The 57671-nt window shown below is 70.7% G+C and carries 48 protein-coding genes, 1 tRNA gene and 1 pseudogene (2 of these 50 cut by a window edge); 29 read left to right on the forward strand and 21 right to left on the reverse strand.

What is annotated here, in order from left to right; genetic code table 11:
- On the reverse strand, window positions 1-516 hold the 5' portion of the coding sequence (locus DVK44_RS15110) for a GNAT family N-acetyltransferase (protein ID WP_331461601.1). The gene continues 27 nt to the left of window position 1, outside the view; only the first 516 of its 543 coding nucleotides appear in the window; it begins with the start codon at window positions 514-516; its stop codon lies beyond the left edge, outside the window.
- Between the two features lie 105 nt (window positions 517-621).
- Window positions 622-708: transfer RNA gene (locus DVK44_RS15115), tRNA-Ser, on the reverse strand.
- A gap of 188 nt (window positions 709-896) precedes the next feature.
- Between DVK44_RS15115 and DVK44_RS15120 the strand changes: the two genes are divergently transcribed.
- Window positions 897-1694, forward strand: coding sequence for a hypothetical protein (locus tag DVK44_RS15120; RefSeq protein ID WP_114660150.1), 798 nt, complete (start codon window positions 897-899; stop codon window positions 1692-1694).
- 40 nt (window positions 1695-1734) lie between these two features.
- On the opposite strand, the gene DVK44_RS15125 is transcribed toward DVK44_RS15120, so the two are convergent.
- On the reverse strand, window positions 1735-3252 hold the full coding sequence (locus tag DVK44_RS15125) for a S1C family serine protease (RefSeq protein WP_114660151.1): 1518 nt from the start codon (window positions 3250-3252) through the stop codon (window positions 1735-1737).
- Window positions 3253-3478: 226 nt separating this feature from the next.
- Here DVK44_RS15125 and DVK44_RS15130 point away from each other — a divergent pair, with 226 nt between their 5' ends.
- The 3 genes from DVK44_RS15130 to DVK44_RS15140 all read left to right on the forward strand — a co-directional run bounded on the left by DVK44_RS15130 (window position 3479) and on the right by DVK44_RS15140 (window position 6388).
- Window positions 3479-4315 carry a glycerophosphodiester phosphodiesterase gene (locus tag DVK44_RS15130; protein WP_114660152.1) on the forward strand — a complete coding sequence of 279 codons (837 nt, stop codon included), beginning with the start codon at window positions 3479-3481 and terminating at the stop codon, window positions 4313-4315.
- A 306-nt stretch (window positions 4316-4621) separates the two neighbouring features.
- Complete coding sequence (locus DVK44_RS15135; protein WP_231717286.1) at window positions 4622-5251, forward strand: ATP-binding protein; 630 nt, start codon at window positions 4622-4624, stop codon at window positions 5249-5251.
- Between the two features lie 171 nt (window positions 5252-5422).
- On the forward strand, window positions 5423-6388 hold the full coding sequence (locus tag DVK44_RS15140; protein ID WP_114660153.1) for a DUF5926 family protein: 966 nt from the start codon (window positions 5423-5425) through the stop codon (window positions 6386-6388).
- 424 nt (window positions 6389-6812) lie between these two features.
- On the opposite strand, the gene DVK44_RS15145 is transcribed toward DVK44_RS15140, so the two are convergent.
- Window positions 6813-7499, reverse strand: coding sequence for a bifunctional DNA primase/polymerase (locus DVK44_RS15145; RefSeq protein WP_114660154.1), 687 nt, complete (start codon window positions 7497-7499; stop codon window positions 6813-6815).
- A gap of 699 nt (window positions 7500-8198) precedes the next feature.
- On the opposite strand from DVK44_RS15145, the gene DVK44_RS15150 reads away from it, so the two are divergent.
- From DVK44_RS15150 to DVK44_RS15170, 4 genes are all read left to right on the forward strand, one after another.
- Window positions 8199-9977 carry a PP2C family protein-serine/threonine phosphatase gene (locus tag DVK44_RS15150; RefSeq protein WP_181957463.1) on the forward strand — a complete coding sequence of 593 codons (1779 nt, stop codon included), beginning with the start codon at window positions 8199-8201 and terminating at the stop codon, window positions 9975-9977.
- Between the two features lie 101 nt (window positions 9978-10078).
- Window positions 10079-11554, forward strand: a complete 1476-nt coding sequence (locus tag DVK44_RS15160) for an aminopeptidase P family protein (RefSeq protein ID WP_114660156.1) — start codon at window positions 10079-10081, stop codon at window positions 11552-11554.
- 167 nt (window positions 11555-11721) lie between these two features.
- Window positions 11722-12063, forward strand: coding sequence for a PadR family transcriptional regulator (locus DVK44_RS15165; RefSeq protein WP_114660157.1), 342 nt, complete (start codon window positions 11722-11724; stop codon window positions 12061-12063).
- On the forward strand, window positions 12060-12830 hold the full coding sequence (locus DVK44_RS15170) for a Bax inhibitor 1 family protein (protein ID WP_228447159.1): 771 nt from the start codon (window positions 12060-12062) through the stop codon (window positions 12828-12830). Before DVK44_RS15165 ends, DVK44_RS15170 begins: the two co-directional genes overlap by 4 nt.
- Here DVK44_RS15170 and DVK44_RS15175 read toward each other — a convergent pair.
- Window positions 12793-13338: an ATP-binding protein gene (locus tag DVK44_RS15175; protein WP_114660158.1), complete on the reverse strand. Its 546-nt coding sequence runs from the start codon at window positions 13336-13338 to the stop codon at window positions 12793-12795. The genes DVK44_RS15170 and DVK44_RS15175 overlap by 38 nt on opposite strands.
- 272 nt (window positions 13339-13610) lie before the next feature.
- Here DVK44_RS15175 and DVK44_RS15180 point away from each other — a divergent pair, with 272 nt between their 5' ends.
- The 9 genes from DVK44_RS15180 (at window position 13611) to DVK44_RS15220 (ending at window position 24143) form a co-directional block, all read left to right on the forward strand.
- Window positions 13611-14447 carry a hypothetical protein gene (locus tag DVK44_RS15180; protein WP_114660159.1) on the forward strand — a complete coding sequence of 279 codons (837 nt, stop codon included), beginning with the start codon at window positions 13611-13613 and terminating at the stop codon, window positions 14445-14447.
- 234 nt (window positions 14448-14681) lie between these two features.
- Window positions 14682-15419 (forward strand): YcnI family copper-binding membrane protein, encoded by a 738-nt coding sequence (locus tag DVK44_RS15185; protein ID WP_228447622.1) that lies wholly within the window; start codon window positions 14682-14684, stop codon window positions 15417-15419.
- Window positions 15420-15540: 121 nt separating this feature from the next.
- Complete coding sequence (locus tag DVK44_RS15190) at window positions 15541-16197, forward strand: SCO family protein (protein WP_114660161.1); 657 nt, start codon at window positions 15541-15543, stop codon at window positions 16195-16197.
- A complete protein-coding gene (locus DVK44_RS15195) occupies window positions 16194-16673 on the forward strand; it encodes a copper chaperone PCu(A)C (RefSeq protein ID WP_408055320.1) in 480 nt (159 codons plus the stop codon). Before DVK44_RS15190 ends, DVK44_RS15195 begins: the two co-directional genes overlap by 4 nt.
- Before the next feature lie 20 nt (window positions 16674-16693).
- Window positions 16694-18841 carry a copper resistance CopC/CopD family protein gene (locus tag DVK44_RS15200; protein ID WP_114660162.1) on the forward strand — a complete coding sequence of 716 codons (2148 nt, stop codon included), beginning with the start codon at window positions 16694-16696 and terminating at the stop codon, window positions 18839-18841.
- Window positions 18842-19021: 180 nt separating this feature from the next.
- Window positions 19022-20266: an iron uptake transporter deferrochelatase/peroxidase subunit gene (efeB, locus tag DVK44_RS15205; RefSeq protein WP_114665148.1), complete on the forward strand. Its 1245-nt coding sequence runs from the start codon at window positions 19022-19024 to the stop codon at window positions 20264-20266.
- Window positions 20267-20425: 159 nt separating this feature from the next.
- Entirely contained in the window at window positions 20426-21361 is a 936-nt protein-coding gene (gene pheA / locus DVK44_RS15210) for a prephenate dehydratase (protein WP_114660163.1), read from the forward strand.
- A 626-nt stretch (window positions 21362-21987) separates the two neighbouring features.
- Window positions 21988-23265, forward strand: a complete 1278-nt coding sequence (serS, locus tag DVK44_RS15215) for a serine--tRNA ligase (RefSeq protein WP_114660164.1) — start codon at window positions 21988-21990, stop codon at window positions 23263-23265.
- A 65-nt stretch (window positions 23266-23330) separates the two neighbouring features.
- On the forward strand, window positions 23331-24143 hold the full coding sequence (locus tag DVK44_RS15220) for an HAD family hydrolase (RefSeq protein ID WP_114665149.1): 813 nt from the start codon (window positions 23331-23333) through the stop codon (window positions 24141-24143).
- Between the two features lie 326 nt (window positions 24144-24469).
- Here the strand turns inward: DVK44_RS15220 and DVK44_RS15225 are convergent, their stop codons facing one another.
- The 5 genes from DVK44_RS15225 to DVK44_RS15245 all read right to left on the reverse strand — a co-directional run bounded on the left by DVK44_RS15225 (window position 24470) and on the right by DVK44_RS15245 (window position 29026).
- Complete coding sequence (locus tag DVK44_RS15225) at window positions 24470-25165, reverse strand: hypothetical protein (RefSeq protein WP_114660165.1); 696 nt, start codon at window positions 25163-25165, stop codon at window positions 24470-24472.
- Window positions 25166-25440: 275 nt separating this feature from the next.
- Window positions 25441-26160 (reverse strand): ABC transporter permease, encoded by a 720-nt coding sequence (locus DVK44_RS15230; protein WP_114660166.1) that lies wholly within the window; start codon window positions 26158-26160, stop codon window positions 25441-25443.
- 25 nt (window positions 26161-26185) lie between these two features.
- On the reverse strand, window positions 26186-27097 hold the full coding sequence (locus DVK44_RS15235; RefSeq protein WP_114660167.1) for an ABC transporter ATP-binding protein: 912 nt from the start codon (window positions 27095-27097) through the stop codon (window positions 26186-26188).
- Window positions 27094-28029, reverse strand: a complete 936-nt coding sequence (locus DVK44_RS15240) for an ABC transporter permease (RefSeq protein WP_228447160.1) — start codon at window positions 28027-28029, stop codon at window positions 27094-27096. The genes DVK44_RS15235 and DVK44_RS15240 overlap by 4 nt, the downstream gene beginning before the upstream one ends.
- Window positions 28019-29026, reverse strand: a complete 1008-nt coding sequence (locus tag DVK44_RS15245) for an ABC transporter ATP-binding protein (protein WP_114660168.1) — start codon at window positions 29024-29026, stop codon at window positions 28019-28021. Before DVK44_RS15245 ends, DVK44_RS15240 begins: the two co-directional genes overlap by 11 nt.
- A 369-nt stretch (window positions 29027-29395) precedes the next feature.
- On the opposite strand from DVK44_RS15245, the gene DVK44_RS15250 reads away from it, so the two are divergent.
- The 4 genes from DVK44_RS15250 (at window position 29396) to DVK44_RS15265 (ending at window position 33042) form a co-directional block, all read left to right on the forward strand.
- The gene (locus DVK44_RS15250) at window positions 29396-29950 is read left to right on the forward strand and encodes an RNA 2'-phosphotransferase (RefSeq protein ID WP_114660169.1); all 555 of its coding nucleotides are present in this window, start codon (window positions 29396-29398) and stop codon (window positions 29948-29950) included.
- A 113-nt stretch (window positions 29951-30063) separates the two neighbouring features.
- Window positions 30064-30966 carry an LLM class flavin-dependent oxidoreductase gene (locus tag DVK44_RS15255; RefSeq protein ID WP_114660170.1) on the forward strand — a complete coding sequence of 301 codons (903 nt, stop codon included), beginning with the start codon at window positions 30064-30066 and terminating at the stop codon, window positions 30964-30966.
- Between the two features lie 191 nt (window positions 30967-31157).
- Complete coding sequence (locus DVK44_RS15260) at window positions 31158-31952, forward strand: VOC family protein (RefSeq protein ID WP_114660171.1); 795 nt, start codon at window positions 31158-31160, stop codon at window positions 31950-31952.
- Between the two features lie 190 nt (window positions 31953-32142).
- Entirely contained in the window at window positions 32143-33042 is a 900-nt protein-coding gene (locus DVK44_RS15265) for a Cof-type HAD-IIB family hydrolase (protein WP_228447161.1), read from the forward strand.
- Window positions 33043-33075: 33 nt separating this feature from the next.
- Here DVK44_RS15265 and DVK44_RS15270 read toward each other — a convergent pair whose 3' ends face one another.
- The 5 genes from DVK44_RS15270 to hisC all read right to left on the reverse strand — a co-directional run bounded on the left by DVK44_RS15270 (window position 33076) and on the right by hisC (window position 42381).
- On the reverse strand, window positions 33076-34851 hold the full coding sequence (locus tag DVK44_RS15270; protein ID WP_114660173.1) for a sensor histidine kinase: 1776 nt from the start codon (window positions 34849-34851) through the stop codon (window positions 33076-33078).
- A 20-nt stretch (window positions 34852-34871) separates the two neighbouring features.
- Window positions 34872-38483, reverse strand: a complete 3612-nt coding sequence (cydD, locus tag DVK44_RS15275; protein WP_114660174.1) for a thiol reductant ABC exporter subunit CydD — start codon at window positions 38481-38483, stop codon at window positions 34872-34874.
- Window positions 38484-38501: 18 nt separating this feature from the next.
- A complete protein-coding gene (gene cydB / locus DVK44_RS15280; RefSeq protein ID WP_114660175.1) occupies window positions 38502-39506 on the reverse strand; it encodes a cytochrome d ubiquinol oxidase subunit II in 1005 nt (334 codons plus the stop codon).
- A 14-nt stretch (window positions 39507-39520) separates the two neighbouring features.
- Window positions 39521-41029 carry a cytochrome ubiquinol oxidase subunit I gene (locus tag DVK44_RS15285; RefSeq protein WP_114660176.1) on the reverse strand — a complete coding sequence of 503 codons (1509 nt, stop codon included), beginning with the start codon at window positions 41027-41029 and terminating at the stop codon, window positions 39521-39523.
- A 272-nt stretch (window positions 41030-41301) separates the two neighbouring features.
- On the reverse strand, window positions 41302-42381 hold the full coding sequence (gene hisC, locus DVK44_RS15290; RefSeq protein WP_114660177.1) for a histidinol-phosphate transaminase: 1080 nt from the start codon (window positions 42379-42381) through the stop codon (window positions 41302-41304).
- 431 nt (window positions 42382-42812) lie between these two features.
- Between hisC and DVK44_RS15295 the strand changes: the two genes are divergently transcribed.
- The 3 genes and pseudogenes from DVK44_RS15295 to DVK44_RS15305 form a co-directional block, all read left to right on the forward strand.
- A complete protein-coding gene (locus DVK44_RS15295; protein WP_114660178.1) occupies window positions 42813-43925 on the forward strand; it encodes a LacI family DNA-binding transcriptional regulator in 1113 nt (370 codons plus the stop codon).
- Window positions 43926-44192: 267 nt separating this feature from the next.
- The gene (locus tag DVK44_RS15300; RefSeq protein ID WP_408055398.1) at window positions 44193-45398 is read left to right on the forward strand and encodes a metallophosphoesterase; all 1206 of its coding nucleotides are present in this window, start codon (window positions 44193-44195) and stop codon (window positions 45396-45398) included.
- A gap of 179 nt (window positions 45399-45577) precedes the next feature.
- Window positions 45578-46399: pseudogene (locus tag DVK44_RS15305) on the forward strand (hypothetical protein); the annotation flags it as partial.
- A gap of 418 nt (window positions 46400-46817) precedes the next feature.
- Here the strand turns inward: DVK44_RS15305 and thiC are convergent.
- A complete protein-coding gene (gene thiC, locus DVK44_RS15310; protein ID WP_114660179.1) occupies window positions 46818-48662 on the reverse strand; it encodes a phosphomethylpyrimidine synthase ThiC in 1845 nt (614 codons plus the stop codon).
- Between the two features lie 208 nt (window positions 48663-48870).
- Here thiC and DVK44_RS15315 point away from each other — a divergent pair, with 208 nt between their 5' ends.
- A complete protein-coding gene (locus DVK44_RS15315; RefSeq protein ID WP_114660180.1) occupies window positions 48871-50391 on the forward strand; it encodes a YibE/F family protein in 1521 nt (506 codons plus the stop codon).
- Between the two features lie 51 nt (window positions 50392-50442).
- Here DVK44_RS15315 and DVK44_RS15320 read toward each other — a convergent pair whose 3' ends face one another.
- From DVK44_RS15320 to DVK44_RS15335, 4 genes are all read right to left on the reverse strand, one after another.
- A complete protein-coding gene (locus DVK44_RS15320; protein WP_114660181.1) occupies window positions 50443-50877 on the reverse strand; it encodes an SsgA family sporulation/cell division regulator in 435 nt (144 codons plus the stop codon).
- A 103-nt stretch (window positions 50878-50980) separates the two neighbouring features.
- Window positions 50981-51763, reverse strand: a complete 783-nt coding sequence (locus DVK44_RS15325) for an IclR family transcriptional regulator (protein ID WP_114660182.1) — start codon at window positions 51761-51763, stop codon at window positions 50981-50983.
- Between the two features lie 301 nt (window positions 51764-52064).
- The gene (locus tag DVK44_RS15330; RefSeq protein WP_114660183.1) at window positions 52065-52286 is read right to left on the reverse strand and encodes a DUF5326 family protein; all 222 of its coding nucleotides are present in this window, start codon (window positions 52284-52286) and stop codon (window positions 52065-52067) included.
- A 167-nt stretch (window positions 52287-52453) separates the two neighbouring features.
- On the reverse strand, window positions 52454-52771 hold the full coding sequence (locus DVK44_RS15335; protein WP_114660184.1) for a cupin domain-containing protein: 318 nt from the start codon (window positions 52769-52771) through the stop codon (window positions 52454-52456).
- A 15-nt stretch (window positions 52772-52786) separates the two neighbouring features.
- On the opposite strand from DVK44_RS15335, the gene DVK44_RS15340 reads away from it, so the two are divergent.
- The 4 genes from DVK44_RS15340 to DVK44_RS15355 all read left to right on the forward strand — a co-directional run bounded on the left by DVK44_RS15340 (window position 52787) and on the right by DVK44_RS15355 (window position 55924).
- Window positions 52787-53164 carry a phage holin family protein gene (locus DVK44_RS15340; protein ID WP_114660185.1) on the forward strand — a complete coding sequence of 126 codons (378 nt, stop codon included), beginning with the start codon at window positions 52787-52789 and terminating at the stop codon, window positions 53162-53164.
- Complete coding sequence (locus DVK44_RS15345) at window positions 53157-54293, forward strand: cystathionine gamma-lyase (RefSeq protein ID WP_114660186.1); 1137 nt, start codon at window positions 53157-53159, stop codon at window positions 54291-54293. The genes DVK44_RS15340 and DVK44_RS15345 overlap by 8 nt, the downstream gene beginning before the upstream one ends.
- A gap of 205 nt (window positions 54294-54498) precedes the next feature.
- Window positions 54499-55392 carry a LysR family transcriptional regulator gene (locus DVK44_RS15350; protein WP_114660187.1) on the forward strand — a complete coding sequence of 298 codons (894 nt, stop codon included), beginning with the start codon at window positions 54499-54501 and terminating at the stop codon, window positions 55390-55392.
- A 52-nt stretch (window positions 55393-55444) separates the two neighbouring features.
- Window positions 55445-55924, forward strand: coding sequence for an NUDIX domain-containing protein (locus tag DVK44_RS15355; RefSeq protein ID WP_114660188.1), 480 nt, complete (start codon window positions 55445-55447; stop codon window positions 55922-55924).
- 27 nt (window positions 55925-55951) lie between these two features.
- Here DVK44_RS15355 and DVK44_RS15360 read toward each other — a convergent pair whose 3' ends face one another.
- Window positions 55952-57671, reverse strand: partial view of a globin domain-containing protein gene (locus tag DVK44_RS15360; RefSeq protein WP_114665152.1) — the 3' portion only. It continues 164 nt past the right edge of the window; only the last 1720 of its 1884 coding nucleotides appear in the window; the start codon falls outside the window, past its right edge; it ends in the stop codon at window positions 55952-55954.

Consider the following 57671-nt stretch of genomic DNA (forward strand, 5'->3'; position numbering starts at 1 on the left):
CCATTCCTGATCAAGGATGCTGAAGACATCGGAGTCACGCCAGCCGTCCCGGATCAACACGGTATGCCGGTGCCGCCCCTCGAAAACCATCCCGAGCTTGCCCAGTACCCGGGCCGAGGCAACGTTGCGAGGATCGCAGGTCGCAAAGATCCGATGCAGCCCCAACGTCCCAAATCCCCTGCTCAGAAGCTCCCTACCGATGGCCGTACCCACACCCCGCCCCCACACCCGAGGATCCACGAGGTAGGAGATCTCCCCCTGCCGATGCGCCAGGCTACGAACCTTCAGCTCACCGATACCAACGACTTCACCGCCAACACAGGCCGCATAAACAAATCTCACCCGCGGCAACCGCAACCCACTATCCACCGCACCCCGAACAAACTCCCGCGTCTGCTCCTCAGTATTCGGCCCCCACCCCTGATACCGACAAGCCTCCGCCACCCCCGCAAAAACATGCACAGCCCGCCAGTCCCCCACAACAACCTCACGCAAAGCCACCGCCCCATAAGTCACAAGCCGATCCTCACATGCCGGGAATCAGTAAGACAGCCCCAGCAAAGAAGGGGCACCCCTCACCGAGGGACACCCCTTCTGACCTGCACCTACGTTGACCTGCTGCGGTGGGTGTGGGATTTGAACCCACGGTGACATCGCTGCCACGACGGTTTTCAAGACCGTTCCCTTAGGCCGCTCGGGCAACCCACCAACACCCCGCCCACCTGCTACGGAGCGGCTACAGCCTACCGGGCTCGGGTCGGCTCGGGGGCCGTTGGTCCGTCTCTGGGGTGCAGGATGCGGAAAGGGCAGGCGCTGAGGGGGCTTTGTTGGTGGGGGTGGGGCGCCGGCTTCGGTGGTGGCCCTTGTTGTCAGACCTGGGTGTGAGACTGCGGGGTATGTCTCTCGCTGATCTCAGTCTCGGCCAGTGGCGGCTCTTCGAGTTGTCCGCGGCACGTCGTGTTGCGCAGGAAGCGGCTGCCCGGGTGGATGGCCGTGTGACCGTTGTCGAGACCGTTGAGCATCTCGGCGCTCCGCTGCACCGTGTGCGGATCGAGCGGAACGGGCAGGAGTTCGCCCTGATACCCGGCGGGGCGGTGACGCTCGGGTTCGATCTCGATGCCTGGCGTCCGACGGCAGAGCAGAGTGCTGACTACGCGGAGAGCCTGGAGCAGGGCTTCGGTTATGGGGCTGATCTGCGGGCACACCTCGCTGAGATACTCAGCCCGCGCCGCAGTGCCGTCCTCGACACGGTGCTCATGGCCGTGGAGGACGAGAATCTGACCGAAGCGCCCGCCGACATGCCGGCCGTCCTCGCCGCGCGTGGCCTCCGGATGGCGAGCGCCGACGAGTGGGAGCACGCCTGTGGCGCGGGCGCGAACACGCTGTTCCGGTGGGGAAATGACTGTCCGCTCGACCGCATCCCCTACGGGGACCGCACCGGCCCGCATCAGCGGCTCAGCGGCTTCGGGCTGCGGATCGCGTACGACACCTACCGTACGGAGCTGACCAGCGACAGCACCGCGGTCCACGGCGGCGACGGCGGCGAGTCCGTGTGCGGGGGTTACGGCCACATGCTGGCGTGGCTGCCCCTCGCCACCGCCAACCGCAATCCGTTCCTGGCCGAGTACGTGTACGGGCCGGACGGTGAAGACCTCTGCGAGGACCTCTCCACCCGGCCCGTACTCACGCTCTGATCCGGCTCAGGTACGCGGGGCGGCTCGGGGTGCCCGGCGGTCAGTTGTCGCCTTCGCGTTTGCCCAGGGTTACTTGGGCGGTGGATTCCTTGCCGTCGCGCTTGTAGGTGAGGGTGACCGTGTCGCCGGGCTGGTGGGTCCAGATCTGGCCGATCAGGGTGGGGCCGCTGTCGATCGGGGTGTCGTTGAACTTGGTGATGACGTCGCCCGCCTTGAGGCCGGCCTTGGCGGCGGGGCCGTTCGGGGAGATGGCCGGGGTGCCGCCCTCGCCCTGGGGGGAGATCGTGGCGCCTTCGCCTTCCGCGTTCATCGTGACCGTGGCGCCGATCAGGGGGTAGACCGGCTTGCCCGTCTTGATGAGCTGTTCGGCCACGTTCTTCGCCTGGTTGATCGGAATGGCGAAGCCGAGGCCGATCGAGCCCGACTGGGACTGGCCGATGCCGCCGCTGCCGGCCGACTGGATGGCCGAGTTGATGCCGATGACCGCGCCGCGCGAGTCCAGGAGCGGGCCGCCGGAGTTGCCGGGGTTGATCGAGGCGTCGGTCTGGAGGGCGCTCATGTACGAGCTGCTGGAGCCGGAACCGTCACCCGAGGCGACCGGGCGGTTCTTGGCGCTGATGATGCCCGTCGTGACGGTGTTGGAGAGGCCGAAGGGGGCGCCGATCGCGATCGTCGTGTCGCCGACCGCGACCTTCTCCGAGTCGGCGAGGGGCAGCGGCGTCAGACCGGAGGGCGCGTCCTTGAGTTTCACCACCGCCACGTCGTAGCCCTCGGCCCGGCCGATGACCTCCGCCTGATACTTCTTGCCGTCGGAGAACGTCGCGGTGAGTTCACCGCTGTCCGCCGCAGAGGCCACAACGTGGTTGTTGGTGAGGATGTGGCCCTCCTTGTCGTAGATAAAGCCGGTGCCCGTACCGCCCTCGCCGTTGCCGCCCTTCGCCTCGATGGTGACGACGCTCGGCAGCGACTTCTGGGCCACGCCGGCGACCGTACCGGCGTCGCGCTTGAGGTCCTTCGGGGTGCCGGCCGAGACCGTGGTCGAACCGATCGAGCCGCTGTCGTTGTTCTTCGCGCCCCAGTAGCCGATCCCGCCGCCGATCCCGCCCGCGACCAGCGCGGCCACGACCACCGCCGTCACCAGGCCACTCGAACGCTTGCGCGGCTGCGGCTGCGCCTGCGGATCGAACTGCTGCGGATCCAGCTGCTGGGTCGCGTAGCCCGGCATCGGCGCGCCCCACGCCGGCGCGCCCGCGCCGGCACCGGCACCGTACGCGGGGATTGCGGGCGGGGGCGGCGGCCATCCGGCGGCGGCCGACGAGTCCGCCGCTGTTGTCGCTTCCGGGGACGGGGCCGGGGCCGAGGCCGGGTACGGGGCTGGGGCTGGGGCCGGGGCGTGTACGGGGGCCGCGGGGGCCGTCGGCTGCTCGGGCTGTACCGGCGGACGGTCGTGCACGGCATCTCTCGGAGCGGACGCGGGCGTGCCCTCAGGAGCGGCATCCGGCACAGGAGGTACGGACGGGGCGGCGGGGACCGCGTTGCCCTCGTTCTCGGTGCTCACAGCTCTTTCTCCTCGGTTCCACATCGTCTTCGGCAAGAGTTCCGCTATTGGATTGTGCGGTCAGCTTTTCCCACGGCACGTCAGGCCACTGTAAGCGGGACCTGTGCATCCGGCCGCCACCCTTTATTACGGACATAACGAACGCGTCTGGCAGTGTGAGGCCCGCCACTCACCCGGCCACTCCGTCCCGGCACGGCCCGCTCCGTCACGATGACACCATGGCCCCGTGACTCAAGCACGACAGCGCAGCATCCAGGTCATCGCCCACCGCGGAGCGTCGGAGGACGCGCCCGAGCACACCCTGGCCGCGTACATGAAAGCCATCGAGGACGGCGCCGACGCGCTTGAGTGCGATGTACGGCTCACGGCGGACGGCCATCTGGTCTGTGTGCACGACCGGCGTGTGAACCGCACCTCCAACGGGCGCGGCGCCGTCTCCGCCCTGGAGCTGGCCGATCTCGCGGCGCTCGACTTCGGCTCCTGGAAGGACAGCGAGGAGAGCCCGGACTGGCGCGACCCCGGTTTCACCTCCGTACTCACCCTGGAGCGGCTCCTCGAACTGGTCGCGGACGCGGGCCGGCCCCTCCAGCTCGCCATCGAGACCAAACACCCGACCCGCTGGGCCGGTCAGGTGGAGGAGCGGCTGCTGCAACTGCTGCGGCGCTTCGGGCTCGACAACCCGGGGACGGCAACAGGGGCGGAGGCGGCCGGCGACGGGCCCGGCAGTCAGTCCGCCGTACGGATCATGAGCTTCTCCGCGCGCTCCCTGCACCGGATCGCCTCCGCCGCGCCCCAGCTGCCGACCGTCTACCTCATGCAGTTCGTCTCGCCCCGGCTGCGCGACGGGTGGCTGCCCGCGGGCGCGCAGATCGCCGGACCCGGAATCCGGATCGTACGGAACCACCCCGGCTATATCGCCCGGCTGCACCGGGCGGGGCGCCGTGTGCACGTCTGGACGGTGAACGAACCGGAGGACGTCGAGCTGTGTGTCCGGCTCGGCGTGGACGCGATCATCACCAACCGGCCCAAGCAGGTCCTCGCGCAGCTCGGCCGGAGCGTCTGACCTGCCCCGGAACCTGCGTCTGGCCTACGTCCGACCTGCGCCTGGCCCTGGCCGGCAACGTCCGGTGGGGCGGCGCCCACCGTCACGGGGAGTGCACCGGCGCGCGTGTCCGGTCCTCCGCCGTGGCGAGTGCGTCAATGGCCTCGCTCCGTACGGTTTCCGGTCCGGGCCCCCGGGGCATCCACACCGTGGCGTGGGGCAAAGGAGGTCTCGGGGGTGGCGTTTGTGGTGGCACAAGAAGTGCCCACGTCGTCGAGCATGGCCGTTCCTCATGGCCCTGCGGGCGTGGGGAAAGCGCGGCGCCGGATGCGGGAGCAGCTGAGCCGCGGCGGGGTCTCGGACTCGGTCGTCGATGATGCCGTACTGGTCCTTTCCGAACTCCTCAGCAACGCCTGCCGGCACGGCAGACCGCTGGGGCGCGGCGAAATCGGCGACGGCGACATCCGGGCCGCCTGGCGTGTCGACAGGGCGGGCGGGCTGACCGTCGAGGTCACGGACGGTGGCGGCCCGACCCGGCCCGTTCCGGCCACCCCGTCGGTCACGGCCCGGGGCGGTCGCGGGCTCAACATCATCACGTCCCTCGCGCACGACTGGGGCGTACGGGACGGCGCGTCCGGCGAGGTCACGGTCTGGGCCGTCATAACGGAAGGGCACGGTCGCGACGATTACGCTACGCGCGTCACTGCCCCGGGACACGGTACGGGCGCAGGTGCCGGTACGGGCGCGAGTACGGGGCCGGGGGCGGGGCCCGGGGCCGGTGCGGGGCCGGGTGCCGCGCCCGGTCCGGGGCTGACGGTGGCGCTGGCCGGCATGGGCGGACTGGACAGCCTGGGCCACGTGGAGGGGCTGGACGGACTGGACGCGCTGGACCGGTTGGAGAGACTCGATCCGTTCGACGGGCTGGGCTTCGCGGGCGCGTTCGACGACATCGGCTGACGACACGGCTGACGACACGGCTGACGCATCGGCCGTTGGAAGCAGCAGCGAGAAGCAAGCAGCGACAGCGACGCGGAGGGGCGCCTTCCGCGCCCGGCAGACGCCACTTGGGGCGTACTCGTCTAGGCTCACGCCGGTACCGCAACGCCGCTCCCGGGAGAAAGCCACACCATGGCCAAGAAGCGCCCCCAGACGAAGGCCGCGAAGTCTCAGCTCACGGACGGACAGGTTCCGGTGGTGGGGGCGCGCGAGCCCTGCCCGTGCGGTTCGGGCCGTCGTTACAAGGCATGTCACGGCCGGGCCGCCGCGCACGCCGTGGCCGAGCTGGTCCAGCGCCCCTTCGAGGGCCTGGCCGGCGAGTGCGACTGGGTCGCGCTGCGCGAGCTGGTGCCCGCCGCGACCGTAGAGCTGACCCTGAAGGACGGGCTGCCCGAAGGCGTCCCGTCCGTCACCCTGGCGACCGTCCTGCCGATGGCCTGGCCCGCGCTGCGCCGCGATGACGGTTCCGTACTCCTCGCGCTCCAGAACGACACGTCGTCGGGCGATCTGAGCCGGGATCTCGCCGACACGCTCCGGCGTGCGCTGGTGGCCGAGCCGGGCAGCCCGGTCGCGGCGCACCGGGTCGAGGCCGACGGCCCGCGGCTCCAGGACCTGCTGGACCCCGAGGCCGCGTTCACGCCGGTCGTCCACCCCGGGTTCGAGTTCTGGGTGCCGGACGCGGAGAACGCGTCGCCCGACGTGGCGGCCTCCCTGGAGCGCGCCAACGCCGCCGCGATCCCGACCGCCCTGCTCACCGGTACGGACGCCGCCTACTGGTGCGAGACGCCGGAGAAGAACCACCTGCGCTGGGTCATGCCGTACCCGGAGGAGAAGCTGCTGGACGCGCTCGCGCGCCTGCACGCCGCGGGCACGTCGAGCCTCGGGGAGGGCACCCGGCTGGTCGGTTCCTTCCGGGCGCACGGGCTGACCGTGCCGGTGTGGGACCTGCCGAGCGCCATGGGCGCGGAGGAGTGCGAGAAGCCCGCGGCGGAGTTCGCCGAGCGGCTGGCGGCGGCGCTCGCGGTCGACGCGCCGCTGACCGGCGAGGAGCGCCGGGCGCGCGGAGGACTCACCAACCGGCAGATCACGCTCAGCTGACGCGGCCGGTCTATCGATCGGTTGATCGGTCTATCGGTGGAGCGTGCGGGCGGCTGTCGGTCCTGTGATCGACCCGCCCGGCCATCCGCGACATCCCTGACATCCGTGGCACCTGTCGCGCCGCCCGCCCTACCGGCAAGTAATTCATTGCCTGAATACACCAGATCGAATTTGCTAACTGCCGATCTCTTGTTACCGTTCTAGAAGCCCGGTCGCTGGTGCATCCCCCGTCGCCAGCGACCGGGCGTTCGCGTTCCCGGCTTCCCGCCCGTTCTCCGCCCGTTGCACACGACAACGCGGCAGCGGATGCGCCCCTGACGCGCCCCCAGCGCACGCTGGGCACACACTCCCGCCAGGCCCACTCCGGCGCGTACGCCAGTTCCGCGCGTACGTCTCCAGCGCTACGTCTCCGGCGCGTACGCCGTCAGTACGCGAGTCGGCTGCCACCGTCCGGCGCGCCCGTGCTCGCCTCGACGAGGGCGTCGACGACCGCCTCCACATCCGGCAGCCACGGCGCCGCCGAGCCCTCCAGCGGGGCCCGCTCCCAGCGGACCTGTCCGCCGGCCGCCTCGGACGGCGGCAGTACGAGATAGCCGCCCTCCCCGTGGAAACGCAGCGAACTGGGCACCCAGTCCTTGCTGTAGAGCAGTTCACCGAGCTGTTCGAGGCTGTACGGCGCGACGAGCAGCGACCAGCGGGTGGGCGTCGCCACGACCGGACCGAGCCGCATGCCCATCCGGTCGAGCTCCACCAGCGCACGGGCGCCCGCGACGGCCGGCAGGCTCACCGCGCACGGGGCCGTACCGCCGGTGGCGAGAATGATGGGGGCCGTGGGGCGGTTGTTCCACCACCAGCGCACCATGCGCGCGTCGGTGGTGGCTGTGAGCAGCCCCGGGTCGAAGGGGTGCGCGCCGGGTACGACGCAGTCGGGGTCCGGGCAGGAGCAGCCCCGGCCACGGGTCCCGAGTCCGCCGGCCGATTTCAGCCCGGCGCCCGGGAGTACGGGCCAGTTCCACGCGGTGGCGCAGGTGAGCGCCGCTTCGAGCTGGGCAGGCCGCCGCCCGTTGCGCCGGAACCAGAGCCTGCGTCGCCTTCCGAGGATCTCGCGCATAAGCGCTCGTTCCTTTCCGTTGAACGCCGAGGTCCACATGACACTGACACCATGTGTGTGCATCACTTCGCCGTGCGTACATCGTGTGCGGGACGTGCGTTGGCGTGCGGTGAGACATTGGCGTGCGTTGAGACATGCGTTGGCATGCGTTGCCATGTTTTGACGTGCATTGACATGCGTTGACGTGCGTTGACGTGCCTTGGGACGTACGTTGACGCGCATAAACAGGACGTGCGTAACACTGCCGTACTCCGGTGCGTACTACGGCGGCGGGCCCCCAGATCGACGGCGCGCGTCGCACCGTACCTGAGATGGCTCACGGACTGTCTTCATCCGACGAGTGGCGAGGGGTGGCGTGCGCATGGCGCTTACTGACCTGCTGCTGTCCCGCTACTGTCCCGCTGTACTTTTCCCGCCACTCCGGGGGATGGGGCGCGACCTACGGCGGTTAAGACGCCCGGTCCCGCCGCCAGGTTCCGGGGCGGTCGCAACTGCCCCTGTCCGTCACCGTTTACGTACCCATCACGTTCGGAATGACGCTCCACCCGGACCGCATGGGACACCGGTCCCGGAGGATCCCCCTGTCCAACACCCTCAGTCGATCGCAAAACCTGGGACAGCAGGTCATTTTCCGGCCAAACTGAGGAATCCATGGATCTCCGCGCCCGCCGCCCGTGATCCCGCTGATCCACCGGGACAATGCTGGACATCACATCCGGTGTGCGTGTACATGTGGATGCGTTGCCGATCGCGCAGAATGACATGGGGGTTCGCCATGCTATTGAGCGAAACACACCAGTCGAACAGCCGGTTGCCATGAGCGCCCGGCACCCGCCGAAAGTGGCTGGAATCAATCCAGTTCCACCCGCTCCGGCCCACACTGTCCCGCCGTCCGAGCAGTCGGCGGCCACCGTCCGGCCGGCCGCCGCCACCGGTCAGCTCGCGGATCAGGTCCCGGATCGGTCGCCGGACGGGGTGCCGGACCGGTTCTCGGACCAGATCTCCGATCTCACCACCCTCCGCGAACTCACCGAGCGTCTCGCCGGGACCCGCTCCGTGGACCGCGCACTCCAGGAACTGCTCCGCGCCGGCGCCGCCCTGATCGGGGCCCGCCGGGGGCTGGCGGTGCTCGAACCGGCCGACGGTCTCGGACCGGTCAGCACACGCGGCCTCGGGCTCTCGCACGCCGATCTCGGCCATCTGGAGACCATTCCGCGGCACGCCACCTCGTACGGCCGGGACCTCACCGAGCCCGTGTGCGTCCCCGATCTGCTCGCGGACGCGGAGCTGGACCCGCGCGAGCGCGAGGTCGCGGTCCGGCTCGGGTACGGCGCCAGTTACGCCGTACCCCTGGCCGGTACGCACTCCGCGGCGCCGGCCTCGACCACGACCACGACAGACGCCGGCACCGGTACGGGCGCCAGCACCAGCGAGGCCCCCGACGCCGAGGGCCTCGTGCCGACCGAACAGCTCGGCACGGCGGTCTGGTTGTACGACGAGCCCACCGAGCCGATGGCGAGACAGCGCCACCTCCTCGCCCTCTACACCCGGTTCGCCGGCGAGCATCTGGCCCGGCTGCTGGAGCTGGAGCGCTGCCGGGCACGGACCGCCGCCCTCACCGAGGAGCTGCTGCCCAGCCGGCTGCCCCGGATGCCGGGCGTCCAGCTCGCCGGACGCCGCCGCGCGGGCACACCGCGCGCGTCCGGCGGGCCGTCCGACGGCGCGGGAGCGACCGGCGGCGTCTGGTACGACGCGCTCCCGCTCCCCGAGGGCGCCCTCAGCCTCGCCGTCGGCTCGGTCGGCGGCTCCGGGCCCGGCGCGGTCGCCGCGTCGGGGCGGCTGCGCGCCTGTCTGCGGGCGTACGCCGTGATGGAGGGCGAGGACCCCGTCGCCGTACTCTCCGATCTGGAGCTGCTCCTGCGGCTGACCGAACCGGCCCGTACCGCCACCGCGCTCTTCGCGTACGCGGAACCCGACCGGCGCCGGATCGTGCTGGCCGGGGCCGGCCACGCGCCGCCGCTGATCATCGGGGAGCGGCGCGCCGAGTTCGTCGAGACGTCCCTGTCCGCGCCCCTCGGGATGCTCACCTGCTGGGAGGCGCCGAGCGTGGTGCTGACGCCCGCGCCCGGCGAGACGCTGCTGCTCTACACGGAGGGGCTGCTGTGGCACACCGGCGACGCCATGGACCGCGCCTTCTCCCGGCTGCGCGCGGCGGCGGCGAGCGTGCCCGCGGCGGCGCTGGCGGATCCCGGGGCGGTCGCCGACCACGTACTGCGCACGCTCCTGCCGGAGGACTCCGCCGGCCCGCGCCCGTACGACACCGCTGACACCCGCACCGGCATCCGCACCGGCACCGGCACTCGCGCCGACACCCACGCCGGCAATGACGCTGACACCGGCACTGACATCCTCGCTGACACCCGTGCCGACATCGGTGAATCCGACGACTTCGTGCTGCTCGCCGTGCGGTTCGACTGATCGGCGCCGCTCTTGCGAGCTTCCCCCCGAAACCCCCTTCCCCTCACACATACGATGGAATTGGACCAGTGCCGTAGACGTCGTATGAAGGAGAAGAAGACGTGGCTGAGGACGCGGAGACCCCAGAGACCGAAGAAGAAGAGGAATCGATCAAGCCGAGGAAGAACGGTCTGTACCCGGGCGTGTCCGACGAACTCGCGGAGAACATGAAGTCCGGCTGGGCGGACACCGAGCTGCACGGTCTGGAGCCCCTCGCCCAGGCGCCGTACGCCGCCGCCCGCCGCGCCGCGCTCTCCGCGCGCTTCCCGCGCGAGCGCCTCGTCATCCCCGCGGGCAACCTCAAGACGCGGTCGAACGACACCGAGTACGCCTTCCGCGCCGCCACCGAGTACGCGTACCTCACCGGCGACCAGACCCAGGACGGCGTCCTCGTCCTGGAGCCGCGGCCGGACCAGGAGGGCCACGACAGCCACGAGGCGACCATCTATCTGCTGCCGCGCTCCAACCGGGAGAACGGCGAGTTCTGGCTCGACGGCCAGGGCGAGCTGTGGGTCGGCCGCCGGCACTCGCTCGCGGAGGCCGAGCAGCTGCTCGGGATCCCCGCCAAGGACGTACGGGAGCTGCCCGCCGCCCTCAAGGAGGCCACGGGCCGGGTCCGTGCCGTACGCGGCCATGACGCCGGCATCGAGGCCGCGCTCGCCGACAAGGTCACCGCCGAGACGGACGAGGAGCTGCGCGTGTACCTCTCCGAGGCGCGCGCGGTGAAGGACGAGTTCGAGATCGGTGAGCTGCAGAAGGCCGTCGACTCGACCGTGCGGGGCTTCGAGGACGTCGTACGGATCCTCGACAAGGCGGAGGCGACCAGCGAGCGCTACATCGAGGGGACCTTCTTCCTGCGCGCCCGTGTCGAGGGCAACGACATCGGGTACGGCTCGATCTGCGCGGCCGGCCCGCACGCCACCACGCTCCACTGGGTGCGCAACGACGGCGACGTGCGCCGCGGGGACCTGCTGCTTCTCGACGCCGGGGTGGAGACCCACACGCTCTACACCGCCGATGTCACGCGCACACTGCCCATCGACGGCCGCTACAGCGATCTCCAGCGGAAGATCTACGACGCGGTGTACGAGTCGCAGGAGGCCGGGATCGCGGCGGTGCGGCCCGGTGCGAAGTACCGCGACTTCCACGATGCCTCGCAGCGCGTGCTCGCCGAGAAGCTCGTCGAGTGGGGGCTGCTGGACGGCCCGGTCGAGAAGGTCCTTGAGCTGGGCCTCCAGCGCCGCTGGACGCTGCACGGCACCGGCCACATGCTCGGCCTGGACGTCCACGACTGCGCGGCGGCGCGCAGGGAGGCGTACGCGGACGGCACGCTGGCGCCCGGGATGTGCCTCACCGTGGAGCCGGGGCTGTACTTCCAGGCCGATGATCTGACCGTACCCGCGGAGTACCGGGGCATCGGCGTCCGGATCGAGGACGACATCCTCGTCACGGAGGACGGCAACCGGAACCTGTCGGCGGGGCTGCCTCGCCGGTCCGACGAGGTCGAGGCGTGGATGGCCGGCCTGCGCCAGGTCTGATCCGGCCGCCGGCTCCCTCGGGGCTCAGGACGCTCACACGGTCCTGAGCCCCGGGGCGGAGGCCAGGGGCTGGGGCCGGGGGCTGGGGCCGGGGCGAGGGGAAAAACAGGTGGAGCAGCATGCCCACCTAGTTGGCATAGCTATCTAGCATGTGATCTCATCTAGGTATGGCAGTCGATAGAAGAGCCAGCTGGCTCAAGGGCGTGCTCGATCTACTGGTGCTCTCGTGCCTGACCGACGGCGAGAGTTACGGCTACGAGATCGCCAAGCGCCTCGACGACGCGGGGCTCGGGCGCGTCAAGGGCGGAACGCTCTATCCCGTACTGAACCGGCTGGAGGAGGCGGACCTCGTCGAGGCGGAGTTCCGGGCCACCGAACGCGGTCCGGGGCGGCGCTACTACGGGTTGACGGCGGAAGGCCGCCGAACGCTCACGGAGCAGGGCGACGCCTGGCTCGGATTCCACCGCACCGTCACGGAGATGCTGGACAAGGGGGAGGCCCACGCATGACCGACACGACCACGTACTTCACGACGCTGTCCGCCCTGCTGACGGAGCGGGGCATGCCGCGGGCGCGCGCCGAGGCGCTCGTACAGGAACTGGGCGCGTACGCGGCGGAGGCCGGAAGCCCGGGCGAGGTGGAGTTCGGCCCCGTCGAGGAGCTGGCGGCGCGGCTGACCGAGCGGGCGGACGCCGGCTCGACGGGGACCGAGGACGGGCCCGGGGACGGAGCGGACAGCTGGACGTGGACCGCCGACGCCCTGAAGGAGCAGCGCCTGCTGGAGCACTTCGGCGCCCAGGGCTGGGAGGCTCAGCGGCTCGACCGGCTGGGCCGCTTCGTCTGCCGCCGCGACCGGGACCGGCCGATGCGCTGGAGCTACCGCCGTGAGGCGGTGAGCCACCGTCAGCGCGCGGAGCATACGGAGCGGCTCGCGCCCGAGGGGTGGGAACTCTTCGGTGTGTGGGGGCCCTTCGCGTACTACAAGCGGCCGGAGGCGGCGGTCACGGGCCCCGCGTCGCAGCTCACCCACCCTCCCGCGTCACCGCGCAGAAGCGTCTACATCGCCCCGTGGATCTATGTGTGGGTCGCGGTCAGCCTTCTGCTGGTGCTGGCCGTGGCCTGGTACGGGCTGCCCGGTGTCGACACGTGGACCGGCGCGCCCCTGGGAGTGGCGCTCGTCGGTCTCGCCGCGGGCGGCTTCCTGGGATTCCGGATCCGGAAGTCGACCGCCGCACCCGCTACACCGCGACCAACGGAGCACCCTCCCGCCACTTGAGGATCTTGTCGAAGCTGACCACCGCGCCGCTCCCCGGCCGGTTACGGACGTGGACATGATCGGCGAGCTGCTCGATCAGCCCGAGCCCCCGCCCGCTCTCGGCGAGCGCGGCAACGACCGGCGCGGCAGGGACCGGCACACAGACGGCAGCGGGCGCGGGTACGGGCACAGGCGCGGGAACGGACGTCGGTACGGGCGCGGGTACGGGCGCCGTTCGGCCCGCCATGCGCCGGGCCGGGAAGCCGGGGCCCGAATCGGCCACCTCGATACGGCACAGCTCACCGTCCAGATACGCCGTCACCCGGTACGCGCCGGGCGCCTCGCCGGGGCCCTCGCCACCGCCGCCGTGCTCGACGGCGTTCGCACATGCCTCGCTGAGCGCGACCGACAGATCGAAGGAGACCTCGGGATCGACCCCGGCCGTCTCCATCGTGCCGAGCAGCAGGCGCCGGGCGAGCGGAACGCTCGCGGCTTCGCGCCGCAAGTGGAGAGACCACCAGATGCTCATGCTCCAGCCTCCTGGCTGCGGCTCGACATACCGTTACGTATTGCCCCTACGCTCGGTCCGTAAGCCCCTACTTGACGTGATATCGCTCATCCGGCGGACGCGCATGCGGCGCACAGAGGTGTATAGGGCGGCACAGAACGGTGCGCCCGCGCGGGACACTCCGTAACGGGCCTCGCACGGCGCACCGTACGGTGCGCACCGTACTGGACAGAGCGTGACCTTCCGGACCTGCCCCTCGGGGCCGACGGCCGCAGTGCGATGATGACCCGGCCATGCCCATTCCCGTCTCCATTCCCGTGCGCGTCTGCGCGGCCGCCCCACGGCTGCTGAGGGCCGCGGTGTTCACCGCGGTCTGTGTCGTGCTGTCGGCGACGGGACACGCGATGGCGGCCTGCGCGCCGGTCCCGTGGTGGACGCTGCTCCTCGGCTTCCTCGGCGTGTTCGCGGTCGCCGCGCCGCTCGCCGGGCGCGCCCGCTCGACCCCGTCCGTCGTCATCGCCCTGCTGGGCGGGCAGTTCATCCTGCACAGCCTCTTCGGGCTGGGACAGCGGCATCTCACGGTGCCGCCGGGCACGAACGACGTCCTGATCAGGATGGCGGCCAAGCTGGTCTGCGGGGCGGGGCCGAATGCGATCAGCCCGCTCGACGCGGAGCGGATCATCGCCAACGCGGGGCTCAGCCCGGCCGGCACGATGGCGGGCGGCGCCGTCCACCAGCACATGGCCGCGACGGGTGCGGGCGCCGGCGGCACGGCCGCCACCGCGGGCACCGTGGACGGGCTGCTGCCCTCGCTGCCCATGATTCTCGGGCATCTGCTGGCCGCCCTCGCGACCGGCTGGCTGCTGCGGCACGGCGACCTCGCCCTGCTCCGGCTCACCCGGCTCTCGGCGCGCGGTATCAGCGATGTGGCCGGGAACGCGCCGCTGCGCGGCCTGCGCGCGGCGCTCCTGCTCGTACGCGCCCTGCTCGCGGGGCTGCCCGGCGCGACCGCGCCGGAGCCGCACGCCCCCCGCGGCTTCGACCCGCCTCCCCCGGTGGGCGGCGGGGAGACACTCCAGCACTCGGTGATCAGACGCGGCCCGCCGGCCGTACTCGCTCTCGCAGCCTGACGCGACGCGCTCCACGACTCCGTACGGACGGGGGTGCTGTCGCCGTGCCGTCGCGCGACCGCGCGCCGCGGCGCCCTGTCCGATCGCCGCTTTCCGCTCATACCGTGGAGTGTTTCCGTGTTCGCAAAGCCGTTCGCCTCCCCCGCGTCCTCCGACTCCCCCGCGTCCCGCTCCTCCCGTTCGCCGTTCTCGGCCAGAAGCGTCACCGTCACGCGTCTCTCCGTCGCCGGCGGGATCGCCGCGACCGCGCTTCTGCTGCTGGCGGGCCCCGCCTCGGCGCATGTCAGCGTGCAGCCGCAGGGCGAGGCCGCCAAGGGCGGTTACGCCACGATCAGCTTCAAGGTTCCCAACGAGCGGGACAACGCCTCCACCACCAAGCTCGAGGTGAACTTCCCCGCCGACCACCCGCTGGCGTCCGTCATGCCGCAGCCGGTGCCGGGCTGGGACGTCAAGGTCACCAAGGACAAGCTCGCCAAGCCGCTGGAGATGCACGGCAACACGATCACCGAGGCCGTCACCAAGGTGACCTGGACCGCGACCGGCGGCAAGACCGGACCGGGCATCGGACCGGGCCAGTTCCAGCAGTTCCCCCTCTCGGTCGGACAGCTCCCCGAGGACACCGACCAGTTGACGTTCAAGACCCTCCAGACGTACGACAACAAGGAGGTCGTCCGCTGGATCGACGAGACCGAGGAAGGCGCCGATGAGCCCGAGAGCCCCGCGCCCGTCCTGAAGCTCAGCGCGGCCACCGGGGACGGGCACGGCGCCCCGAGCGACAAGCCCAGCGCCGAGACCGCCTCGCACGACGACGACGCGGCGGACGACAGCGACACCGCCGCCTCGACGGCCGCCGCCTCGTCCTCCTCCGACAGCGACACCACGGCCCGTGTGCTCAGTGTGATCGCCATTGTCATCGGCGCGGCCGGGGTCGCGTTCGGAGTCCTGGCCGGCCGGCGCCGCACCACGACCTGACGCACCCCTGCGCCACCACACCACGCACGACGCACCACGCACTGTGCTCCGCGGCACGCGGGCCGGAACTCTCCCGGCCCGCGCGCCGCGCCACACAACCCCAGCACCAGGACATATCCCCATGCGCAAGAAGACCGTGACCAGCGCCGCCGCCCTCGCTGTGGCAGCCGCACTCACCCTGTCCGCCTGCTCCAGCGACGACGCCTCCTCCAAGCCGATCGCCGATATCTCGGCCTCTGCGAAGACCCAGGCCGCGACCGTGCTCGACCAGCCCTTCAAGAAGCCGAACCTCGTCCTCACCGACACCAAGGGGAAGTCCTACGACCTCCGCGAGGCCACCGAGGGCAAGCCCACCCTGATCTACTTCGGCTACACCAACTGCCCGGACGTCTGCCCGCTGACGATGAGCAACATCGCCATCGCCATGAAGTCGCTGTCCGCGGCCGACCGCGAGAAGCTCCAGGTCATCTTCGTCACCACCGACCCGGAACGGGACACCTCCGCCGAACTCGCCAAGTGGCTGCCCAGCGCCGGTGATCCATCCTTCATCGGCCTGACCGGCGACTTCCCCACCATCCAGGCGGGCGCCCGCCAGCTCGGCATCGGGATCGACGCGCCCAAGAAGGAGAAGAACGGCACCGTCGTCTCCATGCACGGCACCCAGGTCATCGCCTTCTCCCCGAAGACCGACGCCGGCTATGTCCTGTACGGCGAGGACGCCACCGCGGACGACTACGCCAAGGACCTGCCGAAGATCATCAAGGGGGAGAACCCGTGACCCGCCGCTCCTCTCTGGGGCTCTGCGGCAGCCTCACGGCGGCCGCGGTCCTGGTGGTGACCGGCTGTTCCTCGTCGTCCTCCTCCGTGTCCTCCTCTTCCGGAGCCGCGCCCAGCCTGAAGGTCAGCGGCGCCTATATGCCGAAGCCCGTCAGTGACATGGCGGCCGGCTTCCTCACCGTCACCAACAGCGGTCGCTCCGCCGACCGACTCACCTCCATCACCAGCACCATCTCCGACAGCGTCACCATCCACCGCACCGAGAACCAGGCCATGCGGGAGGTGAAGTCCTTCGACATCCCCGCCGGCGGGGAACTGGATCTCGAACGCGGTGGCAGCCACATCATGTTCATGAACCTCAAGGAGCGGCCGGCCCAGGGCCAAGAGGTCGGCATCGAGCTGCACTTCGAGAAGACCGACCCCATCAAGGTCGAACTTCCCGTGAAGGAGACCAACTACAACCCGGCCACCCGCTGACCGAGGGACTGAGGGACACCATGACAGCCACCGCCCCGCGCTTCGGAGTTACCGGCCCCACCAGAGCCGTCGCCCTGATGCGACTGCTGCTCGTCACCGCCGTGCTGCTCGGCACCGTCCTCACCGTGTCCTCCGGCACGGCGTCGGCGCACGCCGCGCTGACCGGCAGCACCCCCGAGGACGGGGCGGTGGTCGCCACCGCGCCCAAGGACATCGCCCTCTCCTTCTCCGAACAGGTCTCGCTGGGCAACGACTCGATCCGCGTCCTCGATCCGGACAGCAAGCGGGTCGACACCGCGAAGATCCGCGACATGAGCGGTGGCGGCACCGTCCGCTACGGCGTCGATCTCCAGACCGGCCTCGCCGACGGCACCTACACCGTCGCCTGGCGGGCCGTCTCCGCCGACAGCCACCCCATCGCCGGGGCCTTCACCTTCTCCATCGGGGCGCCCTCGAAGACCGTCGCCGTCCTGCCCGCCCAACAGGCGGGCGGCGGGCTGGTCGGCACCCTGTACGACATCGCGCGCTACGTCTCGTACACCGGCTTCATCCTGCTCGTCGGCGGCGTCGCCTTCATCCTCGGCTGCTGGCAGCGCGGCGCCTCCGTACGGCCGTTGCAGCGGCTGATCGTCGGGGGCTGGCTGACGCTGACCGCCGCCACCCTCGCCATGCTGCTCCTGCGCACCCCGTACACCGGCTCCGGCGAACTGGGCGATGCCTTCGACCTGGGCGGGCTCCAGGACGTCCTCACCACCAAGACCGGCGCGGCGCTCATCTCCCGGCTGCTGCTGCTCGGCGCCGCCGCGCTGTTCATCGCCGTCCTCTTCGGCGCGTACACCAAGCGCGAGGACGACGAGAGGAACACCGCGGGCGAGAGCGGTACCGACGGCGAGAGGAACACAGGCGGCGAGAAGGACACGGACGGCGAGGAGAGCGCGGCGAAGGAGGAAGGCACGGCGAAGAACGACCTCACCTTCGGACTCGCCCTGGGCGGCACCGTCGTCGCCGCCGGGATCGCCGCCACCTGGGCGCTGGCCGAACACGCCTCAACGGGGATCCAGACCGGACTCGCCATGCCGGTGGACGTGCTTCATCTGCTCGCCGTGGCGACCTGGCTCGGCGGGCTCACCGCGCTGCTCGTCGCTCTCTACCGGGCACCCTTCATAGAGAGCGCGGCCGTACGGCGCTTCTCCCGCACCGCCTTCATCAGCGTCGTGGTGCTCGCCGCGACCGGGCTGTACCAGTCCTGGCGTCAGGTCGGATCATGGTCGGCGCTCGGGGGAACGTCATACGGGCGGCTCCTTCTGGTCAAGGTCGGGCTGGTCGCCGTGATGGTCGGCATCGCCTGGTTCTCACGGCGGTGGACCGGTCGGCTCGGAGAGTGGTCGGGTTCTGAATCTGGGTCGAAGTCGGAGTCGGGAGCTGAGTCGGAGTCGGAGTCGAAGTCGGTAGCTGAGTCGGAGTCGGGAGCTGAGTCGGAGTCGGTAGCTGAGTCGGAGTCGGGGAAGGGACACGGAGCGAAGAGCGGAGACGAGACGACAGACGGTGACGGATCCGCCGCCTCGACCACGCCTTCCGTAACTGACAGTGAAAGGCTTACCCAGCTCACCCGCCAGGAAGCCGCATTGGCGACAGCACGCCAAAAGCGGAACCGGGATTCCGATCCCGAGCGGACCGGACTGCGCCGTTCCGTGCTCGCGGAGGCCGGGGTGGCCGTCGTCCTCCTCGCCATCACGACCGTACTGACCTCCACCGAACCGGGCCGCACCGCCGAGCTGGAGGCGAGCCGTACCGGCGGCGCGTCCACGGCCTCCCCCGGTCCCAAGGAACCCGTCAGCCTCACGCTGCCCTTCGACACCGGCGGCGCGAAGGGCAAGGGCACCGTCCGGCTCACCCTCGACCCGGCCTCCCCCGGCGCCAACGTCATGCAGCTCTACATCGACGGCCCCGGCGGAAAGCCGCTGGACATCCCCGAGATCAAGATCGCCTTCACCCTCGTGGACAAGAAGATCGGCCCCCTGCCGATCACCCCCGTACGCTCCGCCGCCGGACACTGGACCGCTGACCCCGTACTGCTGCCCATGCCGGGCGACTGGCAGCTCAGGGTGACCGTCCGGACCTCCGACATCGACCAGACGACCGTCGACAAGAACGTGAAGATCGGCTGACCCACCGTGAGCGACACCCGACAGAACCACGAACACCGGCACGCCGACGACGGACCCGATGACAGCCGGGACAACAAGTCCGACGACAAGTCCGGCGCGAAGCCCGGCGACAGGTCCGAAAGCCGGTCGGAGAGCCGGCCCGAGAGCCGGTCCGACGACGACCGGCCGCCCGCCCCCGTCATCTCCCGCCGACGGCTCCTCGGCACCGCCGGCGCCGCCGGAGCCGTCGGGCTGGCGCTCGGAGCCGTCGGCGGGGCCACCGGTTACGCGGCCGGGAGCCCCGAACCGGTGACGGCGCTGACCACCATCGGCACCGACTATCTGCCGTTCCACGGTGTCCACCAACCCGGCATCACCACCCCCGTGCAGGCCAGCGGCCATCTGATCGCCTTCGACCTGCTCCCGGGCGCGGGCCGCAAGGAGGCCGCCGCGCTGCTGCGCCGCTGGTCGGCGTCGGCGCGGACGCTGATGGCGGGCGAGCCGGCCACGAACGGCGGCGGTGCCGGCGGCCACGACACCGGCATCGCGCTGGACGCCGGCCCGTCCTCCCTCACCGTGACCTTCGGTTTCGGCCGTACCTTCTTCGACCGTACGGAGCTGACCGGGCAGCGCCCCGAGGCCCTGGACCCGCTGCCCGCCTTCTCCAACGACCATCTCGACGCCGGCCGCAGCGACGGCGACCTCTGGATCCAGATCGGCTCCGACGACGCGCTCGTCGCCTTCCACGCGCTGCGCACGCTCCAGAAGGACGCGGGCGCGGCGGCGCGGGTGCGCTGGCAGATGAACGGCTTCAACCGTTCGCCCGGCGCCACCCCGCAACCCATGACCAGCCGCAATCTGATGGGACAGATAGACGGCACGGGCAACCCCAAACCCTCGGAGCCCGACTACGACCGCCGGATCTTCGTCCCCTCGGCCCCCGCCGCCGGCACGCCCGCGTGGATGGCGGACGGCTCCTACGCGGTCGTACGGCGGATCCGTATGCTCCTCGACGACTGGGAACAGCTCACCGTCGCCCGTCAGGAGCAGGTCATCGGCCGCCGCAAGGCCGACGGCGCCCCGCTCACCGGCGGTACGGAGACCACGGAGATGGACCTCGACAAGCTCGGCCGGGACGGCAGCCTCGTCATCCCGGCCAACGCGCACGCCCGGATCTCCAAGCCCGAGTCGAACGGCGGCGCCGCCATGCTGCGCCGCCCCTTCTCATTCCACGACGGCATCGGCGACGACGGCACGCCGGACGCGGGGCTGCTCTTCGTCTGCTGGCAGGCCCATCCGCTCAAGGGCTTCGTCCCCGTACAGCGCAAGCTCGACCGCGGGGACGCGCTGTCGGCGTTCATCCGCCACGAGGCGAGCGGGCTGTTCGCCGTACCGGGGGGCGCGCGGCAGGGGGAGTACGTGGGCCAGCGCCTGCTGGAGTCCTGAGCCGGGACCACGGCCCGGGTCAGGATTCAGAACTCCGGGACTCCGGGGGCAGGACCTGCGGCACTCCGCTCCGGACACCGGGGGCAGGACCTCGCGCGGGACTCGGCGCGGGACTCGGCGCGGGAACGGTGACCCCGGTCGGCCCATTAAGGTGACCGTATGTCGGCCATGCGCTATACGTATCTCGGCCCCGAGGGCACCTTCACCGAAGCCGCTCTCCGCACGCTCCCGGAAGCGGCCACGCGGGAACTGGTCCCCATGGTGTCCGTCCCGGCGGCCCTCGACGCCGTACGGAACGGACAGGCCGCCGCGGCGTTCGTCCCGATCGAGAACTCGGTGGAGGGCGGGGTCACCGCGACCCTCGACGAACTCGCCTCCGGCGAGCAGCTGATGATCTACCGCGAAGTGCTGCTGCCGATCACCTTCGCCCTGCTGGTACGGCCGGGGACCGAGCTGTCCGACATCAAGACCGTGACCGGTCATCCGGTGGCCCAGCCGCAGGTGCGCAACTGGCTGCGGGGCCATCTGCCGGACGCGCTGTGGGAGTCGGCCGCGTCGAACGCGGACGGTGCGCGGCTGGTGCAGGAAGGCCGTTTCGACGCCGCCTTCGCCGGGGAGTTCGCGGCGGCGCGGTACGGGCTGAAGCCGCTGGTCAGCGAGATCCATGACGCGGAGAACGCGGAGACGCGGTTCGTTCTGGTGGGCCGGCCCGCGCGCCCGTCGGCGCCGACCGGCGCGGACAAGACGTCGGTGGTCGTGTGGCTGGGCGACGACCACCCGGGCGCGCTGCTCGAACTGCTCCAGGAGTTCGCGGTGCGCGGGGTCAACCTGATGCTGATCCAGTCCCGGCCGACCGGCGCGGGCATCGGCAACTACTGCTTCGCCGCGGACGCCGAGGGGCACATCACGGACCGGCGGGTGGGCGAGGCGCTGATGGGGCTGAAGCGGATCTGCCCGAAGGTGCGATTCCTCGGTTCGTACCCGCGCGCGGGGGTGTCCCCGGCGGATACGGCGGCGCTGCGCCCCGGTACGTCGGACGCGGAGTTCATCTCGGCGGCGGACTGGCTGGCGCGCATCCAGGACGGCCGCGTCTAAGGCTGCACGGGGCCTCGCCCGGCGCGCAGACCGCGCCTGGCGAGGGCTGGCGCCGGGCACGGGCAGGAGGGCTGTGGATGTATGCCAAAGTTATCCACAGGCGAGCGGCTCACCCTGGGGACAAGTCGACACCCGTAGCCGACACAGTCGACAAATCGGCCCAGTCGCCCCACCTCCATCCACAGGGCGCCAGACCGGCCCGCGTCACCTCAATTCCAGTGATCAACTCGTTAGAGCGAGTAATTCCCACCCGAATGAGTGCGCTAAGTGGGTTTAAGAAGGGAATTCCGCACCCCTTCCACGGCCTTCACGGACGCCAATTGCGCGATCCACAGACCCTCCACACAGCCTGTGGATAACTTCTGCCGACACACCCCCTCTGTGGACAACGCCCCTGCCCGGCCGCCCCAAGTCCCGTCCCGCACAAGGGTCGTGAGTCAAGGCGGCGGCAACGGACTGCCTCATTCCAGGGAATTGCGCCCCCTTTATTGACGAACGGCGGGCAAACTCCGGGCGCCCCTTCCAGGATTCCCCACCACCTTCCACAATTGCCGCAATTAGGACAAAGGGGCGCGCCTGCCGATATCGAGTGGGGTGGTGTCGGTGCACACCGGTAGCCTGGTGGGGTGATTGACCTTCGCCTGCTCCGTGAGGACCCCGACCGTGTTCGCGCCTCCCAGCGCGCCCGTGGAGAGGACGTCGCGCTCGTCGACGCCCTGCTCTCCGCCGACGAGCGGCGCAGGTCGTCCGGCGTCCGCTTCGACGCGCTGCGCTCGGAACAGAAATCGCTCGGCAAGCTGATCCCCAAGGCGAGCGCCGAGGAGCGGTCGGAGCTGCTCAAGCAGGCCGAGCAGCTGAAGGCCGACGTCAAGGCCGCCGACGCCGAGCAGCACGAGGCCGACGAGGAGGCCAGGCAGCTGCTCCTCCAGCTCGGCAATGTCGTCCACCCCGACGTCCCGGTCGGCGGCGAGGAGGACTTCGTCGTCCTGGAGACGCACGGCACGATCCGTGACTTCGCGGCGGAGGGCTTCGAGCCCAAGGACCACCTGGAGCTGGGCGAGGCGCTGGGCGCCATCGACGTCGAGCGCGGCGCCAAGGTCTCCGGTTCGCGTTTCTACTATCTGACGGGCGTCGGCGCGCTCCTTGAGCTGGCTCTGGTCAACGCGGCGATCGCGCAGTCCACCGAGGCCGGCTTCATCCCGATGCTCACCCCGGCGCTGGTCCGCCCGCGCGCCATGGAGGGCACGGGCTTCCTGGGCCAGGCCGCGGAGAACGTGTACCACCTGGAGAAGGACGACTACTACCTGGTCGGTACGTCGGAGGTGCCCCTCGCCGCGTATCACATGGACGAGATCATCGACGCCGACAAGCTGCCCCTGCGGTACGCGGGCTTCTCGCCGTGCTTCCGCCGCGAGGCCGGTACGTACGGCAAGGACACGCGCGGCATCTTCCGGGTCCACCAGTTCGACAAGGTCGAGATGTTCTCGTACGTCGACCCGGCGGACGCCCAGGCCGAGCACCAGCGGCTGCTGGAGTGGGAGAAGCAGTGGCTGACCGCCCTCGGCCTGCCCTTCCAGGTGATCGATGTGGCCACCGGTGATCTGGGCGCGTCCGCCTCGCGCAAGTTCGACTGCGAGGCGTGGATCCCGACGCAGGGCAAGTACCGCGAGCTGACCTCGGCGTCCAACTGCGACAGCTTCCAGGCCCGCCGGCTCTCGGTCCGGATGCGGGACGGCAAGCAGGTCAAGCCGCTGTCGACGCTGAACGGCACGCTCTGCGCCGTACCGCGCACAATCGTGGCGATCCTGGAGAACCACCAGCTGCCGGACGGTTCGGTACGGGTCCCCGAGGTGCTCCGTCCGTATCTGGGCGGCCGTGAGGTGCTGGAGCCGGTCGCCAAGTGAGCACCACCGACCCCGCCGCGCCGCGCGCGGCCACCTCGCTCGCGGCATCGCTCGCCGCCGCGCCGGTGCCCGCCGCGCCGTTCCCGTACAAGCTCGTCGCGACGGACCTCGACGGCACACTGCTGCGCGAGGACAACACGGTCTCCGGCCGTACGCGCGAGGCCCTCGCGGCGGTGACCGCGGCGGGCGCCGCGCACATCATCGTCACGGGGCGGGCCGTGCCCTGGACCCTGCACATCCTGGACGACCTGGGGTACGAGGGTCTGGCGGTGTGCGGCCAGGGCGCGCAGGTCTACCACGCGGGTGAGCACCGGCTGCTGACGTCGCTGACCCTCGACCGGAAGCTCGCCAAGGTGGCGCTCGCCCGGATCGAGGCGGAGATCGGCGCCCCGGCGCTGGCCGTGAGCCGGGACGGGCTCGACGGCGAGGTGCTGATCGGCCCCGGCTACCGGACGCTGGACGGCGCGCTTCCGGCGGTGACGGTGGCCGATCCGGCGGAGCTGTGGTCGGCGCCGCTGAACAAGGTCTACATCCAGCACCCGGAGCTGGACGACGACGCGCTGGCCCTGGCGGCACGTGCCGCGGCCGGCGGGCTGGTGGACGTGGTGATGGCGGGCGCGGGCGTGGTGGAGATCCTCCCGCTGGGCCTGAGCAAGGCCACCGGTCTGTCACTGGCCGCACGGCGCCTCGGCGTCAAGGCGGCGGACACGATCGCGTTTGGTGACATGCCGAACGACATCCCGATGTTCGGCTGGGCCGGCTACGGCGTGGCCATGGCGAACGCGCACGACGAGCTGAAGGCCGTCGCGGACGAGGTCACGGCGTCGAACGAGGACGACGGCATCGCCGTGGTGCTGGAGAAACTGCTGCTCGGGTAAAAGCCCGCGGATGTCCCAGGCCCCGAGAGAGGGTCCGGGAGGGGTGGCCCGCGCGGATGCGCGCTCGAAGCGGCCACCCCCGGGCAGCGTGCCGGCGGCACACGGAGCGGTGATGGCTACTCCGGTGCCCGCGCGGTGCTGCCCTGCTGGGAACTCGACGGACTCGGACTGCCGGTCATCGCCGTGTTCCGCTCCCGGTCTGTGGTGTGCGCGGTGCGTGCCCCGCACACCACAACTGTGCCCGCGGCCACGGCCAGGCGCCACCGAATATCCGCCAACGGCCCGCGTACGCCCCCGGAGGGACGGCCGCGGGCCGCGGGGACGGATCAGCGGTGCTTACGGCCGCGGCGCAGATCCCTCACCTGGCGGGCGAGGTCATCGACCTTCGCGTCCACCTGGTCGATCCGGACGGACATCTCGCACACCCGGTTGCTGAGGGCCGCGACCACCTGGTTGGTGGCGTCGAGCCGCCGGTCCAGGCTGTCGAGCCGCTGCGACATCCGGTTCAGCACCGGCCCCAGCTCCTGGAGCGCGAGCCCGACCCCGCCGAGGCACGACTCGATCTTCGTCACGCGCCGGTCGAGCGAGGCGTACCCCTCGCGCCAGCCCTCCTCCGCATCGAGGAGGTACGTACGGACACGGCGCGCGATGTCGCTGTCGCGCAGGAGCATCGCGATGTTGAGCACGGCGCGGCGGCCGTAGAGCGTGAGCTGGGTGGCGGCCTGTGGATAACTTTCACCCCTGCCCTCGCTCCATAGTGACAACATGTCACTATGAAAGCGTCGCAGGTCAGAGCCTCGCAGCACCTGCATCCCGTTCTCGCACAGCTCCGCGCGATGCCGCGCTGTCAACTGCCTGATGACGCCTGTGGATACTTCGAAGTACCGGGCCACGTCCTCCGTACGGACATGGATGCCGTCCGGGAGCATCGCCAGGGCCTTGATCTTGTCGAGCGTCTCGACCCGCTCCATGACGCTGTCGCGCATCGTGCGCGATTCGAGCAGAGCACCTTCTGGTGGCATGGGAATGCCTTCTCTTTCCGTGAAGCCGAACCAACCAACAACGAAGTCAGCCCTCTCCCCGGGCTTCAGGGGTGGAGGTCGGCTCACGGTGGCTACTCACTCAATGACCGGTGCGGCTCTCGATCCGGCACCGGCAATCCCCAGATTCACGAACACTCGACGCAACAGACTCCAGTTGCCTCCACGCACCCTGGCAAACGAACCGATAACCGTACAGTTACGTGGCAACCCCCGCCCATCGGACGGGGGTTGCCACGTAGAGGTCGATTCTTCGCTCACTCCTCGCCCGCGAGCTTCAGCGTCCGCAGCTTCTGCCCCGCGAACCACGTCGCGGCCACCGTCACCCCGACCAGCAGGATCACCGCGAGCGGCAGCGTCACGTCCGACGCGATGATGCCGTCGCCGCCGATCTTCTTGGCGAGCGCCAGCGACCACTGCTGGACGCTGAGCGTCCGCGCGCCTTCCACCAGGCTGCCGAAGAACGTCTCCCAGACCAGGGCGTAGACCAGCCCGATGACGACCGCGTGGCGGCTGACCGTACCGAGCAGCAGGAACAGCGCGCTGTACGCGATCGAGGCGACGAGCGCCGCGACCGTGTAGGCGATCGCGATCTGCTGGCCGTTGCCGTTGAGGATCCACCCGGCGATAAAGGTGGGGACGGCGGAGAACGCCATGGTCACGGCGATCGCCACGATCAGCTTGGTGAAGATGATCGACGACCGCTTCAGGGGCTTGGAGAGCAGATAGACGATCGAGCCGTCATCGATCTCGGGCCCGATCGCGCCCGTGCCCGCGATCACGCCAATCAGCGGCACCATCGTGGCCAGTGCGAAGCCGCCCAGCACATCGGACGCGATCTGGTCGTCCACGCCGTCGAAGACACGGACGGCCACCGAGATCAGGATCAGCAGAGCGGGCAGTACGAAGAGAATGGCGGCCCGGCGCCTGCCGAGCAGGGCCCGCTGGGTGAGCCGGGCGACTGTGGGGTTGTACATGACGTCACAGCTCCTTTCAGGCCGCTCAGGCCGCTACGAGATAGGAGAAGACCGATTCGAGGGACTCGTCGGAGGGCGAGACGGTGAGCAGCCGGATGGAGTGCTCCCGGGCGACGCGCGGCAGCAGCTCGGTGAACCGGCCGAAGTCGATCGCCTGCACCCGCAGCCCGCCCTCGACCAGATCGACCTCGATCCCGGCCGTCGACGGGTCGGCGATCAGTGCCGCGGCGAGCGCGCGGTCGTCGCTGGACCGTACGAGATAGCGGTGCGGCCGGTCCGTCATCAGGCGGCGGATCTTGCGGAAGTCGCCCGAGGCGGCGTGCCGGCCGGCCACGATCACCTCGATGTGCGAGGCGAGCTGCTCGACCTCCTCCAGGATGTGCGAGGAGAACAGCACGGTGCGGCCCTCGTCGCCCATCCGCCGCAGCAGCTCCATCAGCTGCATGCGCTGCCGCGGGTCCATACCGTTGAACGGCTCGTCCAGCAGCAGTACGGACGGCTCGTGGACCAGCGCGGAGGCCATCTTCACGCGCTGGCGCATGCCCTTGCTGTACGTCGCGATCCGACGGTCCTGCGCGTACTCCATCTCGACGGTGGCGAGCGCCGCCCGCGCCGCCTTCTTGCCGAGTCCGTGGAGTTCGGCATTGGCGACGACGAATTCGAGGCCGGTGAGGAAGTCGTACATCGACTCCCGCTCCGGCACGATGCCGATCTGCCGGTAGACGGACTCGTTCCGCCAGATCGGCTCTCCGTCGAGGGCGACGGTGCCCGTGGAGGGTGCGAGGAATCCGGCCATCATGTTGATCAGCGTGGACTTGCCCGCGCCGTTCGGACCGAGCAGTCCGGTGACGCCCGGGCCCACGTCCATGGAGACGTCGTTGACGGCCACCACGTTGCCGAACCAGCGCGAGGTGTGATCGATATGGATGGTGGTCACAGCCCGACCTTCCGGTAACGGCGCATCAGAACGGCGTACGAGCCGGCGATCAGCGCGAGAATGACCAGCAGATAGACGACGCCCGCGGCGGCCGAGGGGCCGGCTTCGCCCGGGAAGGACGATCCGGCGCCCAGGAACGCACTCTGGAGACCGTCGATCAGGGTGATCGGGGAGAAGAGACCGAGCCACTTGACGGCCCCGGTCTCGCCCGAGGAATAGGCGATCAGCTGGACGGTGGAGACCGCGCCGTACGAGATGGTCAGCGTGGCGATCACGGCCGCGACACCGAAGCCGCGACGCGGGGTGAACGCGGCCATCACCAGGCCGAGCCCGCCGAAGAGCAGGGAGAGCACCGCCACGGACACCAGCCCCTGCCCGAATCCCTTGGTCTGGTCGACGAAGTCCATCTTGGCCAGCAGCGAGCCGACGTAGAGGATCACGAGGGGCGCCCCGGTGAGTACGAAGAGGGCGGAGGCCATCGCTCCGAATTTCGCGAGGACATAGTCGACGCGTTCGATCGGCCGCGAGAAGTAGAGCGGGACGGTCCTGAAGCGCAGGTCGCGGGAGACGGACTGGGGCGCCTGCGAGGCGAGATAGAGGCCGATGACCGCCTGGGTGAAGATCGCGTAGCGCGTGTAGTCGAGCGGCAGGCTCTTGAGGTCGGTCGAGACGGCGACCGCGACGATGATCGCCGCGGGCAGGCACATCACCGCGAAGAGGATCATCGGAAGAACCTTGGACTTGGCGGAGCGGCCGAGTCCGTACGACCCGCGCAGGGACTGCGAGTAGAGGGAGCGGCGGGCGTAGGCGCGGCCGAGGCGCGCTCCTTCGTAGTTGCGGTACCCGATGTTGTGGATACGGGTGGAACCCGCGCCGCTGCCGACGCCGGTGCCCCTGGTCGTCTCCGTGCCCGGCTGGATCTCAGTGCTCATCGCGGGCGCCTCCCGTCGGCTGCGGTGTGTGGTCCGTCGCGGCGGTACCGGCCGGCTCGGAAGTGGTGGTGGGAGCGGCGGTCCCGGCCTGGTTCGGGCGGAAGACCTCCGCGATGTGGTGGCGGCGCTGCTCCATCCGTACGAGCCCGAGGCCCAGGCCGGCCACGGTGTCGCGGACGGTGTCGAGCGTGTCGTCGCCCTTGGACTCGACCAGGAGGATGTGGCCCGCGCCCGGCAGTCCCTGCTCCGTACCCGCCTGGAGCGTGACCCCGGCCGCCGTGAGGGCCTCGCGCAGCGCCTTCGTACCGTCGGGGTGCGCGTCGGTGTCGGTGACCTCGACGGCGAGGGTGGTGGTCGTACGGGTGAAGTCGCTGGTGGAGCTGGAGCGCAGCAGTGTCCCGCCGTCGATGACGACGACATGGTCGCAGGTGCGCTCCAGCTCGCCGAGCAGATGCGAGGTGACCAGTACGGAGATGCCGAAGTCGGTGTGGACCCGGCGGATGAGGCCGAGCATCTCGTCGCGGCCGACCGGGTCGAGGCCGTTGGTCGGCTCGTCCAGCAGCACCAGCTGGGGGTCGTGGACCAGCGCCTGCGCGAGCTTGACGCGCTGCTTCATACCTGTCGAGTAGCCGCCAATGGGGCGGTACCGCTCCTCGTACAGGCCGACATGGCGCAGGGTGTCGGCGGTCCGCTCGCGAGCGGCCGTGGCGGGAAGTCCGGACATGCGCGCCATATGTACGACGAACTCGGTGGCCGAGACGTCGGGCGGCAGACAGTCGTGCTCGGGCATGTACCCGACACGCTCACGGATGGCGGCGCCACTGGTGGCGACGTCGAGCCCGAGCACCTCGGCCCGGCCTTCCGTGGCGGGGGTCAGACCCAGCAGGATCTTGATCATGGTGGACTTGCCGGCCCCATTGGCGCCCACCAGCCCGGTCACACCGGGGCCGATGTCCAAGGAGAGCCGGTCAAGCGCGGTTACCCGGGGGAACCGCATACTCAGGCTTTCGGTCGCGATCACAGTCACGTTTCGAAGGTAGTGGCGCGGCCCACACCGGTCGTCAGACCAGGCGGTTGTATCCGTGTCAGCCTCCAGATGTAGGGACCCGTAAGGGCCTCGTAAGGGATGGGTACGCCGAGTCGGCCGTCAGCACGACCCCGACGGCGCCCCGACGAGCCCCGCCCGGGCCTCAACCAACCGGACAGAGCGAACACATTACCCAAAAGCCTTGAAACGGAGCCCACTTGTCCACAGATCCGGCAATCAGCCTGTGGATAAACCGAGTTGGCTGTGGATCAAACATGTGGAACGGCACGGGATCGAAAAGAAGTAGCGGCCCGGAGACCCGACCGGCACGCTGATCCAATGACCGGAAAACCAGAGGAAAGACGGGCCGTCAAGGTATCGAAGTACCTCGCCAAGCATCTGCGCCACCAGCCCGAACGTCTCGGCATCACCCTCGACGAGAATGGCTGGGTGGCGATCGACACCCTCCTCCGTGCCACCGCCGCGCACGGCTTCGGGCTGACCCGTGCCGAACTCGACCATGTGGTGACCATCAACGACAAACAGCGCTTCACCATCGACGGCGACCGGATCCGCGCCGCCCAGGGCCATACCGTCGCGGTGGATCTGGACCTGCCCCTCGCGACACCGCCCGCGTACCTCTACCACGGGACCGTGGCCCGCAACCTGGACGCCATCCGCGCCGAGGGGCTCCGCCCCATGCGCCGCCACCACGTCCATCTCTCCGCCGACCGCGAGACCGCCACCCGCGTCGGCGCCCGCCGCGGCCGGCCCGTCGTCCTTCCGGTGGACGCGGCGGCGATGCACGGGGCCGGGCTGGTCTTCCGGGTCAGCGCGAACGGCGTCTGGCTCACCGACTCCGTACCCACGCGGTACATCCGCTTCCGCGGCTGACCCCGGCGCGACAGTCCGGGCCGGTACGGGCCGGTACGGGCCGGCACGGGCCGGCACGGGCGCGCGGTACGTACCGTACGGCCGCCGCTCGGGCCGCACGTAGGCTCGTGGGCATGACCCTGCGCCTGAGCACCGTGATCCTGCCCATCGACCGCTGGCACGAAGGTGGCCGTGAGCGCTGGCAACGTGCCGAGGAGCTGGGTTTCCACGCCGCGTACACCTACGACCACCTCTCCTGGCGCACCTTCCGCGACGGCCCCTGGTTCGGCGCGCTGCCCACCCTCACCGCCGCCGCGACCGCCACGGAGCGCATCCGCCTGGGCACCCTCGTGACCTCCCCCAACTTCCGGCACCCGGTGCCGCTGGCCAAGGAGCTGATGTCCCTGGACGACATCTCCGGCGGACGGTTCACCCTGGGCATCGGCGCCGGCGGCAACGGCTTCGACGCCACCGCCCTCGGCCAGGAGGCGTGGACACCGCGCGAGCGGGCGGACCGGTTCGGTGAGTTCCTCGCCCTCCTCGACCGGCTGCTCACCGAGGACTCGGTGAGCAGCACCGGCACCCACTACTCCGCCGAGGAGGCCCGCAACCTGCCCGGCTGCGTCCAGCGCCCCCGGCTGCCCTTCGCCGTCGCCGCCACCGGCCCGCGCGGGCTGAAGCTGGCCGCGCGCCACGGCCAGGCGTGGGTGACGACCGGCGACCCGAAGCTGTTCGAGGAGGGCACCCCCGAGCAGTCGGCCGAGGCCATCCGGGGACAGATCGACCGGCTCGGCAAGGCGTGCGTGGAGAGCGGCCGGGAGATCGCGGAACTCGACAGGATCCTGCTCACCGGCTTCACCCCGGACCGCGGCCGCCCGCTGGAATCGGTCGGCGCCTTCGTGGACTTCGCCGGCCGGCACAGGGACCTCGGCATCACGGAGATCGTCATCCACTGGCCGATCCCCGACTCCGACTTCGCCGCCGATCAGGCCGTCTTCGAGAAGATCGTCACGGAGGCCCCCGCCCAGCTCCGGTGAACCGCCGCCGATGAGCCGCCGCCGGATGCGGCATCGGCGGGCGCTGACGGGACGCCGGATGCGGGATCGGCAGATGGCAGATGCGGGATCGGCGGATGCGGGATCGGCTGATCGCACGCAAGGTGGTCCGAGGGGGGAGCCCATCGGCGCGGGCTCGCGGCCCGTCGCAGACCACAGCTTGGAGACGCGAGATGCCTGAGGTCACCACCCCGTACGAGCCCGGCACGCCCTGCTGGGTCGATCTGATGGTCCCCGACCAGCAGGCCGCCCTGGACTTCTACCGGGACCTGTTCGGCTGGCAGGGCGAGATCGGCCCCGAGGAGTTCGGTGGCTACTCGATGTGCACCCTGAGGGGCAAGCCCGTCGCCGGGATCATGAAGGCGATGGCCCCCGAGGGCGCCGAGCCCGCGCCGCCACCCCACTGGAGTACGTACTTCTCCAGCGCGGACGCGGACGCCACCCAGAGCGCGATCAGCGCGAACGGCGGCTCGGTGATCTCCCCGACCATGGATGTCGGCACGATCGGCCGCATGCTGATCGCCACGGACCCCCAGGGCGCGTTCTTCGGGGTGTGGCAGCCGCTGGACTTCCCCGGCGCCCAGATCGTCAACGAGCCGGGCGCGCTGGTCTGGAACCAGCTCAGCACCTCCGACCCTGAGGCCGCCGGGACCTTCTACCGCGCCGCGCTGGGCCTGGAGGCCGGACCGATGCCCGGCATGCCGGGATTCACCGGCTTCCAGGTCAAGGGACGTACGGTCGGCAGCCTCCAGGGCATGGAGAACCTGCCCGAGGGCGTCCCGCCGCACTGGCTCGTCAGCTTCGCCGTGGACGACACGGACAGCACGGTCGACGCGCTCGTCCGGGCCGGCGGGACGCTGCTGGTGCCGCCCTTCGACATCGAGAAGGTCGGCAGGCTGGCCATCGTCCAGGACCCCCAGGGCGCGACCTTCTCGATGGTCGCCCTCCTCGGCACACCGGAGTCCTGAGCCGGTCCGAGCCACTCCGAGCCGGGCCGAGCCACTCCGAGCCGGGCCGAGCCCGCCTGAGAGCGCGCCCGAGCCGTCCGAACCCGTCCGAAGCCCTCGCGCGGTGGGCGCCGGGAGCACCGCACCCGACGCCCACTCAGATGTGCGCCCCTCCGCACGCCCGTGCGGATCCGTGCGCGAGAATGATCCCGTGACCCTGCCCCGTGGATCTCAGACCCCGCCCGACGACTCCCCGCTCCCCGCCCGGCCGCGGCTGATCGCCACCGATCTGGACGGCACCCTGCTGCACGACGGCAAATACGTCTCGGAGCGTACGGTCAAGGCGCTCGCCGCCGCCGAGGAGGCCGGGATCGAGGTCTTCTTCGTCACCGGCCGGCCGGCCCGCTGGATGGACGTCGTCAGCGACCACGTACACGGTCACGGCATGGCGATCTGCGCCAACGGCGCGGCGGTGGTCGATCTGCACGCCGGCGGCAAGCTGCTCAGGAGCCGCCCGCTGGACCGTACGGTGGCGCTGGACGTCGTACGGGCGCTGCGCGACGCCGCGCCGGGGACGACCTTCGCGGTGGAGACGACCACCGGCATCCACTACGAGCCGCGGTACCCGCGCTTCGCCGACGACCCGGCCGTGAGTCTGGGCACCGCCGAGCACCTGCTGAGCGAAAGCGGCCCGGCGCAGGCTCCCCCGGCCTCGGCCCTCGCGGACACCGTCCCGGTGCTGAAACTGCTCGCGCACCACACCGACCTCACCCCCGACGGCTTCCTCGCCCTGGCCCGTACGGCGGCGGGCGACCGCGCCAACATCACCCGCTCCAGCCCGTCCGCGCTGCTGGAGATCAGCGGCCCGGGCGTCAGCAAGGCCAGCACGCTCGCCCTCTGCTGCGCCGAGCGCGGCATCTCCTCCGACGAGGTCGTCGCCTTCGGTGACATGCCGAACGATCTGGAGATGCTGACCTGGGCCGGCAGCTCCTACGCCATGGGCAACGCGCACCCGGACGTACTGGCCGCCGCCTCCGGCCGTACGGTCACCAACAACGAGGACGGCGTGGCGGTCATCATCGAGGAGATCCTGGCGCGGCGGCAGCCGTGACCAACCTGCCCTAACCACGGGAGCGCGGAAGTCTCACAGCGGGGCTTCCCAGATCACCGTCGTACCGCCGCCCGGCGCGAGCCCGCTCGCGCAGCTGCTCGACCCGCCCAGCGACTCCGCCCGCCGCAGCAGATTGCGCAGCCCGCTACGGCGGCCGCCCGCCGGGATACCCACCCCGTCGTCGGCGACCGACAGCCGCACCGCGCCCCGGCCGTCGGGCAGCCGTACGGTGACATCCACGACGACCTCGATCCGGGTGGCGCGCGCGTGCCGGAAGGCGTTCGAGAGGGCTTCCCGGAGCGCGGCGATCAGGTTCTTCCCGACGAGTTCCCCGACGGCGGCGTCGACCGGGCCGACAAAGCGGTGGCCCGGCCGGAAGCCCAGCGGCACCGCCGCCATGTTGATCTCCCGCAGGACCCGGGTGCGCAGCCCGGCCGGTGCCTCGGCCGAGCCCTGCTGGAGCGCGAAGATGGCCGTACGGATCTCCTGGATGGTCACGTCGAGGGCCTCGACCGCCTGGTCGATGCCCTGGTGGACCTCGGGCGCGACCGCGCCGCGGTGGGCGCTCTCCAGCATCAGCCCGGTCGCGAACAGCCGCTGGATGACGAGATCGTGGAGATCGCGGGCGATCCGGTCGCGGTCCTCCAGGACGGCCAGCCGCTCGCGGTCGCGCTGTGCCTCGGCCATCATCAGCGCCAGCGCCGCCTGCGAGGCGAACTGGGTGGCGAGGGCCCGTTCCCGCGCGCCGAAGCGGCGCGCGCCGCGCAGCCGGGGCGTGATGAGCGCGCCGAGCACCCGGCCGTCCGTACGCAGCGGCAGCAGCATGCTCGGGCCGAACCCGGTGTCCGGCGGGGTCATCATCCGGGGGTCGGTGGGGGCGTCGTCGACGAAGACGGGTTCGCCGGCCAGGACGGTCGCGACGACGGGGCTGTCGGCCGGGATGACATCACCGGGTCTGGTGGTGGGATGGTCGGCCGAGACGGCCACGATCTCCAGCCCGCCCTCCGGGGTGCGCAGCATCACCACCCCGACCGCGGAATCCGCGAGTCTGCGGGCCTGTTCCGCGACGACGGAGAGCGCGTCGTCGGCATCGTCGCCGCCCCCGGAGAGCAGGGCGGTGGTGACGGCGACCGAGCCGTCGATCCACCGCTCGCGCTGCCGGGCGGCCTCGTACAGCCGGGCGTTGCCGATGGCGGTGCCGGCCTCGTTGGCCAGGACGCGCAGCATCCGCAGGTCGTGATCGCTGAACCCGTCAGGGTGGTCGCTGAACCCGTCCCGTTGATCGTCGCCCCCCTCCCGGCGCGCACCCACGCCACGCTGGGACGGCTGCTTCTCCGTCAGATAGAAGTTGCCTACGGTCTCGCCCTGCACCTGGATGGGGACCCCGAGAAACGTGCGCATCGGCGGATGGCCCGGCGGGAATCCGACGGAGCGCGGGTCCGTGGTCAGATCCGCGAGCCGGATCGGGTCGGGATGCCGCATCAGGGCGCCGAGCAGCCCGCTGTGCCCGTCGGGCCGGCGCCCGATCCGCCGCGCCATGTCCTCCCCGGCCCCGTACGCGACGAAGTCGGCGAGGCGCTCGCCCGTCTCGTCGAGGAGGCCGATCGCGGCGTACCGGGCCCCGATGAGTTCGGCCGCGGTCCCGCAGATCCGGTCGAGTGTGGCGTGCAGCCCCAGCCCCGCGCCGGCTGAGCACATCGCTTCCAGCAGCTGCGGCACCCGAGCGGTGGCCTCGGCGGACAGGCCCTCCAGACTGCCGGCCGCGTGGGTGGCGGCTTCGAGGGGATCCATGGGCTCGGGCACTTTCATACCCAAGAGCCTAGTAAGTCCTATTTGACAGGGAAAGTCGACTTCTGGACGCCGAGCAGATCCCCGGCCCGTTCCCGCTCCAGCATCCGCCGCAGCGGCCCTTCCCCGGCGGCGAGTTCGGCGTACGGACCACGCTGTACGCAGCGGCCCCCGTCGAGCACGATCACCTCGTCGACCGTGTCGAGACCCCGCAGCCGGTGGGTGATGAGCAGCGTCGTCCGCCCCTCGGTCGCGGCCAGCAGATCGGCGGTCAGGGCGTCCGCCGTCGCCAGGTCCAGATGCTCGGCGGGCTCGTCCAGGATCAGTACGGGGAAGTCCGCGAGCAGCGCGCGGGCCAGCGCCAGACGCTGCCGCTGTCCCCCGGAGAGCCGGGCGCCGTGCTCGCCGACGAGGGTGTCGAGACCGGCGGGCAGCGCGTCCACCCAGTCGAGCAGCCGGGCCCGGCGCAGCGCGTCGCGCAGCGCGTCGTCGGACGCGTCCGTACGGGCGAGCCGCAGGTTCTCCCGTACGGAGCTGTCGAAGAGGTGCGCGTCCTGGGCGCAGAGCCCGACGAAGCGCCGGACCGTGTCCCCGTCGAGCGCGGCCAGCTCCGTACCGCCGAGGCGGCACTCGCCCTCACGCGCGTCCAGGAAGCGCAGCAGCACCTGGGCGAGCGTGCTCTTGCCCGCGCCCGAGGGGCCGACGACGGCGACGCGCTTCCCTTCGGTCAGCGTCAGATCGAGACCGCTGAGCGCGTCCCGCCGCTGCCCGGCGTAGCGCGCGGTCAGTCCGCGTACCTCCAGCGGGAACGGCGACACGGGGGCGGCGGCGGGCTCCGCCGGCTCCTGTACGGGTACGGGGGCGTCCAGCACCTCGTGCACCCGCTCGGCGCCGCGCGCGGCCCGCCTGCGGTGGCGTACGGCGAGGGGCAGCCCGGCGACGGCCTCGAACGCGGCGAGCGGCGTCAGGACGATCACGGCCAGCTCGACGCCGGCCAGCCGCCCGTCACCAACGGCGGGGATCGCGACGAACGCGGCGACGGCCACGGTCAGTCCGCAGATCAGGGCCGAGAGGCCGCTGCCGAGCGCGTTGCCGCTCGCACCGCGCGACGCGATGGCCGTGAGCGCGCCGTCGGCCCGCCGTACCTGCTCCAGCCGGCCCTTCAGCGCACCCGCGACGGTCAGCTCGGCCATACCGGCGAGCAGATCGGTGACCCGGGTCGCGAGCAGCCCGCGCGCCGGGGCCAGCCGCCCCTCACCGCGGCGAGTGACCGCCGCGCTCAGCAGCGGTACGCCCACCCCGGCGGCGAGCAGCCCGGCGGCCAGGACGGCGCCCGCCTCCGGCAGCAGCCACGCGGTGAATCCGACGGTGCCCGCGCCGACGAGCAGGGCGCTGCCGACGGGCAGCAGCCACCGGAGCCAGTAGTCCTGAAGCTCGTCCACATCCGCGACCAGCCGGGACAGCAGATCCCCGCGACGCGTCTCGCGCAGTCCGGCGGGGGCGACACGCTCCAGCCGCCGGTACACGGAGACCCGGAGGTCCGCGAGCATCCTGAGCACGGCGTCGTGGGAGACGACGCGCTCGGCGTAGCGGAAGACGGCCCGGCCGATGCCGAAGGCACGGGTCGCCGTCACCGCGATCATCAGATAGAGCACGGGCGGCTGCTCCGACGCGCGCGAGATGAGCCAGCCGGACACCGCCATGAGCCCGACGGCGGAGCCCAGGGCGCAGCTTCCGAGGAGCAGGGCGAGCAGGAAGCGCCCGCGCAGCGCCCCGGCGGCGGCCCGCATCCGCGCGAGGGGTTTCCCGGACGCCGCGAACCCGTCGTACGTACCGGAGCCGTCGTACGCATCGAACCCGTCGTACGCGCCGGAGCCGGCGGGCCGCGGGACGTCCTCCTCGGCGTCCCCGGCGGCGCTCCCGATGATGTCCTCCACGGCGTCCCACGCGTCCGGCTCCCGCGCGCCGGACGCCAAGGGCGTCGGCAGCCCGTCGCCGGTCTCCCGTGCCGTCCGTACGGTCCGGGCCGGCAGCTCCACCACCCTGTCCGCCACCGCGAGCAGCGCCGGCCGGTGGACGACGAGCAGGACCGTACGGCCGACCGCCAGCCGGCGTACGGCCTCGACGATGCCCTCCTCCGTCTCCCCGTCCAGCGCGGCCGTGGGTTCGTCGAGAAGCAGCAGCGGGCGGTCCGCGAGGAAGGCGCGGGCCAGCGCGAGCCGCTGGCGCTGACCGGCCGAGAGCCCGGCCCCGTCCTCGCCGAGCGGGGTGTCGAGGCCCCGGGGGAGCGCGGCCACGAAGTCGGCCGCGCCCGCGTCGCGCAGCGCGTCCCACACCGCCGCCGCCTCGGCGTCCGGCCTGGCCAGCCGGACGTTCTCCGCGATGGTCCCGGCGAAGAGATGGGGGCGCTGCGGGACCCAGGCGATCCGCTCGTGCCAGCGGTCCGGGTCGAGGGAGGCCAGCTCGCGGCCGTCCACCCGTACCCGGCCCTCGTCGGGCACGGCGAACCCGAGCAGCACCTGGAGCAGCGTGGACTTGCCCACGCCGCTCGGGCCGACCAGGGCGACCGTCTCGCCCGGCTCGACCGTCAGGGAGGCGTTGTCGAGCGAGGGCTCCGTACGGCCCTGGTGGCGGACCGTCACCCCGGTCAGCTCCAGCCTCGGCGCGCCGGGCACCGCGCTCGTACCGCGCGCCGGAGGAGCGGTCTCCAGGACCGTGAAGATCTCCTCGGCGGCGGCAAGCCCCTCGGCCGCCGCGTGGTACTGGGCGCCGACCTGCCGGATCGGCAGATACGCCTCGGGCGCGAGAACGAGCACCACCAGGCCGGTGTACAGATCCAGTTCTCCGTGGACGAGCCGCATCCCGATACCGACCGCGACCAGCGCCACCGACAGCGTCGAGAGCAGCTCCAGCGCGAAGGACGACAGGAAGGCGATCCGCAGTGTCCGCAGCGTGGCCCGCCGGTACTGCGTGGTGATCGTACGGATCGACTCGGCCTGTGCCTTGGCCCGGCCGAAGACCTTGAGCGTCGGCAGTCCGGCAACTACATCGAGGAAGTGGCCCGACAGCCGGGAGAGCAGACTCCACTGACGGTCCATCCGGGACTGGGTGGCCCAGCCGATGAGCGCCATGAACATCGGGATCAGCGGCAGGGTCACCACGATGACGGCGGCCGAGACCCAGTCCTCGGTGACAATGCGCGCGAGCACCGCCACCGGCACCACCACCGCGAGCCCCAGCTGCGGCAGATAGCGCGCGAAGTAGTCGTCCAGGGCGTCGACTCCCCGGGTGGCGAGCGCCACCAGGGAGCCCGTACGCCGGCCGCTCAGCCACGCGGGCCCCAGCTCGGCCGCCCGAGCCAGCAGCCGTCGCCGCAGCTCGGACTTGACCGCCGCGCTCGCCCGATGGGCCGCCAGCTCGGTGAGCCAGGCGACCAGACCGCGCCCGAGGGCCACCGCCGCCAGCAGAAGCAGCGGGGTACGCAGCGCGGTCCCGTCCAGCCCGTGCTGGAAGGCGCCGACCACCAGCTCTGCGATCAGCATCGCCTGGGCGATGACCAGCCCGGCACCGGCCAGCCCGAGCGCCACGACCGCCGCCAGGAAGAAGCGGGTGGCGCGGGCGTACCGGAGCAGTCGCGGATCGATTGGTTTCACGTGAAACACCCGCCTTCGTCAGTGGGTGGCGTCGGCGATGTGCTGCGTACCGATCCGCTTGCGGAAGACCCAGTACGTCCAGCCCTGGTAGAGCATCACCACCGGAGTGGCGATACCCGCGCACCAGGTCATGATCTTCAGGGTGTACGGGGTGGAGGAGGCATTCGTGACGGTCAGGCTCCACGCGTCGTTCAGCGAGGACGGCATGACGTCCGGGAAGAGCGTAAGGAAGAACGTGGCGACCAGGGCCGCGATCGTCACCCCGGAGAGCGCGAACGACCAGCCCTCGCGCCCCGCCGCTATCGCCACGATCGCCCCGGCCAGCGCCACGAGGGCGACGATCACCGCGATCAGGCTGCCGCCGTCGCCGCGGTCCAGCTGCGTCCAGACCAGGAACCCGAGGGTCAGTACGGCGGCGACCGCGCCCAGCCCGAGCGCCAGCCTCCTGGCCCGCACCCGGATGTCGCCGACGGTCTTCAGCGCGGCGAACACCGTGCCGTGGAAGGTGAAGAGGGCCAGCGTGACCAGCCCGCCGAGCAGCGCGTACGGGTTGAACAGATCCCCGAGACCGCCGACGTACTCCTTGTGGGCGTCGATCTTGACCCCGTGCACGATGTTGCCGAAGGCGACCCCCCAGAGCACGGCGGGGAGCAGCGAGGTCCAGAAGATCGTGTGCTCCCAGTTGCGCTGCCAGCTCTCCTCCGGCCGCTTGGCCCGGTACTCGAAGGCGACACCGCGCAGGATCAGACAGACCAGGATGAGCAGCAGCGGCAGATAGAAGCCGGAGAAGAGCGTCGCGTACCAGTCCGGGAAGGCCGCGAAGGTGGCTCCGGCGGCGCTCAGCAGCCAGACCTCGTTGCCGTCCCAGACGGGCCCGATGGTGTTGATGAGGACCCGTCGCTCCGCGCGGTCACGGGCGAGCAGCTTGGTGAGGACCCCGATGCCGAAGTCGAACCCTTCGAGAAAGAAGTAGCCGGTCCAGAGGACGGCGATCAGCACGAACCAGACGTCGTGGAGTTCCATGGCTCATCGACTCCTCAGTACGAGAAGGCCATCGGCCGGTCGGCGTCCGCATGGTCGCCGCCGATCTTGGTGGGCGGGTTGAGGTCGTCGTCCGTCAGCTCCGGCGGCCCGGCCTTGACGTACTTCACCATCAGCCGGACCTCGATCACCGCGAGGACCGCGTACAGCAGGGTGAAGACGGCCATCGAGATAAGCACCTCGATCTGGGAGACGCCCGGGGAGACCGCGTCGGCCGTGCGCAGCACTCCGTACACGACCCAGGGCTGACGGCCGGTCTCGGTGAAGATCCAGCCCCAGGAGCTGGCGATCAGCGGGAAGAGCATCGTCCAGAGGGCGGTGACCCAGTACCACGTGGCGAACCTCGGGCTGAGCGCCTTGTTCCGGAAGAGCACCAGATGCGGCACCTCGTCCTCCCCCGTCCGCAGCGCGGCCGGCAGCAGGAACTTCTTCCTGGTGAGCCAGAGGCCGAGCAGCCCGAGGGCGAAGGACGCCATGCCGAAGCCGATCATCCAGCGGAAGCTCCAGTAGGCGACGGGGATATTGGGCCGGTAGTCGCCGGGCCCGTACTTCTCCTGTTCGGCCTTGTTGACGTCGTTGATGCCCGGGACGTACGAGGTGAAGTCGCTGTTGGCGAGGAAGGAGAGCAGTCCGGGTATCTCGATGGCGACGGAGTTGTGCCCCTTGTCGACGTCTCCGTAGGCGAACACCGAGAACGGCGCGGGCTTCTCGCCGTCCCACAGGGCCTCGGCCGCCGCCATTTTCATCGGCTGCTGCTTGTACATGACCTTGCCGAGGGTGTCGCCGCTAATGGCGGTGAGCATTCCCGCGATGACCACCGTGATCAGGCCGAGCCGCAGTGAGGTGCGCATCACCGGAATGTGCTTCTTGCGCGCCAGGTGGAAGGCCGCGATTCCGACCATGAAGGCGCCGCCGACCAGGAACGCCGCGGTCAGGGTGTGGAAGAACTGGGTGAGTGCGGTGTCCTGCGTGAGCACTTTCCAGAAGTCGGTGAGTTCGGCCCGTCCGGCTTCCTTGTTGATGCGGTAGCCGACCGGGTGCTGCATCCAGGAGTTGGCCGCCAGAATGAAGTACGCGGAGAGCACCGTGCCGATCGAGACCATCCAGATACAGGCCAGATGGATCTTCTTCGGCAGCTTGTCCCAGCCGAAGATCCACAGTCCGATAAAGGTGGATTCGAAGAAGAAGGCGATCAGCGCCTCGAAGGCGAGCGGGGCGCCGAAGACATCCCCCACGAAGCGCGAGTAGTCGGACCAGTTCATTCCGAACTGGAACTCCTGCACGATGCCGGTGACCACGCCCATCGCGATATTGATCAGAAAGAGCTTGCCCCAGAACTTGGTGGCCTTGAGGTACTTGGGATTCTCCGTGCGGACCCACGCGGTCTCCAGCCCGGCGGTGAGCGCCGCGAGCGAGATCGTCAGGGGAACGAAGAGGAAGTGGTAGACGGTGGTGATGCCGAACTGCCAGCGCGCCAGGGTCTCCGGCGCCAGAGCGAGGTCCACGTCTTCTCTCCTTACATCACATCGCCATGGTCACAGCGGCGGCGGCCTGCCCCTTTCGCCCTGGACGTACCACCAGGAACGGGACACGCTTGTGAACGCGTTCACATTCACAAGCATTATGTCGCACACACTTTCCCGATCTTCGCGTGGGGGGGGTACCTGAACGGCGGGCAGGGACGGCCGAGGGCGGCCCCGCATGGGACCGCCCTCGGCCGAAACTCTCCGCGCCGGCTTCGCAAGAGCCCGACTAACCCCCGCAGCCCCTACAACCCCTACAGCTCCTTGCGGAACGCCTCTGCCGTCCGCAGGAACAGGTCGTTGGCCTCGTGCTCGCCGATCGTCACCCGGACCCCCTCGCCCGCGAAGGGCCGTACGACCACCCCGGCCGCCTCGCAGACCGCCGCGAAGTCCTGGGTGCGCGCGCCGAGCCGCAGCCAGACGAAGTTGGCCTCCGTCTCCGGCACCGTCCAGCCCTGCCCCACCAGCCCCTGCCGGACCCTCGCCCGCTCGGTGACCAGGGACCCGACCCGGCCCATCAGCTCGTCCTCGGCGCGCAGCGAGGCGATCGCCGCCTCCTGCGCGATCTGGCTCACCCCGAAGGGGACCGCCGTCTTGCGCAGCGCGGCGGCGACCGGCTCGTGGGCGATCGCGAAGCCGATCCGCAGACCGGCGAGACCGTACGCCTTGGAGAAGGTGCGCAGGACGGCCACATTCGGCCGGTCGCGGTACAGCTCGACGCCGTCCGGCACCTCGGGGTCGCGGACGAACTCGCGGTACGCCTCGTCCAGCACCACGAGCACATCGCCCGGCACCCGGTCGAGGAACCGTTCCAGCTCGGCCCGGCGCACCGCCGTACCGGTCGGGTTGTTGGGGTTGCAGACGAAGATCAGCCGCGTCCGCTCGGTGACCGCGTCGGCCATCGCGTCGAGGTCGTGCACGTCCTCCCCGGTCAGCGGCACCTCCACCGGAGTCGCCCCCGAAATCCGGGTGATAATCGGGTAAGCCTCAAAGGAGCGCCAGGCATAGACGACCTCGTCGCCCGGTCCCGCCGTGGCCTGAATCAGCTGCTGGGCGACGCCCACCGAGCCGGTCCCCGTCGCCAGATGGGCGGCCGGCACACCGAAGCGGCCGGCCAGCTCGGTCAGCAGTCCGGTGCAGGCCAGGTCGGGGTAGCGGTTGAAGGACCCGGCGGCCGCTATCGCCCGGTCCATCACCCCGGGCAGCGGCGGATACGGGTTCTCGTTGGAGGACAGCTTGTACGCGACGGGCCCGCCGGACGCCGCCGGCCTGCCCGGCTTGTACGTGGGAATGCCGTCCAGCTCGGCGCGCAGCTTGGGGCTGGTCTCGCTCACCGCAGGTCCTCCTCGGCCGTTCACGGGTCCGTACAGGGGTACGGGGGCCCGGCCGTACGGGCCGCTCCCGGTCCGGACGTCCGCCCCCATGCTCAGCTTATGAGGTTCCCGGCCGTCGCGAAGGGCCCGCCGAGGACCCGCGAAGGGCCCGCGCACGGGGCGCCGCCCGAGGGGCGCGTTCGCCGTCCTGGCGCGCGCCCGTGGCTCGCGCCGTGGCGCGCATCCCCCGTAGTGGTGAGTTGAGACCTCTTCGAAACATGGCCCCTTCAACAGGTCCAGACCGCTCCTCGCACAGGAGACCATGGCAAACTACACCAACTACCTTACCTTCATGGGCAGTTAAGCTTTTTAGACCATGCAGAAACGTGCCTGCTGCCGGGTGCATATGCGACCGGCCCCACCGCCCGCCCGAGCCCTACTATCGGCTCGCCATGACAGCAGCAGGGAAACACCAGGTGAGCCGGACGGACACAACCCGCCGGGGAAACCGGCAAAGCCGGGCGGGCATCAGGGACGTGGCCGCCGCAGCCGGTGTCTCCATCACGACTGTCTCGGACGCGCTCAACGGCAAGGGCCGCTTACCCGACGCCACGAGACGCCATGTCCGGGAGGTCGCCGAGCGCCTCGGCTACCGGCCGTCCGCCGCGGCCAGAACCCTCCGTACGGGCAAATCGGGCCTCATCGGCCTGACCGTGACCACGTACGGGGATGAACCTTTCACCTTTACCGAGTTCGCCTACTTCGCAGAGATGGCCCGGGCCGCGACCTCGGCCGCGCTCGCCCGCGGCTACGCCCTCGTCATCCTCCCCGCCACCTCCCGACACGATGTCTGGGCGAACGTCGCCCTGGACGGCACCGTCGTCATCGACCCCTCCGACCACGATCCCGTCGTGGCGGAACTCGTCCGCCAGGGCCTTCCCGTCGTCTCCGACGGCCGGCCCGCGGGCACCCTTCCCGTCACCGCCTGGGTCGACAACGACCACGAGGCGGCCGTCCTCGATCTCCTCGACCATCTCGCCGACGCCGGCGCCCGCCGGATCGGCCTCCTCACCGGCACCACCACCGACACCTACACCCGGCTCTCGACCACCGCCTATCTGCGCTGGTGCGAGCGGGTCGGCCAGGAACCGGTGTACGAGTCGTACCCCGCCCACGACCCCTGTGCCGGGGCCGTGGCGGCCGACCGGCTCCTGGCCCGCCCCGACCGCCCCGACGCCGTCTACGGGCTCTTCGACCCCAACGGCACCGACCTCCTCGCCGCCGCCCGGCGGTACGGCCTGCGCGTCCCCGAGGACCTGCTGATCGTCTGTTGCAGCGAGTCCACGGTGTACGCGGCCACCGAACCGCCCATCACCACGCTCTCGCTCAAACCGCGCCGGATCGGCACCGCCGTCGTCCAGCTCCTCATCGACGCCATCGAGGGGATCGACAACGACCGGCCGGTGGAGCAGGTCATACCGACCGAGCTGATCATCCGGACGTCGTCGCAACGGCGCCCGCCCCGCACCACGGTCAGCCCGCCCCGCTCCCCCGCGGGCGACTGACCGTGCCCGGTTCCCGCGAGGCGGCGCGCCGGCCGGCCGTAGACTCTCGGGAATCGGCTGGAGGATCAGACCTTTCGCATTTCGGGCGATCGGCGCGAAAAACGCCGCCGAACCAAAGGTCCGACGGGATTCACCACCCCTGGTGCGTCCCACAGGACCAGCGGCGTTCCTATGATGGGCGCACGACACCACGGACTTTCCCCTATCGTCGATGGGCAGATCCCCATCCCGGCCGGGCAGGCCCGAGAGGTGTACGGCGGCGCGACGGTGGTGGAGGGGTCGATGACACAGGGGGCCGGCCAGGGACCCGTGGTGCGGACGGCGACGTTGCGCGACTTCCGCGTACCGCCGTACGCGCAGGTACCCGTGCGGTCCGGGGAGCCGGACCAGCCCGAACAGCCGCGGCAGCCCGGACCGGCCGAACCCGCCGGCGCCCCGGCGGGCGGTCTGCCCGCCCCGGCGGCGAGCGGTCCGTCCCCCGCCGCGGCCGACGGTCCGTCGTCCGTGCACCCCGGCAACGCCATCCCGGCGGACGAACTGCCCGCGGACTACACACCCACCGTGCGCGACCTCCCGGTGATCAACCGGGGGGACACCGTCCTGGTACGGGTGGACCCCGTCGAGACGCCCGCCGCGGCCGACGGTCTCGGCCCGCTCTACGCCGTCGGTGACGTCCACGGCTATCTGGACGAACTGATCGGCGCGCTGGCCGAGCAGGGCCTCATCGACGCCGAGGGCCACTGGGCCGCGGGCAACGCCCGCCTCTGGTTCCTCGGCGACTTCACCGACCGCGGCCCCGACGGCATCGGCGTCATCGATCTGGTGATGCGGCTCTCCGCCGAAGCGGCGGCCTCCGGCGGCTACTGCAAGGCCCTGATGGGCAATCACGAGCTGCTGCTCATCGGCGCGAAGCGCTTCGGCGACACCCCCGTCAACTCCGGTGCGGGCACCGCCACCTTCCAGGCCGCCTGGCTGCTCAACGGCGGCCAGCGCACGGACATGGAGCGGCTCCAGGACGTCCATCTTCAGTGGATGTCACGGCTCGACGCGGTCGTCGAGCAGGACGGGCATCTGCTGATGCACTCCGACACGACCGCCTATCTGGACTACGGATCCACGATCGACGACGTCAACGACACGGTCCATCAGATCCTGACCCGCAATGACGCCGACGAATGCTGGGATCTGTTCCGCAAGCTCACCAAGCGCTTCGCGTTCCGTGACGAGGGCGGCCCCGAGGCCGTTCGCGAACTGCTCTCCCAGTACGGCGGACAGCGCGTCGTCCACGGCCACAGCCCCATTCCCTATCTCCTCGGGGAAGTCGGCACCGAGGACGCGGCGGACGGCGAAGAGGACTCCGGCCCTCTGGTGGAAGGGCCGCACGTATATGCCGATGGACTTGCCATCGCCATGGACGGCGGCGTCACGATGGCAGGAAAACTGCTGGTGGTCCAGCTTCCCCTGACCGGCTGAGCGACCGTCAGGGGGAGTGTCCGGAGGAAAGCCCCAACGGCGTTTTCCGGAAACCCTCTGTCCCGTCCCGCCAAAACAGCTCTACCATCGCCTTATCCGTAGCAGGCTCTCCTCCGTTTCCGCCGATTGTCCGTACCTCACGGACGACGGCCCCACAGAGCATCGGGGGATGCACACCCATGAATAGCGCTCCACACCTCCAGAGCGAGGATCGCGCGGATTTCGAGCGGATCCTCGACGATGTACTGAGGAATGCACACGAACGCCCCGATCTCGCCGAGATCGGCCGTCGGCTCAATACCGCACAACTGCGCACCATGGCCCTGAACTCCACCACGCTGATCACCTCCGCGGCGGCCCCGGAGTATCAGCATTACGCCAAGATCCGCGACGACGCCCGCGCACCGGCCCTCGCCGTCTCCGTCCAGGAAGCCGTCCTGGACGCCGCGGACGACAGAACGCCGGGCTCCGGCGCCGGATTCACCGCGGTCATCGCGGTGCTGCTCCCGATCCTGGGAGGCACCGCCGCCATCATCTTCCTGCTCGTCGGCTATCTCCTCGAAGCACTCGACCCGCCGCCCGCCTTCGCGGGCAGCATGCTCGCCGTCGGCTGGTTCTTCGCGGCCGTCACCGGGCTCGGGGTCCTCGCCGCCGCGATCGGCCTGGTGGTCACGGCGCTGCGCAACAGCGCGACACAGGTCCCGGCGGAGGAGGCGCCGAGGAAGGAGCTGCCGGACGAGGTGGCCCGCGCCCGGGACGCCTGGCGTCATGCCGTGCGGGAGCGCGGAATCCTGCCGTTCCTGCGGTCCGCGCTGGCCGATCCGAGCGCCGACCCGACCGCGCCGGGACCGCCCAGCCCCACCAGAGGGCTGCCCAAGATCGGTTACAGCCGTCCCGACTTCAGCAGCCCGGACGAGGGCTCCGCCGACGGCCGGCGCCCGAACTTCAGCAGTCCCGACTTCAGCAGCCCTGATTTCGGCAGTCCCGACTTCTCCAGCCCCGACTTCAGCAGTCCGGACGAGGGCTCCACGCCCGGCAAACGTCCGAACTTCAGCAGCCCCGACTTCGGGAGCCCGGACTTCTCCAGCCCCGACTTCGCCAGCCCGGACGAGGGCTCCACACCTGGCAAGGGTCCGAACTTCAGCAGCCCCGACTTCGGGAGCCCTGATTTCTCCAGCCCCGATTTCGGCAGTCCGGACGAGGACTCCTCGCCCGGCAAGCGCCCCACCTTCAGCAGCCCGGACTTCTCCAGCCCTGACTTCGGCCCGGAGCGCCGGCCGGAGTGATCCCCGGCCGGCGCCCGTTCCACGGGACCCGGCCCAGCCCGACTCGGCCCGCCCGACCAGAGCCCGGAGCGCCCCCGGACTCCGGCCGCGGCCCGCCCGTCATGGCATCGGCATCGGCCGGTCGGTCAGTGGATCAGTCGGCCAGCGGAAGATAGACGCGGTTGCCCGCCGCGGCGAACTCCCTGGACTTCTCGGCCATCCCCGCCTCGATGCCGGCTTCGATGCCCGCCTCGGTATCGGCCCCGGTCTCCGCGCCGATCTCCGCGCCGTGCCGGCGCCTGATGTCCTGTGAGATCTTCATCGAGCAGAACTTCGGGCCGCACATCGAGCAGAAGTGCGCCGTCTTCGCCGGCTCCGCCGGCAGCGTCTCGTCGTGGAACTCCCGTGCCGTGTCCGGGTCCAGAGCCAGATTGAACTGGTCCTCCCAGCGGAACTCGAACCGGGCGTCCGACAGTGCGTCGTCCCACTCCTGCGCCCCCGGATGCCCCTTGGCGAGATCCGCCGCATGCGCCGCGATCTTGTACGTGATGACGCCCGTCTTGACGTCGTCGCGGTCCGGCAGCCCGAGATGCTCCTTCGGGGTGACGTAGCAGAGCATCGCGGTGCCCCACCAGGCGATCATCGCCGCGCCGATCCCGGAGGTGATGTGGTCGTACGCCGGGGCCACATCCGTGGTCAGCGGGCCGAGCGTGTAGAACGGGGCCTCCTCGCAGATCTCCTGCTGGAGGTCGATGTTCTCCTTGATCTTGTGCATGGGGACATGGCCGGGCCCCTCGATCATCGTCTGGACACCCAGCCGCTTGGCGGTCGAGTTCAGCTCGCCCAGGGTGCGCAACTCGGCGAACTGCGCCTCGTCGTTGGCGTCCGCGATGGACCCCGGCCGCAGCCCGTCGCCCAGCGAGTACGTCACGTCGTACGCCGCGAGGATCTCGCACAGCTCCTCGAAGTTCTCGTACAGGAACGACTCCTTGTGGTGCGCGAGGCACCACGCGGCCATGATCGAGCCGCCGCGCGAGACGATGCCGGTCTTGCGACGGGCCGTCAGCGGTACGTAGCGCAGCAGCACTCCGGCGTGCACCGTCATGTAGTCGACGCCCTGCTCGGCCTGCTCGACCACGGTGTCCCGGTAGATGTCCCAGGTCAGCTCCTCGGCCTTGCCGTCGACCTTTTCGAGCGCCTGGTAGAGCGGGACGGTGCCGATGGGGACGGGGGAGTTGCGCAGCACCCACTCACGGGTGGTGTGGATGTTGCGGCCGGTGGAGAGGTCCATGACCGTGTCCGCGCCCCAGCGGGTCGCCCATGTCATCTTGTCCACCTCCTCCTCGATGGAGGAGGTGACCGCGGAGTTGCCGATGTTGGCGTTGACCTTCACCAGGAAACGCTTGCCGATGATCATCGGCTCGATCTCCGGGTGGTTGACGTTGGCCGGCAGTACGGCGCGGCCCGCCGCGATCTCCTCACGGACGGTCTCCGGGGAGACGTTCTCGCGGATCGCGACATACTCCATCTCCGGTGTGATCTCCCCGCGGCGGGCATAGGAGAGCTGGGTGACCGGCTGCCCGTCCCGGCTCCGGCGCGGACGGCGCGGGCGGCCGGGGAAGACCGCGTCGAGCCCGCGCAGATCGGCGGTACCGCTCCGCAGGGTTCCCCCGCGCGGGGCGGTGTGCTTGAGTCCGTCGTCCTCGGGGCGGACCGGCCGCCCCTCGTACTCCTCGGTGTCGCCGCGCGCGATGATCCAGTTGGCCCGGAAAGGCGCGAGACCGCGGCGTACATCGGTCTCGACGGTGGGGTCGGTGTACGGGCCCGACGTGTCGTACAGCGTCACGTCCTCGCCGTTGGTGAGGTGCACCTGACGGACCGGCACCCGGAGATCGGGGCGTGAGCCCTCGATGTATCCCTTGTGCCAGCCGATGGACTTCCCGGCCTCGTTCGGATTCCCCGAATCGGAGGCAGGCGTGCGTGCGTCCTGAACGGTCATGAGACCTACTCCCTACGCCGGCATTACCCGGTAACAGGTTCAGCGGTCGGCGCAGCTCAGGAACTCGGGGAACAGTCCCCGGGTCTCCGCTGTCAGCGCCCTCTCAGCCCGGTGCTCCGAGCTCCCGCGTGTGCAAAGGTGTCCCCACGCTAGCGTCATTTCCGGCGTGCTGAACAGAGTGCCCCCCGCTTCTTGCGATGATCTGGCGGTGACCTCACCCCAGCAGACTCACGATCCGCACGGCCACGCGCATGGCCACTCCCACAGCCATGGGCCCGCCGCACCGGTCTCGCAGCACCTCCGTAAGGTCATCGCGGCGGTGCTGATCCCGTTCGCGACCGCGGTGGTCGTCGGGCTCGCGGTGCTCTGGCCGGGTGGCGCCCCGGCGCACGAGCGCACCGGTGTCGGCTTCGACCGGCAGACCGTGCAGGGGAAGGTGGTCCAGCTCGAAAGCATCGACTGCAAGGACGTGAACGCCTCTCAGATCCCGTCGACGGGCGACACCTCCACCCCGCAGGGGCGGGAGGCGGTGCAGGGGGAGACCGGGAAGTGCAAGAAGGCCACGATCCAGCTGGAGAGCGGCAAGGAGAAGGGGCGGACGTTCATCGAGATCGTCCAGCCGGACGCCCCCCGGCAGTTTCACGTGAAACAGGGCGTCGTGGTCGCGTACGCCCCCGACGCGCCGCGTGATCTCCAGTACTCGGTGACCGATGTGGACCGCCGGTTCCCCATGACGCTGCTGGCCGCGATCTTCGCGCTCGTGGTGATCGCGGTGGGGCGGATGCGCGGGGTGATGGCGCTGGTCGCGCTCATCATCTCCTTCGCCATTCTGACGCTGTTCATCCTGCCGGCGATCCTTCAGGGGTCGAACCCGTTGGTCGTGGCGGTGGTGGGGGCCAGCGCGATCATGCTGATCGCGCTGTACGCGTGCCACGGGCTGACGGCCCGGACCTCGGTCGCGGTGCTCGGCACCCTGATCTCGCTGCTGCTGATCGGGCTGCTGGGCTCGCTCTTCATCGGCTGGGCGAGTCTGACCGGCAACACCGACGACAGCACAGGTCTGATCCACGGTCTCTATCCGGAGATCGATATGAGCGGTCTGCTGCTGGCCGGTGTCATCATCGGTTCGCTCGGTGTCCTCGACGATGTGACGGTGACCCAGACCTCGGCGGTCTGGGAGCTGCGTCAGGCGGATCCGACGATGGGGCCGCGCGATCTGTACAAGGCGGGCATCCGGATCGGCCGCGACCACATCGCGTCGGTGGTCAACACACTGGTGCTCGCCTACGCGGGCGCCGCGCTGCCGCTGCTGCTGCTCTTCTCGATCGCGCAGTCGAGCGTGGGCTCGGTCGCCAACAGCGAACTGGTCGCGGAGGAGATCGTACGGACGCTGGTGGGCTCGATCGGGCTGGTCGCCTCCGTCCCGGTCACAACGGCGCTGGCGGCGCTCGTGGTCTCCGCCGACCGCCCGGCCCCGGGGAACCCGCCCCGGCCGGCCTCCGCGCCGGGTACGGCGGGCCCAGGAGGCCCGGGTGGCCCGGGAACGCCTGCACCGGGCGCGCCGGAAGCCCCGGGGGCGGCTCAGGCCGGTACGGCGGGCGCCGGGACCGGCGGGTGGGACGGCCCGGCGGGCGCCACGCCCGTGGGGCCCGAGGAGACGCTCTCGACGCCGCTGCCGGGCTCCTCGGCGCGCGGTCTCGGCGGCCGGGGCCGCCGCCGCAAGAAGTAGCCCCGTACCGCATCACCCGCACGGCTCTGCCCGGCCGGCGTCCGGCCCGGGTCAGCCGGCGTTCTCCTCGGCGAGGATACGGCCGAGCGCCTGCTCCAGATTGCCCTCGAAGTCGCTGAGGGCGCACTCCTGGCCGAGCGGGACCAACCGGTCCGTACGGTCGAGGAAGGCCACCAGCGGGGCGGCGCTGACCCGGAAGAGCGCGTGGTCGTCGCCCACCTGGAGCCGCATATGGACATCGGAGAGATCGTCGGGCGTGGTCGGCGAGATATGCACATCGCCGTCCCCGCTGGGGGTGTTGATGCCGTCGAGCAGCAGTTCGCGACCGAACGTCCAGGTGACGGGGGCGTCGCCGGGCAGATGAAAGGTCATCCGTACCGCGTAGGGGTCCCTCACCTCGTAGTGAAGTTCCACCGGGATACGGAACGAGAGCTCCTCGGAGACGAGGAAGCTCATCAGGACCTCGGCCTGGACCGACTCGCGCATCGTGATTCTCCGGAGTAGATGAAGCAGTGGCTGGGAATGATCCCCATGGACCCTCTTGACGCCATCGTGCTGTAAGCGCTAGCAGATCACAAGGAGTAATTTTTCAGATACTGATAGAGAAGGCCAGGGAGGTCAGGAGCGTGCCGATCTCTCTCCGTAACCATTCGACGGCCGGCAGCAGTCGCGCCTCTTGGTCGAGTGGTAGAGAAATGGCCAATGCGGCGGCGGTGGATCCGGCGGTGACGGGCACCGCGGCGCTGACGGTGCCGAGCGCGTACTCCTGCCGTTCGACGACCGGCTCCATCCGTCCCAGGGAGCCCAGCCGCGCCAGCAGAGCGGCTCCGTCCGGCAGGGAGTAGGGGGTGCGCGGGCGGACCGGGTGGCGGTCGAGATGATCGCGCCGCGCCGCGGGACCGAGCTGGCTCAGCAGACAGTGGCCGATCGCGTGGGCATGCGCCGTCTCGCGGAAGTCGGCCCCGTCGTCGACCGCGGGCGCCGCGGGGCTGTCGGCGACGGCGACCAGGCAGATCTCGCCCTCGTGGTAGACCGCGAAGTACACGGGGGCTCGGACGGTGTCGCGCCAGTGGCCGAGCGAATCGGCGATCCCGTTGCCGCGGTGCGGGCCGCGACCGCCGAGCGCCTCGCCGCACGCGAGCCGTCCCACGGCGTCGCTCAGGACGAAGACCCCCCGCTCGCGGCGGAGATAGCCCTCGTAGGTCAGCGTCCGCAGCAGGTGATAGGCGGTGGGCAGCGACACCCCGGCCTCACGCGCCAGCTGTTTGGCCGTGGCCCCGTCCGGATGGGAACCCACCGCTTCCAGCAGTCTCAGCGCCCGTCGCACCGAACCGATCAGGGTGGGGACTGCGGTGGATGTAGCTGTGGCCAAAGGTCACCCCCAGGCGTGCCGACGGGCAGATGCCCGCCCGCGGGGGCCGCCCCCGCGCGCCCGCCGCACCCCTGAGGAAACCGGGGCCCGGCATCCGGAGAACCGGAGGCGGACCCGAGATTCCGTGAGACCCCGCCCGGAAAGATCGCACAAACCCATGGTCATGGCGATCGCTGAGGGTGTTTTCCCAGGGTGCGGCAGCGGTTTGCCACTCTAGGGGCAGGTGGCGGCCCGGGATGGTTTCCCGTTCACCTTTCCCTCTCGCGGGCTAACCGTCATACGGGCCTACGGGACGACAGCCCTACCAGTCGCCGCGCGAGGACGAGGAGGACGACATGAACTTGCGCACGACATAGATCAGCCCGCCGACCAGCGCCACGAAGACCAGCACCTTGAAGAGCAGGCTGATCACGAACGTCAGCACGCTGGCGATCAGCCCGCCGAACACGACGATGGCGATCACGGGCACCGCGATCCACTTCACCCACCACGGCATCCCCGTGAATATCTCCTGAACCGCCATCGCTCCTACCTCGCTTCACCGAGTGCCAGTGGAATCTCCTTACGCCTTCGATGCTAGAACGCGCGTGCCGCCGGTGGGGGCTCCGCGATCCCCCGCTCTTCCCTGATCCGACCCTGAGGACCGACTGAGGGTCGGAGGCCGGAACACTCAGGGAAACCGGCCCGGCGTCAGCCCTCGGGAGGGGAGAACACGACCATGACCCGCAGATCCTCCGAGATGTGGTGGAACTTGTGCGGCGTCCCCGCCGGCACGTACACCACGCTGCCCCGCGCCACCTGAGTCGTCTCCATCCCGACCGTGATCGAGGCCCGCCCGCTCATCACGAGATACACCTCGTCCTGCGCGTGCGGCCGCTGCGGGTCGGTGGTCCCCGCGTCCAGCGCGTACAGGCCCACGGACATGTTGCGTTCGCGCACGAACTGCAGATACGCGCCGTCGTTGGCGGCTCGCTCCGCCTCCAGCTCATCCAGTCGGAATGCCTTCATGCCACGATCAGACACATGAAGAATTTCCTAGTCAAGACGATCGCCAACGCCGCTGCCCTGGCAGTGGCGGTCTGGCTCATCCAGAACATCACGCTCACCGGCGACAGCACCGGCAAAAAGGCCCTGACCCTGGTCCTCGTCGCGCTGCTCTTCGGCGTGGTCAACTTTGTCGTCAAGCCCGTTGTGAAGCTGCTGACCCTGCCCCTGTTCGTCCTCACCCTCGGCCTGTTCACGCTGGTGATCAACGCCTTGATGCTGCTGCTGACCTCATGGCTCGCGGACAAGCTGGACCTGAGCTTCCATGTCGAGGGCTTCTGGACCGCGGTGCTCGGCGGCCTGATCATCTCCGTGGTCTCCTGGGCCATGAACGTCGTGCTTCCCGACAATGACTGATCCCCGCGCGGACGTCGGCGACGGCACCCGGGCCGTCCGGGCCGGACTGCCCGACCCCGTCCCCTACGAACCGACCCTGCCGGGACCCGTCTTCGCCGCCCACTTCCATCTGCCGGGCGAGCCGACGGGCCCGTACACCTACGGCCGCGACGAGAACCCGACCTGGACCCATCTCGAACGCGCCATCAGCGAGCTGGAGGCGCCGGGGCGGACCGTCGAGACCGTCACCTTCGCCTCCGGGATGGCCGCGATCTCCGCGGTGCTCTTCTCCCAGCTGTCGGCCGGCGAGACCGTCGTCCTGCCCGACGACGGCTACCAGGCCCTGCCGCTGCTGCGCGAACGGCTCGAGGCGTACGGCGTGACGGTACGGACCGCGCCGACCGGCGGCGACGCCCAGCTGCGTGTGCTGGACGGGGCCCGGCTGCTGTGGATCGAGACCCCGTCCAACCCCGGGCTCGACGTCTGCGACGTACGCCGGCTGGTGCGCGCGGCGCACGACGCGGGCGCCCTCGTCGCCGTCGACAACACCCTCGCCACCCCGCTCGGCCAGCGGCCGCTGGAGCTGGGCGCGGACTTCTCCGTCGCCAGCGACACCAAGGGCATGACCGGCCACGGGGACATCCTCCTCGGCCATGTGACCAGCGCCGATCCGCTGCTCACGGCAGGCGTGCGGCGCTGGCGCAAGGTCGTCGGCGCCATCCCCGGCCCCATGGAGGCATGGCTCGCGCACCGCTCCCTGGCCACGCTCCAGCTCCGTGTCGACCGGCAGTGCGCGACCGCGCTGGAGCTGGCCCGGGCACTGGAGAAGCACGGCGCGGTGACCGGGCTGCGCTACCCCGGACTGCCCGGCGATCCCTCGCACGCCGTCGCCTCGGGGCAGATGCGGCGCTTCGGCTCCGTCGTCTCGTTCGTCCTGCCCGACCGGGACCGGGCCGAACGCTTCCTCGGCGCGCTGCGGCTGGTGGACGACGCGACGAGCTTCGGCGGCGTACGGTCCACCGCCGAGCGGCGCGGACGGTGGGGCGGCGACGCCGTGCCGGAGGGCTTCATCCGGTTCTCCGTCGGGGCGGAGGACCCCGAGGACATCGTCGCGGACGTCCTGCGCGCCCTGGACGAGACGGCCGGCTGACCCGGGGACCGCACGAACGGACGGTCCGAGCCTCCCCCCTCATGGCTCGGACCGTCCCAGGTTCCACGCGCGGAGAACCATTTGCCCAAGGCTAGTTGACTCTGCGTCAGTGTCCAATCACAGTAGCGACAGCGACCTATCGACTTATTTATAGTTGACGGTCCGGAGTTACCGCGGGGGCGAGGCGGAAAGAGGAGAGCAGGACATGGACCTGGCCCTGCTGCGTACGTTCGTCACCGTGCACCGCGCCGGCTCCTTCACCCGCGCCGCCGCGCTGCTGGGCCTCTCCCAGCCCGCGGTCACCGGCCAGATCCGCACCCTGGAACGCCAGCTCGGCCGCCCGCTCTTCCTGCGCCAGGCCCGCGGCGTGACCCCCACGACGATCGGCGACGAACTCGCGCACCGCGCCGCTCCCCATCTCGACGCGCTCGTCGAGATCGCCGAGACCGGCCTCGACGAGGCGTCCGGCGTCCGCACCCTCCATCTGGCCGGACCGCCCGAATTCACCTCCCTGCGCGCGCTCCCCGCCCTCACCCCGCTCACCGCCGAGGGCCTCGCCCTGCGCACCTCGTTCTTCACGAACACCGAGGAGACCCTGGAGGGCCTGGCCGCCGGGCACCACGATCTGGCCATCACCACAGCCCGCCCGCGCGGCGGACTCCTCACCGCGACTCCGCTCTGCGACGAGGAGCATGTGCTGATCGCCGCGCCCCGCTGGGCCGCCCGGCTCGGCCACACCGTGCTCCGCGAGGGGCAGGTGGTGCTGGAGCAGCTGCCCGTCGTCGAGGTGCACGAGTCCCTGCCCCTCGTCTCGCGCTACTGGGCCGCCGTCTTCGACTCCCGGCCGGCCACCGCGGGCACCGTGATCGTCCCCGATCTGCGGGCCGTCCTGGAGTGCGCCGCCGCCGGGGCCGGGCTCGCCGTGCTTCCCCGCTATCTGTGCGAAGCGGCGCTCGAACGCGGCGAGGTGGTCGCGCTCCTCGACCCGCCCGTGCCCCCGCTGCGCACCTATTTCCTCGTCGTACGCACCGGCACCCTCGCCCTCACCCCCATCGCACGCGCGCACGAGTGGCTGCTGCGCGCCGCCGTCGGCTGGTGACCACGGTGTCCCGGAACGTTTCAGACGGCGTGTCGCGGGCGAACCTCTTCCCATGACCGAACGGCCCGTGGTCAAGCGCACCGCACGCGCCATCCTGCTGGACGGCGCTGACCTGATCCTGATCAAACGCACCAAACCCGGAGTGGATCCGTACTGGCTCACCCCCGGCGGCGGGGTGGAGAGAAGCGACGCCACCGTCGTCGACGCGCTCCACCGCGAGATCGACGAGGAGCTGGGCGCCAAGATCATTGATGTCGTGCCCTGCTTCGTCGACACCATCGAGCACATCGCGGACGGCGGTGTCACCGGCGTGAAGGTGCAGCACTTCTTCGTCTGCCGGCTGGAGTCGATGGATCTCTCCCGGCGGCACGGCCCCGAGATCGACGAGCCGCACGGGGAGTACGAGATCGTCCGGGTGCCGTTCAGCCGCGTCGGCATCGCCGCCGTCCATCTCGTACCCCTGTCACTGCGGCACTACCTGGACGGCAATATCGAGGGCGTACGCGCGATGCACGCCCCCGACCTGGGCTGACACACCCCCTGGGGGAGGGACCGGGTGCTAGCTGGCCGCGGCCATCAGCTGCTCCAGGGAGTCGTGCCGGATCCGCTCCGACGGGATACCGACCCCCCGCAGCGCGTCCAGACCGCTGCGGATCAGCCCGGGCGGGCCGGACAGATACCCGTCGTACTCATGCCACGGGCCGTAGTCGCGCACCGCCTCCGGAAGCCGCCCCGTCAGCCCCTGGCTGGGCCCCTCGGCGACCACCGGCCGTACCGCCAGCCACGGATGCTCGCTCTGGAGCCGCAGCATCGTCTCGATGTCGTACAGATCCTGGTCGCTGCGCGCGCCGTAGAAGACTTCGACCCGGCGCCGGTGGCCGTGCTCGGCCACATCCTCGATGAGCGCCTTGATCGGTGCGATCCCGGTGCCGCCGCCCAGGCAGAGCAGGCCGTTGTCCGTGCTGTGGTCGACGGTCATCGAACCGGCCGGCGGTCCGAGCCGCAGCACATCGCCGACGGCGGCCTTGTTGACCAGCGCGTTCGAGACCCAGCCGGCCGGGACCGCCTTGACGTGGAAGGACAGCAGACCGTCCGGCCGGGGCGCCGAGGCGAAGGAGTAGTGCCGCCAGACCCGGGGCCACCAGGACGTCTCCAGGCTGGTGTACTGCCCGGCGCGGAACGGGTACGGCTGGTCCGGACGGACCGTGACGATGGCGATGTCCGACGTACGGCGCTCGTGCGCGACCACCTCGGCCTGCCACCAGGCGGGAGCGTGCGCCTCGTCCTCGGCCGCCGCGTCGATCATGATCTGCGAGATCGTGGTGTACGTCCTGACCCAGGCGCCCTCGGTGTCCTCGTCCCAGATGTCGGCTGCGTAGCGGGACAGCGCGCCCAGCAGCGCCTCACCGACGGCCGGGTAGTGCGTCGCCTGCGTACCGTACTTGCGGTGCCCGCGGCCCAACTGGCGCAGATAGCCCGTGAGTACGGCCGGGGAGTCCATGTGCTCCGCCGCGGTCAGCAGCGCCTTGAGCAGCCTGTCGCGCTGCGCGTCCATCGCCACGGGGAAGAGGCTCCGCAGATCCGGGTGCCGGACGAAGAGCAGTGAGTAGAAGTACGAGGTGACCTGGTCGGCGACGGGACCGATCACGGCGAGCGTACGGCGCACCAGAACGGCGTCGGGGGAGGCGTTCGGGTCGATGTCCGCGGCGGCGGCCGGCGGCTCCCCGGCCGGAGCGTCGACCAGAACCTCGGGCGGAGCCTCGGCCTCGGCCTGGACCTCGGGCGGCAGCGCGGCCGGCACCGGCGCCTCGGGCGGCAGAGCCGCGGACCCGCCACCGGGCGGGGCACCGGCGGACGGCCCGGGATCGGCCTCGTGCGGTACGGGATGGGGCCGTACGGCGTCGGGCGGCAGCACCCCGGGCGCCGCGGCGGGCGACGGCGGCGCGTCGGCGGACAGGGCGGCGGAGGCGTCGACGGACCGCGCGGCAGCCGGCCCGGCCTCCGCCGGAAGCGGCTCACCGCCGCTCTCCACCGCGGCGCTGGTCCCCTCGGAGACCTCCGGGTGCGCGACCGGCCCCTCGCCGCTCTGGGGCCCCTTGGCGCGCGGCTGGAAAGCATCGGGAACACCCTCCGTGGCAGCCGGGGGCCAAGGACCGGCGGCCGAGGGGCGCTCCTGCCCTTCGGCACCCTCGCGCGGCGGCGGGGGTGCGGGACGGGTCCCGCCCGAGCCCACCGGGCGTATGGAGGCAAGCGAGCGGCCCGGAACGGGTATTCGCCCC

Origin of the sequence: Streptomyces paludis, assembly GCF_003344965.1 — a bacterium.
Lineage (GTDB): Bacteria > Actinomycetota > Actinomycetes > Streptomycetales > Streptomycetaceae > Streptomyces > Streptomyces paludis.

What these genes read in the sequence shown, in the direction of transcription:
- DVK44_RS15120 (WP_114660150.1), top strand. Translation starts at nt 897, where the DNA reads ATGTCTCTCGCTGATCTCAGTCTCGGCCAGTGGCGGCTCTTCGAGTTG.
- DVK44_RS15135 (WP_231717286.1), top strand. Translation starts at nt 4,622, where the DNA reads ATGCGGGAGCAGCTGAGCCGCGGCGGGGTCTCGGACTCGGTCGTCGAT.
- DVK44_RS15140 (WP_114660153.1), top strand. Translation starts at nt 5,423, where the DNA reads ATGGCCAAGAAGCGCCCCCAGACGAAGGCCGCGAAGTCTCAGCTCACG.
- DVK44_RS15145 (WP_114660154.1), bottom strand. Translation starts at nt 7,499, where the DNA reads ATGCGCGAGATCCTCGGAAGGCGACGCAGGCTCTGGTTCCGGCGCAAC.
- DVK44_RS15150 (WP_181957463.1), top strand. Translation starts at nt 8,199, where the DNA reads ATGCTGGACATCACATCCGGTGTGCGTGTACATGTGGATGCGTTGCCG.
- DVK44_RS15165 (WP_114660157.1), top strand. Translation starts at nt 11,722, where the DNA reads ATGGCAGTCGATAGAAGAGCCAGCTGGCTCAAGGGCGTGCTCGATCTA.
- DVK44_RS15170 (WP_228447159.1), top strand. Translation starts at nt 12,060, where the DNA reads ATGACCGACACGACCACGTACTTCACGACGCTGTCCGCCCTGCTGACG.
- DVK44_RS15175 (WP_114660158.1), bottom strand. Translation starts at nt 13,338, where the DNA reads ATGAGCATCTGGTGGTCTCTCCACTTGCGGCGCGAAGCCGCGAGCGTT.
- DVK44_RS15180 (WP_114660159.1), top strand. Translation starts at nt 13,611, where the DNA reads ATGCCCATTCCCGTCTCCATTCCCGTGCGCGTCTGCGCGGCCGCCCCA.
- DVK44_RS15190 (WP_114660161.1), top strand. Translation starts at nt 15,541, where the DNA reads ATGCGCAAGAAGACCGTGACCAGCGCCGCCGCCCTCGCTGTGGCAGCC.
- DVK44_RS15200 (WP_114660162.1), top strand. Translation starts at nt 16,694, where the DNA reads ATGACAGCCACCGCCCCGCGCTTCGGAGTTACCGGCCCCACCAGAGCC.
- pheA (WP_114660163.1), top strand. Translation starts at nt 20,426, where the DNA reads ATGTCGGCCATGCGCTATACGTATCTCGGCCCCGAGGGCACCTTCACC.
- DVK44_RS15225 (WP_114660165.1), bottom strand. Translation starts at nt 25,165, where the DNA reads ATGCCACCAGAAGGTGCTCTGCTCGAATCGCGCACGATGCGCGACAGC.
- DVK44_RS15230 (WP_114660166.1), bottom strand. Translation starts at nt 26,160, where the DNA reads ATGTACAACCCCACAGTCGCCCGGCTCACCCAGCGGGCCCTGCTCGGC.
- DVK44_RS15240 (WP_228447160.1), bottom strand. Translation starts at nt 28,029, where the DNA reads ATGAGCACTGAGATCCAGCCGGGCACGGAGACGACCAGGGGCACCGGC.
- DVK44_RS15245 (WP_114660168.1), bottom strand. Translation starts at nt 29,026, where the DNA reads ATGCGGTTCCCCCGGGTAACCGCGCTTGACCGGCTCTCCTTGGACATC.
- DVK44_RS15250 (WP_114660169.1), top strand. Translation starts at nt 29,396, where the DNA reads ATGACCGGAAAACCAGAGGAAAGACGGGCCGTCAAGGTATCGAAGTAC.
- DVK44_RS15255 (WP_114660170.1), top strand. Translation starts at nt 30,064, where the DNA reads ATGACCCTGCGCCTGAGCACCGTGATCCTGCCCATCGACCGCTGGCAC.
- DVK44_RS15260 (WP_114660171.1), top strand. Translation starts at nt 31,158, where the DNA reads ATGCCTGAGGTCACCACCCCGTACGAGCCCGGCACGCCCTGCTGGGTC.
- DVK44_RS15270 (WP_114660173.1), bottom strand. Translation starts at nt 34,851, where the DNA reads ATGAAAGTGCCCGAGCCCATGGATCCCCTCGAAGCCGCCACCCACGCG.
- cydB (WP_114660175.1), bottom strand. Translation starts at nt 39,506, where the DNA reads ATGGAACTCCACGACGTCTGGTTCGTGCTGATCGCCGTCCTCTGGACC.
- DVK44_RS15295 (WP_114660178.1), top strand. Translation starts at nt 42,813, where the DNA reads ATGACAGCAGCAGGGAAACACCAGGTGAGCCGGACGGACACAACCCGC.
- thiC (WP_114660179.1), bottom strand. Translation starts at nt 48,662, where the DNA reads ATGACCGTTCAGGACGCACGCACGCCTGCCTCCGATTCGGGGAATCCG.
- DVK44_RS15320 (WP_114660181.1), bottom strand. Translation starts at nt 50,877, where the DNA reads ATGCGCGAGTCGGTCCAGGCCGAGGTCCTGATGAGCTTCCTCGTCTCC.
- DVK44_RS15330 (WP_114660183.1), bottom strand. Translation starts at nt 52,286, where the DNA reads ATGGCGGTTCAGGAGATATTCACGGGGATGCCGTGGTGGGTGAAGTGG.
- DVK44_RS15335 (WP_114660184.1), bottom strand. Translation starts at nt 52,771, where the DNA reads ATGAAGGCATTCCGACTGGATGAGCTGGAGGCGGAGCGAGCCGCCAAC.
- DVK44_RS15340 (WP_114660185.1), top strand. Translation starts at nt 52,787, where the DNA reads ATGAAGAATTTCCTAGTCAAGACGATCGCCAACGCCGCTGCCCTGGCA.
- DVK44_RS15345 (WP_114660186.1), top strand. Translation starts at nt 53,157, where the DNA reads ATGACTGATCCCCGCGCGGACGTCGGCGACGGCACCCGGGCCGTCCGG.
- DVK44_RS15350 (WP_114660187.1), top strand. Translation starts at nt 54,499, where the DNA reads ATGGACCTGGCCCTGCTGCGTACGTTCGTCACCGTGCACCGCGCCGGC.
- DVK44_RS15355 (WP_114660188.1), top strand. Translation starts at nt 55,445, where the DNA reads ATGACCGAACGGCCCGTGGTCAAGCGCACCGCACGCGCCATCCTGCTG.